The organism is Escherichia sp. WS1118 (assembly GCF_046487695.1).
GTDB lineage: Bacteria > Pseudomonadota > Gammaproteobacteria > Enterobacterales > Enterobacteriaceae > Escherichia > Escherichia coli.
Genome location: NZ_JBJQIZ010000007.1, coordinates 57,672 through 115,342 on the forward strand (window position 1 = coordinate 57,672; position 57,671 = coordinate 115,342).

Annotated in this window: 46 protein-coding genes and 1 pseudogene (2 of these 47 cut by a window edge); 27 read left to right on the forward strand and 20 right to left on the reverse strand. The window is 52.0% G+C overall.

Annotated features, from left to right (window positions below; genetic code table 11):
* Positions 1-116, forward strand: the end of a protein-coding gene (locus ACJHYO_RS13510; RefSeq protein WP_085455453.1) for a vWA domain-containing protein. It extends 1,630 nt beyond the left edge of the window; 116 of the gene's 1,746 nt are visible here — the last part of the coding sequence; the start codon falls outside the window, past its left edge; it ends in the stop codon at positions 114-116.
* 120 nt (positions 117-236) lie between these two features.
* On the opposite strand, the gene rbn is transcribed toward ACJHYO_RS13510, so the two are convergent.
* On the reverse strand, positions 237-1,154 hold the full coding sequence (gene rbn, locus ACJHYO_RS13515; RefSeq protein ID WP_085455452.1) for a ribonuclease BN: 918 nt from the start codon (positions 1,152-1,154) through the stop codon (positions 237-239).
* 64 nt (positions 1,155-1,218) lie between these two features.
* Here rbn and ACJHYO_RS13520 point away from each other — a divergent pair, with 64 nt between their 5' ends.
* The 9 genes from ACJHYO_RS13520 (at position 1,219) to pmrD (ending at position 9,490) form a co-directional block, all read left to right on the forward strand.
* Positions 1,219-1,680 carry a GNAT family N-acetyltransferase gene (locus ACJHYO_RS13520; RefSeq protein WP_000568142.1) on the forward strand — a complete coding sequence of 154 codons (462 nt, stop codon included), beginning with the start codon at positions 1,219-1,221 and terminating at the stop codon, positions 1,678-1,680.
* A gap of 54 nt (positions 1,681-1,734) precedes the next feature.
* Positions 1,735-2,040 (forward strand): stress response protein ElaB, encoded by a 306-nt coding sequence (gene elaB, locus ACJHYO_RS13525; protein ID WP_000070621.1) that lies wholly within the window; start codon positions 1,735-1,737, stop codon positions 2,038-2,040.
* Positions 2,041-2,118: 78 nt separating this feature from the next.
* Positions 2,119-3,414, forward strand: coding sequence for an isochorismate synthase MenF (menF, locus tag ACJHYO_RS13530; RefSeq protein ID WP_085455451.1), 1,296 nt, complete (start codon positions 2,119-2,121; stop codon positions 3,412-3,414).
* Positions 3,415-3,502: 88 nt separating this feature from the next.
* Positions 3,503-5,173, forward strand: coding sequence for a 2-succinyl-5-enolpyruvyl-6-hydroxy-3-cyclohexene-1-carboxylic-acid synthase (gene menD / locus ACJHYO_RS13535; RefSeq protein ID WP_033806934.1), 1,671 nt, complete (start codon positions 3,503-3,505; stop codon positions 5,171-5,173).
* The gene (gene menH, locus ACJHYO_RS13540) at positions 5,170-5,928 is read left to right on the forward strand and encodes a 2-succinyl-6-hydroxy-2,4-cyclohexadiene-1-carboxylate synthase (RefSeq protein WP_033806933.1); all 759 of its coding nucleotides are present in this window, start codon (positions 5,170-5,172) and stop codon (positions 5,926-5,928) included. The genes menD and menH overlap by 4 nt, the downstream gene beginning before the upstream one ends.
* Positions 5,929-5,942: 14 nt before the next feature.
* Entirely contained in the window at positions 5,943-6,800 is an 858-nt protein-coding gene (gene menB / locus ACJHYO_RS13545) for a 1,4-dihydroxy-2-naphthoyl-CoA synthase (protein WP_000639996.1), read from the forward strand.
* Positions 6,800-7,762 (forward strand): o-succinylbenzoate synthase, encoded by a 963-nt coding sequence (gene menC, locus ACJHYO_RS13550; protein WP_085455450.1) that lies wholly within the window; start codon positions 6,800-6,802, stop codon positions 7,760-7,762. The genes menB and menC overlap by 1 nt, the downstream gene beginning before the upstream one ends.
* Entirely contained in the window at positions 7,759-9,114 is a 1,356-nt protein-coding gene (menE, locus tag ACJHYO_RS13555) for an o-succinylbenzoate--CoA ligase (protein ID WP_000577597.1), read from the forward strand. Before menC ends, menE begins: the two co-directional genes overlap by 4 nt.
* A gap of 109 nt (positions 9,115-9,223) precedes the next feature.
* Positions 9,224-9,490: a signal transduction protein PmrD gene (pmrD, locus tag ACJHYO_RS13560; RefSeq protein WP_001297897.1), complete on the forward strand. Its 267-nt coding sequence runs from the start codon at positions 9,224-9,226 to the stop codon at positions 9,488-9,490.
* Here the strand turns inward: pmrD and arnF are convergent.
* Genes arnF through arnB form a run of 7 tightly spaced genes read right to left on the reverse strand, consistent with a single transcriptional unit; the run spans position 9,484 to position 16,834 of the window.
* Positions 9,484-9,870: a 4-amino-4-deoxy-L-arabinose-phosphoundecaprenol flippase subunit ArnF gene (arnF, locus tag ACJHYO_RS13565; protein WP_000523864.1), complete on the reverse strand. Its 387-nt coding sequence runs from the start codon at positions 9,868-9,870 to the stop codon at positions 9,484-9,486. The genes pmrD and arnF overlap by 7 nt on opposite strands.
* Complete coding sequence (arnE, locus tag ACJHYO_RS13570) at positions 9,870-10,205, reverse strand: 4-amino-4-deoxy-L-arabinose-phosphoundecaprenol flippase subunit ArnE (RefSeq protein WP_000638016.1); 336 nt, start codon at positions 10,203-10,205, stop codon at positions 9,870-9,872. Before arnE ends, arnF begins: the two co-directional genes overlap by 1 nt.
* Positions 10,202-11,854 carry a lipid IV(A) 4-amino-4-deoxy-L-arabinosyltransferase gene (gene arnT, locus ACJHYO_RS13575; RefSeq protein ID WP_000844038.1) on the reverse strand — a complete coding sequence of 551 codons (1,653 nt, stop codon included), beginning with the start codon at positions 11,852-11,854 and terminating at the stop codon, positions 10,202-10,204. The genes arnE and arnT overlap by 4 nt, the downstream gene beginning before the upstream one ends.
* Entirely contained in the window at positions 11,854-12,744 is an 891-nt protein-coding gene (gene arnD / locus ACJHYO_RS13580) for a 4-deoxy-4-formamido-L-arabinose-phosphoundecaprenol deformylase (RefSeq protein WP_000169713.1), read from the reverse strand. Before arnD ends, arnT begins: the two co-directional genes overlap by 1 nt.
* Positions 12,741-14,723 carry a bifunctional UDP-4-amino-4-deoxy-L-arabinose formyltransferase/UDP-glucuronic acid oxidase ArnA gene (arnA, locus tag ACJHYO_RS13585; RefSeq protein ID WP_094258965.1) on the reverse strand — a complete coding sequence of 661 codons (1,983 nt, stop codon included), beginning with the start codon at positions 14,721-14,723 and terminating at the stop codon, positions 12,741-12,743. The genes arnD and arnA overlap by 4 nt, the downstream gene beginning before the upstream one ends.
* Entirely contained in the window at positions 14,723-15,691 is a 969-nt protein-coding gene (gene arnC / locus ACJHYO_RS13590) for an undecaprenyl-phosphate 4-deoxy-4-formamido-L-arabinose transferase (protein WP_000461633.1), read from the reverse strand. Before arnC ends, arnA begins: the two co-directional genes overlap by 1 nt.
* A 3-nt stretch (positions 15,692-15,694) precedes the next feature.
* A complete protein-coding gene (arnB, locus tag ACJHYO_RS13595; RefSeq protein WP_011076488.1) occupies positions 15,695-16,834 on the reverse strand; it encodes a UDP-4-amino-4-deoxy-L-arabinose aminotransferase in 1,140 nt (379 codons plus the stop codon).
* Positions 16,835-17,141: 307 nt separating this feature from the next.
* Between arnB and ais the strand changes: the two genes are divergently transcribed.
* Positions 17,142-17,744, forward strand: coding sequence for a lipopolysaccharide core heptose(II)-phosphate phosphatase Ais (ais, locus tag ACJHYO_RS13600; RefSeq protein WP_000879110.1), 603 nt, complete (start codon positions 17,142-17,144; stop codon positions 17,742-17,744).
* Positions 17,745-17,782: 38 nt separating this feature from the next.
* On the opposite strand, the gene nudI is transcribed toward ais, so the two are convergent.
* Positions 17,783-18,208 (reverse strand): nucleoside triphosphatase NudI, encoded by a 426-nt coding sequence (gene nudI, locus ACJHYO_RS13605; protein WP_001249883.1) that lies wholly within the window; start codon positions 18,206-18,208, stop codon positions 17,783-17,785.
* Between the two features lie 278 nt (positions 18,209-18,486).
* Here nudI and ACJHYO_RS13610 point away from each other — a divergent pair, with 278 nt between their 5' ends.
* The 6 genes from ACJHYO_RS13610 (at position 18,487) to yfaU (ending at position 24,720) form a co-directional block, all read left to right on the forward strand.
* Positions 18,487-19,029, forward strand: coding sequence for a YfaZ family outer membrane protein (locus tag ACJHYO_RS13610; RefSeq protein ID WP_001296251.1), 543 nt, complete (start codon positions 18,487-18,489; stop codon positions 19,027-19,029).
* Positions 19,030-19,128: 99 nt separating this feature from the next.
* Positions 19,129-20,331 (forward strand): nicotinamide mononucleotide deamidase-related protein YfaY, encoded by a 1,203-nt coding sequence (locus tag ACJHYO_RS13615; RefSeq protein WP_000921605.1) that lies wholly within the window; start codon positions 19,129-19,131, stop codon positions 20,329-20,331.
* A gap of 219 nt (positions 20,332-20,550) precedes the next feature.
* Entirely contained in the window at positions 20,551-21,333 is a 783-nt protein-coding gene (locus tag ACJHYO_RS13620; protein WP_000894188.1) for an IclR family transcriptional regulator, read from the forward strand.
* Positions 21,334-21,347: 14 nt separating this feature from the next.
* Positions 21,348-22,553, forward strand: coding sequence for an L-rhamnonate dehydratase (rhmD, locus tag ACJHYO_RS13625; protein WP_001580795.1), 1,206 nt, complete (start codon positions 21,348-21,350; stop codon positions 22,551-22,553).
* 56 nt (positions 22,554-22,609) lie between these two features.
* The gene (locus ACJHYO_RS13630) at positions 22,610-23,899 is read left to right on the forward strand and encodes an MFS transporter (protein WP_001337870.1); all 1,290 of its coding nucleotides are present in this window, start codon (positions 22,610-22,612) and stop codon (positions 23,897-23,899) included.
* A 17-nt stretch (positions 23,900-23,916) separates the two neighbouring features.
* Positions 23,917-24,720 carry a 2-keto-3-deoxy-L-rhamnonate aldolase gene (yfaU, locus tag ACJHYO_RS13635; RefSeq protein ID WP_000992956.1) on the forward strand — a complete coding sequence of 268 codons (804 nt, stop codon included), beginning with the start codon at positions 23,917-23,919 and terminating at the stop codon, positions 24,718-24,720.
* A 40-nt stretch (positions 24,721-24,760) separates the two neighbouring features.
* Here yfaU and ACJHYO_RS13640 read toward each other — a convergent pair.
* The 5 genes and pseudogenes from ACJHYO_RS13640 to glpA form a co-directional block, all read right to left on the reverse strand.
* A pseudogene (locus tag ACJHYO_RS13640) lies at positions 24,761-24,958 on the reverse strand (hypothetical protein); the annotation flags it as partial.
* Positions 24,959-25,918 (reverse strand): ISNCY family transposase, encoded by a 960-nt coding sequence (locus ACJHYO_RS13645; protein WP_000140609.1) that lies wholly within the window; start codon positions 25,916-25,918, stop codon positions 24,959-24,961.
* 192 nt (positions 25,919-26,110) lie between these two features.
* Positions 26,111-27,301, reverse strand: coding sequence for an anaerobic glycerol-3-phosphate dehydrogenase subunit GlpC (glpC, locus tag ACJHYO_RS13650; RefSeq protein ID WP_001000377.1), 1,191 nt, complete (start codon positions 27,299-27,301; stop codon positions 26,111-26,113).
* Positions 27,298-28,557: a glycerol-3-phosphate dehydrogenase subunit GlpB gene (glpB, locus tag ACJHYO_RS13655; RefSeq protein ID WP_001209945.1), complete on the reverse strand. Its 1,260-nt coding sequence runs from the start codon at positions 28,555-28,557 to the stop codon at positions 27,298-27,300. Before glpB ends, glpC begins: the two co-directional genes overlap by 4 nt.
* Complete coding sequence (glpA, locus tag ACJHYO_RS13660) at positions 28,547-30,175, reverse strand: anaerobic glycerol-3-phosphate dehydrogenase subunit A (RefSeq protein WP_085455448.1); 1,629 nt, start codon at positions 30,173-30,175, stop codon at positions 28,547-28,549. Before glpA ends, glpB begins: the two co-directional genes overlap by 11 nt.
* A gap of 272 nt (positions 30,176-30,447) precedes the next feature.
* On the opposite strand from glpA, the gene glpT reads away from it, so the two are divergent.
* From glpT to inaA, 3 genes are all read left to right on the forward strand, one after another.
* A complete protein-coding gene (gene glpT / locus ACJHYO_RS13665) occupies positions 30,448-31,806 on the forward strand; it encodes a glycerol-3-phosphate transporter (protein WP_000948732.1) in 1,359 nt (452 codons plus the stop codon).
* A gap of 4 nt (positions 31,807-31,810) precedes the next feature.
* On the forward strand, positions 31,811-32,887 hold the full coding sequence (gene glpQ / locus ACJHYO_RS13670; RefSeq protein ID WP_000779110.1) for a glycerophosphodiester phosphodiesterase: 1,077 nt from the start codon (positions 31,811-31,813) through the stop codon (positions 32,885-32,887).
* Positions 32,888-33,089: 202 nt separating this feature from the next.
* Positions 33,090-33,740: a lipopolysaccharide kinase InaA gene (inaA, locus tag ACJHYO_RS13675; RefSeq protein WP_000301031.1), complete on the forward strand. Its 651-nt coding sequence runs from the start codon at positions 33,090-33,092 to the stop codon at positions 33,738-33,740.
* A gap of 53 nt (positions 33,741-33,793) precedes the next feature.
* On the opposite strand, the gene yfaE is transcribed toward inaA, so the two are convergent.
* The 3 genes from yfaE to nrdA all read right to left on the reverse strand — a co-directional run bounded on the left by yfaE (position 33,794) and on the right by nrdA (position 37,653).
* The gene (yfaE, locus tag ACJHYO_RS13680; protein ID WP_000135040.1) at positions 33,794-34,048 is read right to left on the reverse strand and encodes a ferredoxin-like diferric-tyrosyl radical cofactor maintenance protein YfaE; all 255 of its coding nucleotides are present in this window, start codon (positions 34,046-34,048) and stop codon (positions 33,794-33,796) included.
* Positions 34,048-35,178, reverse strand: a complete 1,131-nt coding sequence (gene nrdB, locus ACJHYO_RS13685) for a class Ia ribonucleoside-diphosphate reductase subunit beta (protein WP_000332036.1) — start codon at positions 35,176-35,178, stop codon at positions 34,048-34,050. The genes yfaE and nrdB overlap by 1 nt, the downstream gene beginning before the upstream one ends.
* 189 nt (positions 35,179-35,367) lie before the next feature.
* Complete coding sequence (gene nrdA / locus ACJHYO_RS13690; protein ID WP_001075170.1) at positions 35,368-37,653, reverse strand: class 1a ribonucleoside-diphosphate reductase subunit alpha; 2,286 nt, start codon at positions 37,651-37,653, stop codon at positions 35,368-35,370.
* A 681-nt stretch (positions 37,654-38,334) separates the two neighbouring features.
* On the opposite strand from nrdA, the gene yfaL reads away from it, so the two are divergent.
* A complete protein-coding gene (yfaL, locus tag ACJHYO_RS13695) occupies positions 38,335-42,093 on the forward strand; it encodes an AIDA-I family autotransporter adhesin YfaL/EhaC (RefSeq protein ID WP_410232496.1) in 3,759 nt (1,252 codons plus the stop codon).
* A gap of 139 nt (positions 42,094-42,232) precedes the next feature.
* Here the strand turns inward: yfaL and ubiG are convergent, their stop codons facing one another.
* On the reverse strand, positions 42,233-42,955 hold the full coding sequence (gene ubiG, locus ACJHYO_RS13700; protein ID WP_000990768.1) for a bifunctional 2-polyprenyl-6-hydroxyphenol methylase/3-demethylubiquinol 3-O-methyltransferase UbiG: 723 nt from the start codon (positions 42,953-42,955) through the stop codon (positions 42,233-42,235).
* A 146-nt stretch (positions 42,956-43,101) separates the two neighbouring features.
* On the opposite strand from ubiG, the gene gyrA reads away from it, so the two are divergent.
* The 6 genes from gyrA (at position 43,102) to ACJHYO_RS13730 (ending at position 55,155) form a co-directional block, all read left to right on the forward strand.
* Entirely contained in the window at positions 43,102-45,729 is a 2,628-nt protein-coding gene (gene gyrA / locus ACJHYO_RS13705; protein WP_001281253.1) for a DNA topoisomerase (ATP-hydrolyzing) subunit A, read from the forward strand.
* Between the two features lie 148 nt (positions 45,730-45,877).
* On the forward strand, positions 45,878-47,566 hold the full coding sequence (locus ACJHYO_RS13710) for a DUF2138 domain-containing protein (RefSeq protein WP_000012319.1): 1,689 nt from the start codon (positions 45,878-45,880) through the stop codon (positions 47,564-47,566).
* Complete coding sequence (locus ACJHYO_RS13715; protein ID WP_001297934.1) at positions 47,563-48,186, forward strand: DUF1175 domain-containing protein; 624 nt, start codon at positions 47,563-47,565, stop codon at positions 48,184-48,186. The genes ACJHYO_RS13710 and ACJHYO_RS13715 overlap by 4 nt, the downstream gene beginning before the upstream one ends.
* A 23-nt stretch (positions 48,187-48,209) precedes the next feature.
* Positions 48,210-52,724: an alpha-2-macroglobulin family protein gene (locus ACJHYO_RS13720; RefSeq protein WP_179216084.1), complete on the forward strand. Its 4,515-nt coding sequence runs from the start codon at positions 48,210-48,212 to the stop codon at positions 52,722-52,724.
* On the forward strand, positions 52,725-54,374 hold the full coding sequence (locus tag ACJHYO_RS13725; RefSeq protein ID WP_001104800.1) for a YfaQ family protein: 1,650 nt from the start codon (positions 52,725-52,727) through the stop codon (positions 54,372-54,374).
* 4 nt (positions 54,375-54,378) lie between these two features.
* Positions 54,379-55,155 carry a YfaP family protein gene (locus ACJHYO_RS13730; RefSeq protein ID WP_001225879.1) on the forward strand — a complete coding sequence of 259 codons (777 nt, stop codon included), beginning with the start codon at positions 54,379-54,381 and terminating at the stop codon, positions 55,153-55,155.
* A 73-nt stretch (positions 55,156-55,228) separates the two neighbouring features.
* Here ACJHYO_RS13730 and atoB read toward each other — a convergent pair whose 3' ends face one another.
* Positions 55,229-56,413 carry an acetyl-CoA acetyltransferase gene (atoB, locus tag ACJHYO_RS13735; protein WP_085455446.1) on the reverse strand — a complete coding sequence of 395 codons (1,185 nt, stop codon included), beginning with the start codon at positions 56,411-56,413 and terminating at the stop codon, positions 55,229-55,231.
* Between the two features lie 30 nt (positions 56,414-56,443).
* Positions 56,444-57,671, reverse strand: partial view of a TIGR00366 family protein gene (locus tag ACJHYO_RS13740; protein ID WP_000580275.1) — the 3' portion only. It continues 95 nt past the right edge of the window; 1,228 of the gene's 1,323 nt are visible here — the last part of the coding sequence; the start codon falls outside the window, past its right edge; the stop codon is at positions 56,444-56,446.

Genomic DNA, 57,671 nt, shown 5'->3' on the forward strand with positions numbered 1-57,671 from the left:
GGCAGCAGATCAAACAGTGGGCTCAGAAGGCAAAAGGGGAAGATCCACAGGGTTACAGAGCGGAATTTATTCGCCTGATTGGACTGGCGAAAGATCTGGACAATTCACAAAACTAAAAATGATAATTCTGTTTGCCTGATATCGACATCAAACGTATCCGGCAAACAGATGAAAAAATGTCAAATAAATGCGTTGGTATCGTTAAATTAATCTGCTAACTAACCACCGCTTTCGACTTAAATGCTAAACACCGCGAAATCATTCGCTAGTTCAGTCACCGGGAAAATTGACCTGCATTCACGTAACAGGTGCTGACAACCTTTGTCATCATAGCGCGAGCTGACGTGGGTAATGATTAGCTTACCGACTCCAGCCTCACGGGCCAGTGTCGCAGCCTGGCGTGTAGAGCTATGACCGCGACTATTGGCTTTGGCCTCCATCGCCATATCCAGAGTCGCTTCGTGAACCATTACGTCGACGCCTTTAGCCAGCTCCAGCGCGGCATCGCAGGGGCCCGTATCGCCGAAAATAGCGAGCGCTTTACCCGGCACTGGAGCGGCTAAGTAATCTGCGCCATTAATCTGCCTTCCATCATCCAGCATGATTGTTTTGCCCGCTTTTAATTCCTGAAACAGCGGGCCAGGCGGCACGCCAGCAGCTTTTAATGCCTGGGCATTTAATGCACCTGGTTTATCATGTTCTTCAATACGATAACCATAACATTCCAGTGGGTGTTCCATCGGATAAGCGGTCACTTTGCGCAGGCCATCATCGAAAATTTCGCCAGCACCAATTTCGACAATTTCCAGCGGATAATCGGTCCATGAGCCGCTAATCCGCAGCGCGGTCTCCACAAATTCACGGATACCGTGCGGACCATAAATCGTTAAGGGTTGGATAATGCCTGACATAGAACGACTGCACAGCAAGCCGGGTAAACCAAAGAGATGATCGCCATGAAGGTGACTGATAAAAATCTTGTCCAGTTTTCCAGGGTTAAAGGCGGTATGCAGTAGCTGATGCTGGGTGCCTTCACCGCAGTCAAATAACCAAAGTCCGCTCTGGGTCGGATGTTGCAGGTTAAGCAATATTGCCGTGACATTACGCGTACGGGTTGGCACACCGGCTGAAGTACCTAAAAAAATTAATTCCATGAGTTCATCACGCTGCTGAAAATATTCCGGCTAGTATAAAGCAAACAGCACAAAGGAGCCTTCCATGATCGACTGGCAAGATCTGCATCATTCTGATTTATCCGTTTCTCAGCTTTATGCCTTATTACAACTGCGTTGTGCGGTATTTGTAGTGGAACAAAACTGTCCTTACCAGGATATCGATGGTGACGATCTGGAGGGAGAAAATCGCCACATTCTCGGTTGGCATAACGGGACACTGGTGGCGTATGCGAGGATTCTGAAAAGTGACGACGAACTGCAACCCGTTGTGATTGGTCGGGTGATTGTCAGCGAAGCCTTACGCGGTGAAAAAATCGGTCAGCAATTGATGAGTAAGGCGCTGGAATCGTGTACTCGCCGCTGGCCGGAGAAGCCGATTTATCTGGGGGCGCAGGCGCATTTACAAAACTTTTATGGGCAATTTGGTTTCATCCCTGTGACCGATATTTATGAAGAAGATGGTATCCCACACATTGGGATGGCACGCGAGGTAATTCAGGCGTAATCAATAACCCTTGTCTATAGTTAGTGACAGGTTTTACACAAATGGAGAACGAGAATGTCTAATCAGTTTGGTGATACACGTATTGATGATGACCTGACGCTGCTTAGTGAAACACTGGAAGAGGTGCTCCGCTCCTCTGGCGATCCCGCCGATCAGAAATATGTTGAGCTGAAAGCGCGTGCAGAAAAAGCGCTGGATGATGTGAAAAAACGGGTTAGCCAGGCTTCAGACAGTTATTACTATCGGGCGAAGCAGGCTGTTTATCGTGCTGATGACTACGTCCACGAAAAACCCTGGCAAGGAATTGGTGTGGGTGCGGCCGTTGGGCTGGTTCTGGGACTGTTGCTGGCACGCCGTTAAAACCTCCCTACACCGGGGTACTGCATTTTTTTTGTCGTACCCCGTATAATGTGAGGCTTTTAACAGGGAGAGGTCCGCGTGCAATCACTTACTACGGCGCTGGAAAATCTACTGCGCCATTTGTCGCAAGAGATTCCGGCGACACCCGGCATTCGGGTTATCGATATTCCTTTCCCTCTCAAAGACGCTTTTGATGCCTTGAGCTGGCTGGCCAGTCAGCAGGTGTATCCGCAATTCTACTGGCAACAACGTAATGGTGATGAAGAAGCTGCCGTCCTGGGTGCGATTACCCGTTTTACGTCGTTGGACCAGGCACAACGTTTTCTTCGCCAGCACCCGGAACACGCCGACTTACGCATCTGGGGGTTGAATGCGTTTGACCCGTCGCAGGGCAATTTACTTTTACCACGCCTGGAATGGCGACGTTGTGGCGGTAAAGTCACGCTGCGGCTGACGCTATTCAGCGAAAGCTCCCTTCAGCACGATGCAATCAAGGCAAAAGAATTTATCGCCGCACTGGTGAGTATCAAGCCCCTGCCTGGATTACATTTAACCACCACGCGAGAACAACACTGGCCGGACAAAACGGGCTGGACGCAATTAATCGAACTGGCAACGAAAACCATCGCCGAAGGCGAGCTCGACAAAGTTGTGCTTGCTCGGGCAACTGACCTGCATTTCGCAAGTCCGGTCAATGCGGCAGCGATGATGGCTGCCAGTCGTCGGCTCAATCTGAATTGCTACCATTTTTACATGGCCTTTGATGGCGAAAATGCTTTTCTTGGTTCTTCACCGGAACGGTTATGGCGGCGGCGTGACAAAGCGCTGCGTACCGAAGCGCTGGCGGGAACGGTAGCAAATCATCCTGATGATAAGCAGGCGCAGCAGTTAGGTGAGTGGCTGATGGCGGATGATAAAAACCAGCGCGAGAACATGTTGGTGGTGGAAGATATCTGCCAACGATTGCAGGCCGATACCCAAACGCTGGATGTTTTACCGCCGCAGGTACTGCGTCTACGTACAGTACAGCATCTTCGCCGCTGTATCTGGACTTCACTCAACAAAGCGGATGATGTGATCTGTTTACATCAGTTGCAGCCAACGGCAGCAGTTGCTGGCTTACCGCGCGATCTGGCGCGACAGTTTATCGCCCGTCACGAACCGTTCACTCGAGAATGGTACGCCGGTTCTGCGGGCTATCTCTCATTACAGCAAAGTGAATTCTGCGTTTCCCTGCGCTCAGCAAAAATCAGCGGCAATATCGTGCGGCTATATGCTGGCGCAGGCATTGTCCGTGGTTCCGACCCCGAGCAAGAGTGGCAGGAAATCGACAACAAAGCGGCAGGGCTGCGTACTTTATTACAAATGGAATAGTAATGAGTCGCATCATTACCGATTCATATCAATAATCTATTTTTGTAGCTCCTTATACTTAGCCGCAATATTGATACCGGACAAACTCATGTCAGTAAGCGCATTTAACCGACGCTGGGCGGCGGTCATTCTGGAAGCATTAACGCGTCACGGCGTCAGACACATCTGTATCGCCCCTGGCTCGCGTTCTACACCGTTAACGTTAGCGGCGGCGGAGAATTCCGCATTCATTCACCACACCCATTTCGATGAGCGTGGACTGGGGCATCTGGCACTGGGGCTGGCGAAAGTCAGCAAGCAGCCGGTGGCGGTGATTGTGACCTCCGGCACGGCGGTAGCAAATCTCTATCCGGCACTGATTGAAGCTGGGTTAACCGGAGAAAAACTGATCCTGTTAACCGCCGATCGCCCGCCGGAGCTGATTGACTGCGGCGCGAATCAGGCGATTCGTCAGCCGGGAATGTTCGCCTCTCACCCCACGCACAGTATTTCACTGCCGCGCCCGACCCAGGATATCCCCGCACGTTGGCTGGTTTCTACCATCGACCACGCTCTCGGTACGCTTCATGCTGGTGGAGTCCATATCAACTGCCCGTTTGCTGAACCGCTGTATGGCGAAATGGACGACACCGGGATTAGCTGGCAACAGCGGCTGGGCGACTGGTGGCAGGACGACAAACCGTGGCTGCGTGAAGCGCCTCGTCGGGAAAGTGAAAAACAGCGTGACTGGTTCTTCTGGCGACAAAAGCGCGGCGTGGTGGTTGCCGGGCGCATGAGTGCGGAAGAGGGCAAAAAAGTTGCACTGTGGGCGCAAACTCTTGGCTGGCCGCTGATTGGCGACGTGCTGTCGCAAACCGGACAGCCGCTGCCGTGTGCCGATCTCTGGTTAGGCAATGCCAAAGCGACCAGCGAACTGCAACAGGCACAAATAGTGGTGCAACTGGGAAGCAGCCTGACGGGGAAACGACTCCTCCAATGGCAGGCAAGCTGTGAACCAGAAGAGTACTGGATTGTTGATGACATTGAAGGGCGACTTGATCCGGCACACCATCGCGGACGTCGCTTAATTGCCAATATTGCCGACTGGCTGGAGCTGCATCCGGCAGAAAAACGCCAGCCCTGGTGCGTTGAAATCCCGCGCCTGGCGGAACAGGCAATGCAGGCGGTTATTGCCCGTCGCGATGCGTTTGGCGAAGCCCAACTGGCGCATCGCATCAGCGACTATCTGCCTGAACAGGGGCAATTGTTTGTCGGTAACAGCCTGGTGGTACGTCTGATTGATGCGCTTTCGCAACTTCCGGCAGGTTACCCGGTGTACAGCAACCGTGGTGCCAGCGGTATCGACGGGCTGCTCTCGACCGCCGCAGGCGTTCAGCGGGCAAGCGGCAAACCGACGCTGGCGATTGTGGGCGATCTCTCCGCACTTTACGATCTCAACGCGCTGGCGTTATTACGTCAGGTTTCCGCGCCGCTGGTATTAATTGTGGTGAACAACAACGGCGGGCAAATTTTCTCGCTGTTGCCAACGCCGAAAAACGAGCGCGAGCGTTTCTATCTGATGCCGCAAAACGTCCATTTTGAGCACGCCGCCGCGATGTTCGAGCTGAAATATCATCGTCCGCAAAACTGGCAGGAACTTGAAACGGCACTTGCCGACGCCTGGCGCACGCCGACCACCACGGTAATTGAAATGGTGGTTAACGACACCGATGGTGCGCAAACCCTCCAGCAACTGCTGGCGCAGGTAAGCCATTTATGATCCTGCACGCGCAGGCAAAACACGGTAAACCAGGTTTACCCTGGCTGGTGTTTTTGCACGGTTTTTCCGGCGATTGCCATGAATGGCAAGAAGTGGGCGAGGTGTTTGCCGACTACTCACGGTTGTATGTTGATCTCCCAGGTCACGGTGGTTCAGCGACGATCAGCGTCGATGGATTTGATGATGTCACCGGCTTATTGTGTAAAACGCTGGTTAGTTACAACATCCTTAACTTCTGGCTGGTGGGGTACTCGCTTGGCGGACGGGTGGCGATGATGGCGGCTTGCCAGGAGCTGGCGGGGCTTTGTGGAGTTGTTGTCGAAGGCGGGCATCCTGGGTTGCAAAATGCTGAACAACGCGCGGAACGTCAGCGTTCCGATCGCCAATGGGCGCAGCGTTTTCGTACAGAACCGTTAACGGCGGTATTTGCCGATTGGTATCAACAGCCTGTTTTTGCCTCGCTCAATGACGATCAACGCCGGGAGCTGGTGGCGCTGCGCAGCAACAATAATGGCGCAACCCTTGCCGCCATGCTGGAGGCGACTTCTCTCGCCGTCCAGCCCGATTTACGTGCTAACCTTAGCGCCCGCACATTTGCGTTTTATTATTTATGTGGTGAACGTGACAGCAAATTCCGCGCTCTGGCGGCGGAACTGGCTGCCGACTGCCATGTCATTCCTCGCGCCGGACATAACGCGCACCGGGAAAATCCCGCTGGCGTAATCGCAAGTCTGGCGCAGATCTTGCGTTTCTGACTAAAGGACACAATATGATTTATCCTGATGAAGCAATGCTTTACGCACCGGTTGAATGGCACGACTGCTCCGAAGGTTTTGAGGACATTCGTTATGAAAAATCCACCGACGGTATCGCAAAAATCACCATTAATCGTCCGCAGGTGCGCAATGCCTTCCGTCCTCTGACGGTAAAAGAGATGATCCAGGCGCTGGCGGATGCGCGTTATGACGACAACATCGGCGTGATCATTCTGACTGGTGCAGGCGATAAAGCGTTCTGCTCCGGTGGTGACCAGAAAGTACGTGGTGATTACGGCGGCTATAAAGATGATTCCGGCGTACATCACCTGAATGTGCTGGACTTCCAGCGTCAGATCCGTACCTGTCCGAAACCGGTTGTCGCGATGGTGGCTGGATACTCCATCGGCGGTGGTCACGTCCTGCACATGATGTGCGACCTGACTATCGCGGCTGATAATGCCATCTTCGGCCAGACTGGCCCGAAAGTCGGTTCCTTCGACGGCGGCTGGGGCGCTTCCTATATGGCGCGCATTGTTGGGCAGAAAAAAGCACGTGAAATCTGGTTCCTGTGCCGTCAGTACGACGCAAAACAGGCGCTGGATATGGGCCTGGTGAACACCGTTGTACCGCTGGCGGATCTGGAAAAAGAAACCGTCCGTTGGTGCCGTGAAATGTTGCAAAACAGCCCGATGGCACTGCGCTGCCTGAAAGCTGCGCTGAATGCCGACTGTGACGGTCAGGCAGGTCTGCAGGAGCTGGCAGGTAACGCAACCATGCTGTTCTATATGACGGAAGAAGGTCAGGAAGGTCGCAACGCTTTCAACCAGAAACGTCAGCCTGATTTCAGCAAATTTAAACGGAATCCGTAATGCGTAGCGCGCAGGTATACCGCTGGCAGATCCCCATGGACGCGGGGGTGGTTCTGCGCGACAGGCGGTTAAAAACCCGCGACGGGCTGTATGTTTGCCTGCGTGAGGGCGAGCGCGAAGGGTGGGGGGAGATCTCCCCACTGCCGGGCTTCAGTCAGGAAACCTGGGAAGATGCGCAAAGTGTGCTGCTTGCCTGGGTAAATAACTGGCTGGCAGGCGATTGCGAGATACCGCAGATGCCTTCCGTTGCCTTTGGCGTAAGTTGTGCATTGGCGGAGCTGGCAGAGACGCTCCCGCAGGCGGCCAATTACCGTGCGGCGCCGCTGTGTAATGGCGATCCTGACGATCTGATCCTCAAACTTGCCGATATGCCTGGCGAGAAAGTGGCGAAGGTCAAAGTGGGATTGTACGAAGCCGTGCGCGACGGCATGGTGGTGAATCTGTTGCTGGAGGCAATTCCGGATCTGCATTTGCGTCTTGACGCGAACCGCGCCTGGACACCGCTGAAAGGCCAGCAGTTTGCCAAATACGTTAACCCGGATTATCGCCACCGCATCGCGTTTCTCGAAGAGCCGTGCAAAACCCGCGATGATTCGCGTGCGTTTGCCCGTGAAACCGGCATTGCCATTGCCTGGGATGAAAGCTTGCGCGAGCCGGATTTTGCCTTTGTAGCTGAAGAGGGCGTGCGCGCGGTAGTTATCAAACCCACGCTCACGGGCAGCCTGGATAAAGTACGCGAGCAAGTGCAGGCGGCGCATGCGCTGGGGCTGACGGCGGTGATCAGTTCTTCCATTGAGTCGAGCTTAGGTCTAACGCAACTGGCGCGGATTGCTGCCTGGTTAACGCCAGACACCATTCCGGGACTGGACACGCTGGATCTGATGCAGGCGCAGCAGGTTCGTCGCTGGCCGGGGAGCCTGCTGCCGTTAGTGGACGTTGATGCACTGGAGCAGCTGTTATGATCTTCTCTGACTGGCCGTGGCGTCACTGGCGGCAAGTGCGGGGAGAAGCCATCGCCTTACGTCTTAATGACGAGCAACTCAACTGGCGCGAGCTTTGTGCTCGCGTCGATGAATTAGCCTCCAGCTTTGCGGTGCAGGGTGTGGTTGAGGGCAGCGGCGTGATGTTGCGGGCGTGGAATACGCCGCAAACGCTGCTGGCCTGGCTGGCGTTACTGCAATGCGGGGCGCGGGTGTTGCCCGTGAACCCTCAGCTGCCGCAACCGCTGCTTGAGGAATTGCTGCCCAATCTTACGCTGCAATTTGCGCTGGTGCCGGAAGGGGAAAACACGTTTCCGGCGTTAGCGTCGCTGCACATTCAGCTGGTTGAAGGCGCACATGCCGCTGCGTGGCAGCCGACGCGTCTGTGCTCAATGACGTTAACCTCTGGCTCCACTGGCTTGCCGAAAGCCGCTGTTCATACTTACCAGGCCCATCTTGCCAGCGCTGAAGGGGTGTTATCGCTAATTCCGTTTAGCGATCACGATGACTGGTTGCTTTCTTTGCCGCTGTTTCACGTCTCCGGTCAGGGAATTATGTGGCGCTGGTTATACGCTGGCGCGCGGATGACGGTACGTGATAAACAGCCATTGGAGCAAATGCTGGCAGGCTGTACTCACGCTTCACTGGTGCCAACACAACTCTGGCGTTTGCTGGTTAACCGCAGTTCCGTTTCCCTGAAAGCGGTGTTACTTGGCGGTGCGGCAATTCCGGTCGAGTTGACGGAACAGGCGCGCGAGCAGGGGATTCGTTGCTTTTGCGGCTATGGTCTGACCGAGTTTGCCTCCACGGTGTGTGCGAAAGAAGCCGACGGTCTGGCAGACGTCGGTTCGCCGCTGCCGGGTCGGGAAGTGAAAATCGTAAACGACGAAGTGTGGCTGCGGGCTGCCAGCATGGCAGAAGGTTACTGGCGTAACGGGCAACGGGTTCCACTGGTTAATGACGAAGGCTGGTACGCCACGCGCGATCGCGGTGAGATGCATAATGGCAAGCTGACCATTGTCGGACGTTTAGACAATCTATTCTTCAGTGGCGGTGAGGGTATTCAGCCGGAAGAAGTCGAGCGCGTTATTGCTGCACATCCTGCGGTTTTGCAGGTGTTTATCGTTCCCGTTGCCGACAAGGAGTTTGGTCATCGGCCAGTAGCGGTGGTGGAGTATGACCAGCAAAGCGTTGATCTTGACGAATGGGTGAAAGATAAGCTGGCTCGTTTTCAACAACCGGTGCGCTGGCTGACTCTGCCGCCGGAGCTGAAAAACGGCGGTATTAAAATTTCACGTCAGGCGCTAAAAGAGTGGGTGCAACGCCAGCAATAATTAACCCTCCGTTTCACTTCTCATTTCTGCCATTCCATTGCCGTTGATAAAGAGTTTATCTGTTAATCTGTAAATTGATGTGAAAACTCTTAGCAAACAGGATAATGCAATGGAATGGCTGGTCAAAAAATCGTGCTGCAATAAACAAGATAACAGACATGTAATTATGCTCTGCGATGCTGGCGGCGCGATAAAAATGATCGCCGAAGTGAAGAGTGACTTCGCCGTGAAAGTGGGGGATTTACTCTCGCCTTTGCAGAATGCGCTTTACTGTATTAATCGTGAAAAGCTGCACACGGTGAAAGTTCTTTCTGCAAGCTGTTATAGCCCCGATGAGTGGGAACGGCAGTGTAAAGCGGCAGGGAAAACTCAGTAACGTTGTTTTGTTGTGGGCAGGAAAATCAGCATCAACCCGCTCATAATACAGGCTACTCCCAGTAGTGCTTTCAGCGAAAAAGTCCCTTCCCAGCCGGGAAGTACCATTGAAGCAATCCATACCAGCACATAACTCATACTGAGCAAGGCATAGGCTTTGCTTAGCGCAAGTTTATGTAGTGTTTTATACCAACAAAAAACGGAAAGCAGATAACCCAGCAGCCCGAGTAACAGTATCCGGGCATCCAGGCCAAAAGCTAACAGCGCCGCGATAAAATCCCATAAGTGCGTCATTGGCGGCAGATGACTCGCCGCAAAACCCAGGCTTAATTGCGCAGCGGAGGCGATAATGACGCTGAATAATCCCCACATCAGGCCCATTACACCGTACTCCCGAGGATCACAATGCCGCCAATAATGAACGCCACCCCACACCAGTGACGCAGCGATACCGGCTCGTGCCACAGTTTTACTGCAGCCAGCGTTACCCAGACAAAATTCAGACTTAACATCGGGTAGGCAATGCCTACCGGTACGTTCTGCAAGACCAGCAGCCAGAGCACCATTGCAAGGCCAAGACAAGCCAGCGCCAGTCCCAGCCACAGCACGATATGTTTGCGCCGTTTGTTTACCGCCGCAAAGCAGGTTGCCTGTTTCTGACACAACTGCCCGGCAACGCTAAGCAAGCTGGCAAAGACTAATGTTAACCAGATCATTTGGGCCGATACTGAATTAGCACCAGACGCTCCTGACGATCGATGACATCTGCGGGCGGAATGGCGAGACTGTTGATATCTTCATCGCGGTCAACCGAAAGCACGAGTGTAATAATCCCCTCCTGACGATGTTGATTAAGCCAGTTTGCGAACTCATCACCGCTGACAAATCTCCCTTTTGCATCCGGATAATTAAGGCCATATTTCAACTCACCTGTCTGGCGATACATGATGATGTCATCGCGTTGCAGGCTCCATGCCAGACCTGCGGCAACACCGACGCTATCAGTAAGAATATAGCGGCTTGGCTGAAGTGATTCTTGTGTCATCTCGACAAAAAATTGCGGATGTTTTCCTTCCATGACTCTGTCAGGAATTGAAAATCCTACCAGCAACGCCAGCCCCAGCGGGCAAAGCGCGGCAAAAGGCCAGGTCTTTTCGACGTTTGTTAAGGTGTACCAGCCGAAAAAAGCCCATAGCGAAAAAATAGACCAGGCACAAAAGACTTTATAGCTCTCGAAGGTTTGCCACACCGGTGTGTTCATTGGTCCCCAGGGGGAGACCACAAATGTGGCAATAATGCCAGTGACGCCAAAAGCGATGTTAATCCAGCCATTAATCCGCAACGCCAGAGGATTATTTTTTGCTGCCAGCAACGCGTAATGCGCCATCAGCATTGCCAGAGGTGCAAAGCAGGAAAGAATATAGGTGGGCAATTTGCCTTTAGCGACGGAGAAAAACAGCAGCGGCATTATCGTCCAGCTCAATAAATAGACGGTTGCGGAATGCTTGCGGTTTTTCCAGCCAGCGTACAGTGCACCGGGGAGTAATCCCAGCCACGGCAGGCTACCGGCAATGACGACCGGCAAGTAGTACCAGAACGGCGCTCTATGTTGGGCATCATCCAGTGCAAAGCGTTGAATATGCTCAACCCAGAAAAAATAATGCCAGAAGTCAGGCTCCCGCTGCGCTATCGCCAGTCCCCAGGGGAGAACCGTCAGTACGCAACTGATAACCGCCAGCCAGCCGTAAATAAAGAGATCTTTCCAGCGTTTTTGCGTTGCTACCCATGGCAGCACGCTTAATACCGGCACGGCAAGGGCGAGAAAACCTTTGGTCATCACCCCCATGCCGCAGGTGATTCCCAGCAGTAAAAATCCTGCGCTTTTGCCTTTCCACGTCTGTGCCTGCATTGCCAGCCAGAAGCTGCACATTCCCGCCACCAGCCAGAAGGCAATAAACGGATCGAGCACGGCATAAGTGCCGATGGCATAGACAATAAACAATGAGAGATAAATTACTGTGGCGAGTAAAGCCAGACGTTTATCGCGCCATAAGCGCAGAGTAAACCAGGTCACCAGGGCGGCAGTTAACAGGGTCGCAAAGATAACGCCTGCCCGCACACCAAAGTTATTCGCGCCAAATAGCCATTGCCCAATGCTGTTAATCCAGTATCCGGCAATGGGTTTTTCGAAATAACGTAGCCCTAACAGATGGGGAACAATCCAGTCGCCGGATGCCAGCATTTCCCGACTGATTTCCGCATAACGCGTTTCATCTGGTTGCCAGAGCAGACGCGTGCTGATCGGTAACAGGTAATAGCAGGCAATAAATGCGAAGAGGCCGATAAGGTAACGTACCGATTTCATCAGTGACTACCCGCCATTTGTTGGCAACCCAGCCAGCCTTCACGTCCGGCAATATTTCCGCGAACAACTTGTCCGAGCGGCAACGTCCCTGATAATAGTTCGCTTAAAGGGCAAAATGTCACGCCTTCCTGAGCTGCGCGTTTCAGGAGATCCACAAAATTATGCTGATAAGCGCAGCCTTCAACTTCGGCATGAATGGTATAAACCGGCGTGCCTTTATCTCGCTGGATGCGGTTGAGTAACCAACCGTTAAAATCTTCTGCTTTCACATCCCGACCAATCACTTCATCCCAGGTGGGTAAGGTCACCGGAATTTGCGCAGTGCCGGGGGTTCCTGATTCGAGCAATGGACGAAACGGCATCGCCCCACGACAATCGCTGTTGTAGCGCAAATGGAACGCTTCTTTTGCTTCGATCACCTGTTGGTCAGCACGCCAGCCAGCAGCGGCAGAACAGGTTACCGGTTGACCGATAATCTCTTCCAGGGTGCGAAGGCCGCGTGCAATATCGTCGATCATTGTTTGCCGATCCCAATTACCGCTATGGGCTTGCCAGGCATGGTGATCCCAGGCGTGCAGGCCGACTTCGTGATGTTTAGCCGCTTCACGAATGATATCAGCATTGGCATGACCAATCTCTTTACCTGGCCAGGCCGTACCTGCCAGTAAAATATCCCAGCCATAAAGCGATGCCGCGTTTGAGCGCAGCATCTTCCACAAAAACTGTGGCTTCACCAGTCGCCAGAGATGGCGGCCCATATTGTCCGGGCCGACGCTGAAAAAAATGCTGGCCTGAATATTATGCTTACTCAAGATTTCCAGCAGACGCGGCACGCCTTCACGGGTGCCACGAAAGGTATCGACATCAATGCGTAAGCCGACTTTGGTCATGATGGTTTATCCGTAAGATCAACGGTGCGCAGGAAGAAATCCAGCGTTTCGTCGATGGTTTCCTGCATATCAATTTTCGGTTCCCAGTCCAGGCAGCGGCGGGCATTGCGGATGCTCGGTTTACGATGCTCTACGTCCTGATATCCTTTGCCATAGTAGCTGCTACTTTCGACAACACGAAAGCCCGCAAACGGTGGGAAGTAATGGCGCAGCGGATGTTTTTCGAAGCTCGCCAGCAGCATCTCACCCAGTTCTTCAATGCTCGCTTCGTTCTCAGGATTGCCAATGTTGATAATTTCGCCATCGCAGCGATTTCCCGCATTTTCGATAATGCGGTATAACGCCTCGATACCATCCCGAATATCAGTAAAGCAGCGTTTTTGTTTTCCGCCATCAATCAGCTTAATCGGTGAACCTTCTACCAGATTGAGAATGAGTTGCGTAATAGCGCGGGAGCTGCCAATTCGCGCTGCATTAAGGTTATCCAGTCGTGGCCCCATCCAGTTAAACGGGCGGAAGAGGGTGAACTGTAAACCTTCTTTTTCGCCATAGGCCCAGATCACTCGATCAAGTAATTGTTTAGACACCGAATAAATCCAGCGTGGTTTATTCACCGGGCCGACGATTAAATTAGAATGGTCCTCATCGAAGTATTTATCGCTACACATCCCATAAACTTCTGAAGTCGACGGGAAGATGATTCGCTTACGGTACTTCACGCAGTAGCGGATAATGCGCAGATTCTCTTCGAAATCGAGTTCAAATACGCGCAGCGGGTTGCGGGTATATTCAATCGGCGTGGCTATCGCCACCAAAGGCAAGACGACATCACATTTTTTGACGTGATACTCAATCCATTCGGAATGAATACTGATATCGCCTTCGACAAAGTGAAAATGCGGATGATTCATAAAACGGCTTATCGCATCGCTGCCAATATCCAGACCGTAAACTTCATAATGATCTTCGCGCAGCAGGCGTTCTGTCAGATGGTTGCCAATAAAGCCATTCACCCCGAGGATGAGTACCCGGGTACGGCGTCGGGCGGTGCAGGCAGGCTGGCTATTCAAGCGTGAACCTTGCACCAGGCCCAGCGTCTGCGCCAATTGCGAGCCCTGCATAGTAATGCCGTCGCCCGCCTGTCCGGTGACGATTTCCAGCGCGCCATCGCCACAGGCAATCAGCAGCGGCGCAACAGAAATCACGCTCCCCGGCTGTGCTTTGCTGGCATGAGGATGAACACGCGACGACCAGACGGTAAATTTCTGATTACCAACATAGCTGAAGGCACCCGGCCACGGATCGGCAACGGCACGCACCATGTTGTGCAGCATAGATGCCGGTTTATGCCATTCGAGGAAACTGTCATCCGGCGTTCTGCGACCAAAACAGGTGGCTTCGTTTTCGCGCTGGGCGATTTCCAGAATATTACCGTGTTTAATGGCGGGTAATGTCTGTTCCAGTAGCTGGCGCGCGGCATGGCACAATTTATGATGCAGCGTAATGGCGATATCGTCTGGCGCAATGGCAATGCGCAGTTGCGCCACAATGGCCCCGGCATCGGCACGTTTCACCATTCGGTGCAATGTAACGCCAGTTTCCGTTTCACCGTTCACCAGCACCCAGTTCAGCGGCGCGCGACCACGATATTTGGGTAACAGCGAACCATGCAGATTAAATGCACCTGCGGGAGCGAGCTGCAAAATTTCGTCGCAAATAAGATGGCGATAATAAAAAGAAAAAATCACCTCTGGTGATAGTTGGGCAATGCGTTCCACCCACAGCGGATGATTAACGTTATCCGGCGCATAAACCGGAATGCCTCTTTCCGCCGCCAGACGAGCTACCGAACCATAAAAGGCTTTTTCACCGGGATTATCAGTATGAGTAAAAATAGCGCTAATTTCGTAACCGGCAGCCAGCAGGGCTTCAATACCGAGGCATCCCATATCGTGGTAGGCAAAAACGACGGTTTTCATTATTCATTTTCCTTGCTGGATGGACGGATAACTTGCTGAACAAAATAGCGGGGGCGGGCGCGGACATCGGTGTAGATCCTGCCGATATATTCACCGAGCAATCCCATGCCGATAAACTGAGCGCCAATAAAAGTAAACAGCACGGCAAATAGCATAAAGACGCCTTCTGCCGCCCATTGTGGTCCGAAGGTCAGGCGTAAAATCACCAGCAGCACCGCAATGCTAAAACCGCCAATCGCAATAATGCTGCCGAGCAAACTCAACATACGTAGCGGCGTTGTGGTAAGGCAGGTCACCAGGTCGTACATCAAATTAATCAGGCGCATAAAGCTGTATTTGGATTCACCAAACTCACGCTCGGCATGGTGCACTGGAATTTCAATGGCACGGCGGGCGAAGATATTCGCCAGAATCGGGATAAAGGTGCTGCGTTCATGGCAGTGCAACATCGCATCGACAATATGACGGCGATAGGCGCGCAGCATACAACCATAGTCACCCATCGCTTTGCCTGTGGTGCGCTGAATAAGCCGGTTAATCATCTTTGAAGCGGTTTTACGAAACCAGCTGTCCTGGCGGTTCTGGCGTACAGTCCCTACCACGTCGTAACCTTCATCGGCTTTTGCCACCAGACGGGGGATTTCCTCTGGCGGATTCTGGAGATCGGCATCGAGGGTAATAATTAAGTCGCCGGTGACGTGACTGAATCCCGCCATAATCGCTGAATGTTGCCCGTAATTGCGGTTAAGCAAGATAGACACAATATGGCTGCCCTCCGCTTGTGAGGCTTCGACCAGCATATGCGCGGAATTATCGCTACTGCCGTCATCAATCAGCAGGATTTCATACTCTTTCCCCAGTGATTCACAGGCTGCGGTGGTGCGCCTGATTAATTCCGGTAAGCTTTCCTGCTCGTTATAAACGGGAATAACCACCGAGACTTTCTTAACAGGGTGGATTTCAAACATGGCTCATTGTCCTGCGAGTTGCTGAAGGGCTGTGATGACGCGGTCGGCATCGGCGGTGGTCATATCCGGGAACAGCGGCAACGAACAGATGCGTTCGCTATTCCATTCGGTATTCGGTAACGACAGCGTGGGAAAACGCTCGCGATAATATTTTTGTGTGTGAGCGGCGCGGAAATGTAACCCGGTACCAATGCCTCTTTCTTTTAACGCTTCCATCAACGCATCGCGACTGATACCACAACGTTGTTCATCGACACGAATAATAAACAGATGCCAGGCATGAACGTGCGGCCAGGCGGGAAGGCTTAATGGCTGAAAGGGGAGAGCTGCCAGTGCTTGCTGATATTGCTGGGCAATTTCGCGCCGACGGGTGTTGAGGTGCTCTAATTTGACTAACTGTGTCAGGGCAATCGCGGCGTTAATATCGGTCAGATTGTACTTATAGCCCGGCGTTAAGACTTCAGCCTGCGGTGCACGGCCCCAGGTATGTCTGTCATAGGCATCGACACCCAGACCGTGAAATTTCAGCATCCGCAGCTGGCGGGCAAGATTTTCATTATCAGTAACAATCAGGCCACCTTCCGCACAGGTAATATTTTTGATGGCGTGAAACGAAAAAATAGCGGTACCTTTTGCGCCAATATGTCGCCCTTTGTAATACGTACCGACGGCATGGGCAGCATCTTCGATAACTGCGATGCCGTAACGTTCGCCAATGGCGCGAATGGCGTCAATATCTGCTGGCGCACCGGCATAATGCACCGGAATGATGGCTTTAGTGCGTGGCGTAATGGCTGCTTCGATCGCTTCAGGCGTGACCATCAGCGTATCGCGGTCGACATCCACCATTACCGGCGTTGCACCCAGCAAGGAAATCATATTGAGGGTTGAAACCCAGGTCAGGGAAGGCGTAATCACTTCATCGCCCTTGCCAATTTCCAACGCCATTAGCGTGATATGCATTCCGGCGGTGGCTGAACTGACCGCGATGGCATGCTGATTTCCCGTCAACTGGCAAAAAGCTTGTTCAAGCGCCTGATTCTTCGGACCGGTTGTGATCCAACCGGATTCGAGAACCTCTTTAACTGCAGCGAGTTCCTCTACGCCCATTGCTGGTCGCGAAAAAGGCAAAAATCCTGACATTTTTTTTCCATCCGTCATTGAATACCTGTCCACTTATATTTGCTATAAAGAGTGTTGTGTATATTTTGCCATTTGGAGCAAAATTTTAAGGATAGAATATTAACTTAACCTTAAGAAACTAATATTAGACGTAAATATTGAAATTTTTATATTTTTTCTTATTTAGACTTTGCATTTGGCAAAATTTTGAGGCATTTTGCCGGCATCATAGGATTTTTAATATTACACCAACTGCTAATTATCGCCAGAAAAGTCGCTCAATTTCACGGTAATTGTCTGGTTGCGCTTGTCTACAGGTGGAGTTTACGTGTTAGCTTTTTGCCGATCTTCGTTGAAGTCAAAAAAATATTTCATCATTTTACTGGCGCTCGCTGCGATTGCCGGACTGGGTACTCATGCCGCCTGGAGTAGCAATGGTTTGCCACGCATCGACAATAAAACACTGGCCAGACTGGCACAGCAGCACCCGGTTGTCGTTTTGTTTCGCCATGCTGAACGTTGCGATCGTTCAACCAATCAATGCTTGTCAGATAAAACAGGTATTACGGTCAAAGGTACCCAGGATGCCCGTGAACTGGGCAACGCTTTTAGTGCTGATATCCCTGATTTTGATCTCTATTCCAGTAATACCGTCCGGACTATTCAGTCGGCGACCTGGTTTTCGGCGGGTAAAAAGCTGACGGTAGATAAACGATTTCTTCAATGCGGTAATGAGATTTATAGTGCAATTAAAGACTTACAACGCAAAGCACCTGATAAAAATATCGTTATTTTTACCCATAATCATTGCCTGACATATATTGCTAAAGATAAGCGTGATGCGACATTTAAACCTGATTATCTGGATGGTTTAGTCATGCATGTGGAAAAAGGCAAAGTTTATCTGGATGGGGAATTCGTTAACCACTAAATTTTCAATCTGACAGCCAGTGATGGCTGTCATCATTGTTAAAGAAGACCTTTCAAACGTAACGTTTTTCGGGTGGCAACATTCAAATCATAATGCACCAGATCTTCAGGTTTTACCCACGCGTAGTCCTGAAACTCTTCGTTTATTTTCACATCTCGGTTGGCAGAAACGCAGTCAAAAATCAGGTAAATCATATAAATCTCTTCCTTGCGACCATCTGCATACGTCTTGGTGCGAATATCATCGCTGAAGGTCCACGGCGTGATTTCTGTCAAAAGCAGCTGTTCTCCCAGTTCTTCGCGAATTTCGCGGCGTAGTGCCTCTTCAATTCGTTCGCCAGGCTCCACGCCGCCACCCGAAAGCGCCCATTGACCGGGGAAAACGCCGCGATCGTCGGCCATTTTACACAGCAAATAAGCACCATCATTTTGAATCAAAGGGCATACAATGGTCCGTTGTCGCACAGGGGTATTCCTTATAAATAAAAAGAAACCATGAGAATACGGTAACTCAGAAATATGTGAAAGTGACAGTAATCTCTTTTGCGATGATAACTACATTTATTATTATTTTTGTGTGTATCGATAAAGTGTGTTTATTTTTTCGGCGTTTAATTATTTAAGAAGTATTTAGTTACAATAAGTGACTAGATCCCTTTTTTCGCTCATTGAATCCTCTGCGCCAGGCAGTACAATCCCGCAGCTTTGGGAATTTTGATTAATTGCTTGTGGGAAAGAGGATAATGAAAAAAATTGCGCTAGCAGGTCTGGCCGGAATGCTGTTGGTTTCTGCATCGGTCAATGCAATGAGCATCAGCGGCCAGGCGGGTAAAGAATACACCAATATTGGTGTCGGTTTTGGGACTGAATCGACGGGCCTGGCGTTAAGCGGTAACTGGACACATAACGACGACGACGGTGATGCCGCGGGCGTGGGGCTGGGGTTGAATCTGCCTCTCGGGCCATTAATGGCGACCGTTGGCGGAAAAGGCGTTTACACCAACCCGAACGATGGTGATGAAGGTTATGCAGCGGCAGTTGGCGGTGGTTTGCAGTGGCAAATTGGTGACAGCTTCCGCTTGTTTGGTGAGTATTACTACTCTCCGGATTCGCTCTCCAGCGGAATTAAAAGTTATGAAGAAGCGAATGCTGGCGCGCGTTACACCATTATGCGTCCAGTCAGCATTGAGGCTGGCTACCGTTACCTGAACCTGGCAGGTAAAAATGGCAATCGTGATAACGCCATTGCTGATGGTCCGTATGTTGGGGTAAATGCCAGCTTCTGACGCCTTCCGGCGCGGCGTTCTGTCGCGCCATTCAGTTTCTTACTACGCCCTGTCTCCCTTTGCGTTATAGTGATTCGATAACAAAAGCAGGAGATAACCATGTTAAAAGTGGAAATGTTATCCACCGGGGATGAAGTGTTACACGGGCAAATCGTTGACACTAACGCTGCCTGGCTGGCCGATTTTTTCTTTCATCAGGGGCTGCCATTATCTCGCCGCAATACGGTGGGGGATAACCTTGATGACTTAGTCACCATTCTTCGCGAACGTAGTCAGCACGCCGATGTGTTGATCGTTAACGGCGGGCTGGGACCGACCAGTGATGATTTAAGCGCACTCGCCGCTGCGACAGCAAAAGGTGAAGGCCTGGTGCTGCATGAAGCCTGGCTCAAAGAGATGGAACGCTATTTCCATGAACGGGGACGAGTAATGGCACCGAGCAACCGTAAACAAGCGGAGCTGCCTGCCAGTGCTGAATTTATCAATAACCCGGTAGGCACTGCCTGTGGTTTTGCCATACAGCTTAATCGTTGCCTGATGTTCTTTACCCCCGGCGTACCGTCAGAATTTAAGGTGATGGTCGAGCACGAAATCCTGCCGCGCCTGCGCGAGCGTTTTTCTTTACCACAGCCGCCGGTTTGCCTGCGTTTGACTACCTTTGGTCGTTCGGAAAGCGATCTGGCACAAAGCCTGGACACTCTACAACTGCCGCCGGGCGTAACAATGGGCTATCGCTCCTCAATGCCGATTATCGAACTGAAACTCACCGGACCGGCAAGCGAGGAACAGGCGATGGAAAAACTGTGGCTGGACGTTAAACGTGTTGCCGGACAGAGCGTGATTTTCGAAGGCACCGAAGGACTGCCCGCGCAGATCAGTCGCGAATTGCAGAGCCGCCAGTTCAGCCTGACGCTGAGCGAGCAATTCACCGGTGGTTTATTGGCTTTGCAACTTTCTCGCGCAGATGCTCCATTGCTGGCGTGTGAAGTGGTTCCTTCACAGGAGGAAACCCTGGCGCAAACTGCGCACTGGATTACAGAACGGCGGGCGAACCATTTTGCTGGGTTGGCACTGGCTGTTTCTGGTCTGGAAGATGAGCATCTCAACTTTGCACTAGCCACGCCAGACGGCACTTTCGCTTTGCGTGTACATTTCAGTGCCACACGCTACAGTCTGGCTATTCGCCAGGAAGTCTGCGCAATGATGGCGCTTAATATGCTACGCCGTTGGTTAAACGGCCAGGACATCGCCAGCGAGCATGGCTGGATTGAGGTTGTTGAGTCCATGACCTTATCTGTCTGATTCCGCCACTCTGTGCCGGTTTACTGCACCGGCACATTCCCCCTCCGGCAAAATTTGTCCAACCTGTTGTACTCAATAAGAAAAAATCCGTGCGCTGATTCACAAATTTGTGCGTAATTTCTCCAGTCCGCTGGACGAGAAACGGGATTTGATGCGCTTCACAATTTTACTCCCCCTGAGCAACGAGACTGATTCCAGTATCTAAGACTGGAGTCCAGTATGTTGGAATCAAGCAAAGTTCCCGCCCTGACACGGGCTATTGATATTCTCAATTTGATTGCCCGGATTGGCCCCTGTAGTGCTGCGACGATCATTGACACATTGGGGATCCCTAAAAGCACAGCCTATTTGCTGCTTAATGAACTCAGGCGTCAGCGTTTTCTTAGCCTTGATCACCAGGAAAATTTTTGTTTGTGGACCAGGCTGGTGGAGCTTTCCGGTCATGCGTTAAGCAAGATGGATCTCCGGGAACTGGCTCGACCGCGTTTGACGCAACTGATGGATACCACCGGGCTGTTATGTCACCTGGGGATTATTGATAACGGCAGCGCTTATTACATTTTGAAAGTGGAGTCATCAGCCACTATCAGCGTGCGTTCCCATGAAGGAAAAAGCCTTTCGCTTTATCGCTCCGGAATAGGTAAATGCCTGCTTGCCTGGCAACCTGCAGCTGTACAGCAAAGCATTATCGAAGGGCTGGTCTGGGAACGGGCGACACCCACAACGATTACTCATCCACAGCAACTTCACGAAGAACTGGCGCGTATTCGCCGCCAGGGCTGGAGCTATGACAACGGCGAAGATTACGCCGATGTCCGTTGTGTCGCTGCGCCGGTGTTTAACGCCAACAACGAGCTTACCGCTGCGATCTCGGTGGTCGGTACCCGCTTACAAATCAATGAAGAATACCGTGATTATCTGGCGGGCAAAGCCATTGCCTGCGCCAGGGATATTTCACGTCTGTTGGGATGGAAAAGTCCCTTTGACTTACAGGCCTCATAACAATGGAGAACATCATGACCCTACCAAAAATCAAACAGGTTCGCGCCTGGTTTACTGGCGGTGCGACAGCAGAAAAAGGCGCTGGCGGCGGTGATTATCACGACCAGGGGGCGAATCACTGGATTGATGATCATATTGCCACCCCGATGAGTAAATACCGCGAATACGAGCAGTCCCGCCAGTCATTTGGCATTAACGTTCTTGGCACGTTGATTGTTGAAGTTGAAGCAGAAAACGGCCAGACCGGATTCGCCGTTTCGACAGCCGGTGAAATGGGCTGTTTTATTGTCGAAAAACATCTTAACCGTTTCATTGAGGGTAAATGCGTCAGTGATATCAAACTGATCCACGATCAAATGCTCAATGCCACCCTGTATTACTCCGGCTCTGGTGGCCTGGTGATGAATACGATTTCCTGTGTCGATCTGGCTCTGTGGGATCTGTTCGGCAAAGTGGTCGGGCTTCCGGTTTATAAACTTTTAGGTGGCGCAGTTCGTGATGAAATTCAGTTCTACGCCACAGGTGCGCGTCCGGATCTGGCAAAAGAGATGGGCTTTATTGGTGGCAAAATGCCGACGCACTGGGGGCCACATGATGGTGATGCGGGGATCCGCAAAGATGCCGCTATGGTCGCGGATATGCGTGAAAAATGCGGTGAGGATTTCTGGTTAATGCTCGACTGCTGGATGAGTCAGGACGTGAACTATGCCATCAAACTGGCCCACGCTTGCGCGCCCTATAACCTGAAATGGATCGAAGAGTGCCTGCCGCCACAGCAGTATGAAGGTTATCGCGAACTGAAACACAACGCACCAGCGGGGATGATGGTCACCAGCGGTGAGCACCACGGCACACTGCAATCTTTCCGTACGCTTTCAGAAACCGGTATCGACATTATGCAGCCGGATGTTGGCTGGTGCGGTGGCTTAACCACGCTGGTGGAAATTGCCGCAATCGCCAAATCCAGGGGGCAACTGGTGGTGCCACACGGTTCGTCTGTTTACTCCCACCATGCGGTGATCACCTTCACCAATACGCCATTCAGCGAATTCCTGATGACCAGCCCGGATTGTTCAACGATGCGTCCGCAATTTGATCCGATTCTGCTTAATGAGCCAGTACCGGTGAATGGTCGTATTCATAAATCAGTGCTTGATAAACCCGGTTTCGGCGTCGAACTCAATCGTGACTGCAATTTGAAACGCCCCTACAGCCACTAATCACTCCGGGCGTTGCTGTGACAACGGTAACGCCCACATATTCTAAGGAGCTTTTTATGAGCACCGCTTTGCTTGACGCCGTGGTGAAGAAAAACCGCGCGCGTTTAATTCCGTTTATGTTGGCGCTGTATGTGCTGGCGTTTCTCGACCGTTCGAATATTGGTTTTGCCAAACAGACCTACCAGATTGATACCGGGCTGAGTAATGAAGCTTATGCGCTGGGAGCAGGCATTTTCTTTGTGGTATACGCGTTTCTGGGGGTTCCGGCGAATCTTTTGATGCGCAAACTGGGGGCCAGAACCTGGATTGGTACGACAACACTGCTGTGGGGATTTCTTTCGGCTGCCATGGCATGGGCCGATACTGAAGCGAAATTTCTGATCGTTCGCACTCTGCTTGGTGCTGCGGAGGCCGGGTTTTTCCCTGGTATGATTTATCTCACTTCGCAATGGTTTCCGCAGCGTAATCGCGCCAGCATTATGGGGCTGTTCTATATGGGCGCACCGCTGGCGTTAACACTGGGATCACCGCTTTCCGGCGCGCTGCTGGAGATGCATGGATTTATGGGGCATCCCGGCTGGTTCTGGATGTTTGTGATTGAAGGATTGCTGGCAGTCGGCGCTGGGGTATTCACATTCTTTTGGCTTGATGACACACCGGAGCAGGCACGTTTTCTGAGTAAACAAGAAAAAACGTTACTTATCAATCAACTGGCAAGTGAAGAACAACAGAAAGTGACTTCGCGACTGAGCGATGCGTTGCGTAATGGGCGAGTCTGGCAACTGGCGATTATCTACCTGACCATTCAGGTGGCGGTTTACGGATTAATTTTCTTCCTGCCGACCCAGGTTGCTGCATTGCTGGGGACAAAAGTGGGCTTTACGGCGTCGGTGGTCACCGCCATTCCGTGGGTTGCGGCCTTGTTTGGGACCTGGCTTATTCCGCGCTACTCCGATAAAACCGGCGAACGGCGTAATGTCGCAGCGCTGACATTACTGGCGGCGGGCATTGGTATTGGTCTGTCCGGGCTGCTTTCTCCAGTACTGGCGATCGTAGCGCTGTGTGTTGCAGCCATCGGGTTTATTGCCGTGCAGCCGGTGTTCTGGACGATGCCGACACAACTGCTTTCCGGTACGGCGCTGGCTGCGGGGATTGGTTTTGTAAACCTGTTTGGTGCAGTGGGCGGGTTTATTGCCCCAATCCTGCGCGTGAAAGCAGAAACGTTATTTTCCAGCGATGCGGCGGGATTACTGACGCTGGCAGCGGTGGCGGTCATCGGTTCGCTGATTATTTTCACTCTGCGTGTAAATCGCACTGTTGCGCAGACCGACGTGGCACATCATTAAATAGGTTAAGGAACACCATGAACGCATTATTAAGCAATCCCTTTAAAGAACGTTTACGCAAGGGCGAAGTGCAAATTGGTCTGTGGTTAAGCTCAACGACTGCCTATATGGCAGAAATTGCCGCCACTTCCGGTTATGACTGGTTGCTGATTGACGGGGAGCATGCGCCAAACACCATTCAGGATCTTTATCACCAGCTACAGGCGGTAGCGTCCTATACCAGCCACCCCGTGATCCGTCCGGTGGAAGGCAGTAAGCCACTGATTAAACAAGTCCTGGATATTGGCGCGCAAACTCTACTGATCCCAATGGTCGATACTGCCGATCAGGCACGTCAGGTGGTGTCTGCCACGCGCTATCCTCCCTACGGTGAGCGTGGTGTTGGGGCCAGTGTGGCACGGGCTGCACGCTGGGGACGCATTGAGAATTACATGGCGCAAGTCAACGATTCGCTTTGTCTGTTGGTGCAGGTGGAAAGTAAAACGGCACTGGATAACCTGGACGAAATCCTCGATGTTGAAGGGATTGACGGCGTGTTTATTGGACCTGCGGATCTTTCTGCCTCGTTGGGCTACCCGGATAACGCCGGGCACCCGGAAGTGCAGCGAATTATTGAAACCAGCATTCGGCGGATCCGTGCTGCGGGTAAAGCTGCTGGTTTTCTGGCTGTGGCTCCTGATATGGCGCAGCAATGCCTGGCGTGGGGAGCGAACTTTGTCGCTGTTGGCGTTGACACGATGCTCTACAGCGATGCCCTGGATCAACGACTGGCGATGTTTAAATCAGGCAAAAATGGGCCACGCGTAAAAGGTAGTTATTGATATCAAAGGCCCATGGGGATCGGCTGTGGGCCTGTGTTAATTAGTGGTTATTCGCTGCCAGATTGGCTTCGCTTAGCTGAGTGGCCGCGAGCACCTGGTCACGATCAATGCCCTGTTCCTGCATGCGCAAGGCAATTTTAATGGCTTGTTCATGCATGCCTTCTAATTTACCCTCCTGCCAGCCAATTTGATGTCCTTCCTGCCGTAACCGTTCAGCAATAGTCATTAATCTCTCCTTTTAATAACAGTTCGGAATATCAGCATCAGTGAGTTGGGTTGTCGCCAGCACAATCTCACGTTCAAAGCCCTGTTCCAGCATGCGCAAGGCAATTTTAATGGCTTGTTCATGCATACCTTCTACTTTGCCTTTCTGCAAACCCTCCAATTTCCCCTCCTGCCAACCTTCAATTTTACCTTCCTGCCAGCCAATTTGATGCCCTTCCTGCCGCAGCCGTTCAGCAATAGTCATTAATCTCTCCTTTTGTAGTGGTGAACGTTCGGCAATCTCCTGAATAAAACGGGTGAAACGGGAGGTATCGCCGCATTGCAGCAGATAATTAAACAGTGTTTGTAGCTGACTGTCATTAGTGAAGCCTCTAACCAAAAGCGTGGTGATCCTGTCGACCATACCGATTAAATCGCGGTCGCGAATATGCTTTTGAATCAGTTCCAGCAGAGCTATACGCCGATGTTGCATGATCTCATCGTCAGGTACGATGGTGATATCCACCAACGGAAAAGCTTCGGTGTACAACTGCCGGGCAAGTTGCGGATCATCAAACTCATCCAGCCAGTTAAGTGAGTATGGGTAGGGCGAGGTTTCGCCATGATAAAACAGCAACGGCACCACCAGCGGGACTCTGTCATAGCTTTTATCCAGGTGACGCTGCATGGCGGCAGTGGCATAGCGCATTAGCCGAAAAGCCATATTCTTTTCTGCAGAGCTTTGATGTTCAATCACGCAGTAGATATAGCCGTCACCCTCGCTGGTTTCCACAGACCACAAAACATCCGAGTAGTAAGCGCGTAAACTTTTTTCAATAAAACTAGTGGGTTCCAGGCGTAAGGTTTGCAGGTTGCAAAGCTTGCGCAGCGGCTCTGGTAGATGTATTTCCAGAAAATCCCGTGCGGTTTCGGGTGTGAACATAAAGGTTTTAAACACCGCATCATGCGGGGAGGAGGTTGTTGATTCGGTCATGGTTGTCCGTCACCTGATATTTATGATGACGCGACATTACGGTTATCCCAGGCCTTTGACATCTGCCAGTTTCAGCCTTTGCGAGACGTTTTCAGAGGAATTTTCACTGCGTTGCAACGCATACATTGGGCACGGAATCGTGTACGCAAAAATGCCCGGTAACAACATGCTTACCGGGCATCAGAAAGGAGTTTAAGCCAGCGCCTGTGCCAGCAGCGTAATCGGATGTTCGCAGCGAAGACTTGTGGACATCTCAATCTGCCATTTACAGGTTTCGCAGTCGGTGACCACCAGATCTGCGCCGCTCTCTTCTATCTGGCGGAACAGTGGTGCGCCGATGGCTTGTGAAGTGGGGTAGTTCTCTTTTTTGAAACCGTAAGTTCCCGCAATACCGCAGCACTGGGAATCCAGCACCGTTAACTCAAGCCCCGGGATTTTACGCAACAGCTCCAGGGTGTAGAGCGTCCAGCCCATTTTTTCCATATGGCACGGAGTGTGATAAACCACTTTTAGCGGCAGCGGTTTCAGCGGTAACGTTTTGCCTTCGTCCAGCTTGCGCCACAGCCAGCGGGTCGCCAGTTCGATGTGATCGCGTAAGCCTTTGTTGTCGACATTCAGCACTTCCGGGTATTCGTCGCGCAGGGCAAATGTACACGTTGAGGAGGTGGCAATCACCGGAATGCCTTTTACTCCCACAGCTTCGCGGATCGACTCTACATTCGTAATTGCCTGTTTGCGTGCTTTATCGGTAAAACCGTTGGCGATCAGCGGTACGCCGCAGCATTTTTCTTTGCTGAGCAGTTGTACGCCGGTACCCATCGCGTTGAGCACTTTAATTAAATCTTTGCCTAGCTGCGGATGGTTGTAGTTAACGAAGCAGCCGTGAAAGAAAGCGACCTGGTCTTTATACTGCGCTTGCTGAGCCGCCACGCTGCGATACCAGCGACGGAACGTACCGAAGGAGTATTTCGGTAGCGTGCGACGGTGGTCGATTTTTAACGCCGCATCAAGCAACTGCCGCACCGGTTTCAGCGAGGTAGCGGTGTTGACGATGGGTGCGAACGGCGTGGAAACGCTACCCATCAGGTCGGTATGACTCAACACAAAATTACGCAGCGACGGGCGTGTGGTGTCATATTTCGCCCGCGCGCGCTGGATAATATCGCCAATCTTCACATCGGACGGGCAGGCGACTTCACAACGTTTGCAGTTGATGCAATATTTCAGCGCCTCGTCATACAGTGCGCCATCTTTTAAACGCAGACGCTCGCCATCCGGCCCGGCTTGTTTTGGCCCCGGATAACCCGGATTCACCCGGCTCACCGGGCAGGCGGTGGTGCAGACGGTGCACTTAATGCAGTTTTCGAAGCTGGTGTCATTCATTGTTGGCCTCCTGCGCGTTGGGCAATCTGTTGAGCGGCATGTAAAGCACTGACGGCACAAACACCGCCGCCGCATCCCTGGGCGATGGGATCAAATCCGCCCAGCACCGAACCGATGGCAAACAGGTTCTCAATGGTTTGCCCCGCCTGCGACGGGCGTAGCGCCTCATCAGTGGTTACACCGAACTGCTGCCACGGCTGCGGCGCAAAAAAATCGCCCTTATACCATTCACCCCGCGTAGCGGTTTGTAGCACATCAAGGCCGAGAATCGGCTCGCGAATGCCGTCACGTTCTGCCACCAGTCCGCCGCTAAAGAAACTGCCGCTCGCAAGCACCGCAAATCGTGGGCGCAGCGGGATATCGGCGTGATTGCGCGTCCAGATTTCATTCACTACGCCATTTTTACAGGTCACTTTTTTCACTTCATCGCCCGGCATCCACACGCCGCCCTGGCGCACAAACTGGCGCTGTAACTGGTTTTGCAGACGAATGCCCAGCACGGAAGGCGGCAGCGTTGGCAAAAGCATCAATGAACAAGGTAGTTTTTCATTCAACCAATGCCACAGTTTGTCATCGGCCAGGCCGAAGCAGGCGGGCATCAGGATCATTTCGCAGGTATTGGCGACCGGAATAAGCGCATCAAGTAACAACGGCCAGTTTTCTTCATTATCAAGGAAGCGGGCAATATTCACCGCCCGGAACTCGGTGGCGTTATTGCGCAGCACATCCAGTTCCGGCAGTTCAATTTCAGCGGTTTCAACTTTAAGGTCCAATTCGCGCAATGAAGCCGCCGCAAGATGCGCCTGAAAATCCATCAGGCCGCTAATTCCCACTACACATATTTTCTTCGCGGGCAGCGGCCAGACAGGGACTTCTGGCGAACTTAGCCAGGTTGAGCGCAGAGTGCCTAGCGGTGTAATCCGCTGGTGAGCCAGCTCTACGCTGCCCTGCAATTGCGCACCGCTTTCAGCGATTAATGCCTGCGCCTGGCAAGCGAGATCGAGCACGCGTTGTGGCCCGAGAAGAGTGTAAGGATGGGCAGGTGCCTGCTGACGCAAAGATTCCAGTCCACTGTGAATTTCTGTCACCGGTTGACCATCCGGCAGATGGCTCAGCAAATCCAGCGATCCAGATGAGAAATGCAGCGCGCTTTGACCACGAGTGACAATGGCACAGCGCAGGCCGTGTTTTTGCAGTTGCAGGCCACAGAGTAATCCGGCGAGGCCGCCGCCCATAATGACAGTATCAAAGCGCATCTTTCTGCTCCTTCTCCAGACCACACAGTCCCTGATAAACCCAGCGGGTAAATTCGCTTTCGCGCAGCGCGTCTCCCCATGCTATGGGTTGCACGCCTTTCCAGCGTTCGTTAAGGAAGGTGGAAAGTTGCTCGATAGATTGCGCGGACGTCGTGACGTTAAAACGTTGCAGCAGTCCGGCAGCCCGGCAGGCGCAGAGTTCGCCCTGGCAGGTACCCATCCCTACACGGGTACGACGGCGTAAATCCAGCAGGCTGTTAACGTTTAAATTTTCTACTGCGTACTGCACTTCACCCGCAGTTACCGCTTCGCACTCACATACCAGGCTACGGTGCAGACGGCCTTCGCTTAGCCAGGCAGGCGTGCGATCGCCATGACGATAAACCGCAGAACCGCGCAGCGGGGCAGGCAGGGAGATGACTTTACGCAAGGTAGCTTCAGCGGGTTCCTGTGAACCAGGAAGTGCCAGATCGGCGGTCGTACAGGGGCGCGAGTTGCCCAGTTTGCGGCATACGGCGTCGGTAGCCCATTCCGCCATCAGCCGATAGGTCATCAGTTTGCCACCGGTGATGGTGATAAACCCGTCCAGACCATCGCGTTCAGCATGGTCGAGCAGCACGATGCCACGGCTGACGTTACGTCCGCTCGGATCGTCATCGCTGGCAACCAGCGGGCGTACGCCAGAGTAGGCCCGCAAAATGCGCGTTTTCGCCATCACGGGGGCCAGTTTTTCCCCTTCGCGCAGCAGAATATCAACTTCTTCTGCCGTCACTCGATTATCGTCAATCTCGTTGTAATCAATACGTAAAGAGGTGGTGCCAATTAGTGAAATGGTATCGCCAGGCACCAGAATATCGGCGTCGGAAGGTTTGCGGCAGCGGTTGATCACATGCTGATTAATGCGGTGATCCATGATCAGCAGCGATCCTTTCGCCGGGAACATGCGAATGCGCAGATCGGCATATTCGGCAATGTGTTGCCCCCAGATCCCGGCGGCATTAACTACGACAGGCGCATGAAGTGCCTGAATTTCGCCGGTGAGATGGTTACGTACACGAACACCGCACACCGCCGCGCCTTCACGAATCAGCCCCGTGACTTCATGAGCGGTAAGGATAACGGCACCGTGTTCTTTGGCATCCAGCATGTTTGCTGCTGTCAGACGAAATGGATCAACGGTGCCATCCGGAACTTTCACCGCGCCAATCAGTGCCGGGTTAACGGCAGGTTCGATAATGCGCGCTTGCTGCGGATCAATGGCTTCTGCGCTGATCCCTGCTTCTTCGCAGGCGCGGATAAAAGTGGCCTGGAAGGAGAGGTCATCTTCCGGCAGGGTGATAAACAGGCCGTTGGTTGGTTCTACGCAGTGACGTGCAATGCGTTTCAGGATCTGGTTTTCACTAATACATTCGCGGGCCGATTCCGCATCGGTTACCGCATAGCGCGCACCGCTGTGCAGCAGGCCGTGGTTACGCCCGGTGGCACCGGTTGCGATGTCGTGGCGCTCAACCAAAATCACGCGCAGCCCGCGCAGGGCACAGTCGCGGGCAATTCCGGCTCCCGTTGCGCCGCCGCCAATGATAATCACGTCACTTGATTGCGAGTCGCGAGTTTTCATTGTTATCCCTCTGAAGTTCGTTTTTTACCATTTAGCCATAGTAAAAACATGAATTGTTTGATTTCGCGCATATTCGCTCACAATTCGAAAGTGAAACGTGATTTCATGCGTCATTCTGAACATTTCAATCATCGTATTTAATAATGTGTGCGGTAATTCACATTTAATTTATGAATGTTTTCTTAACATCGCGGCAACTCAAGAAACGGCAGGTTCTCCCACTGAATCAGGCTGTTAATCATAAATAAGACCACGGGCCACGGAGGCTATCAATGTTGAGTATTTTTAAACCAGCGCCACACAAAGCGCGCTTACCTGCCGCGGAGATCGATCCGACTTATCGTCGATTGCGCTGGCAAATTTTCCTGGGGATATTCTTTGGCTATGCTGCTTACTATTTGGTTCGTAAGAACTTTGCGCTCGCTATGCCTTATCTGGTTGAGCAGGGATTCTCACGCGGTGATTTAGGTTTTGCCCTTTCGGGGATCTCGATTGCTTATGGATTTTCGAAATTCATCATGGGTTCGGTATCGGATCGCTCGAATCCGCGCGTTTTCCTGCCCGCAGGTTTGATTCTGGCGGCGGCAGTGATGTTGTTTATGGGCTTTGTGCCATGGGCGACGTCGAGCATTGCGGTGATGTTTGTACTGTTGTTCCTCTGCGGTTGGTTCCAGGGGATGGGGTGGCCGCCGTGTGGTCGTACTATGGTGCACTGGTGGTCGCAGAAAGAACGTGGCGGTATTGTGTCAGTGTGGAACTGTGCGCACAACGTCGGTGGTGGTATTCCGCCGCTGCTGTTCCTGCTGGGGATGGCCTGGTTCAATGACTGGCACGCGGCGCTCTATATGCCCGCTTTCTGTGCCATTCTGGTGGCACTGTTCGCCTTTGCGATGATGCGCGATACCCCGCAATCCTGTGGCCTGCCGCCGATCGAAGAGTACAAAAATGATTATCCGGACGACTATAACGAAAAAGCGGAACAGGAGCTGACAGCGAAGCAGATCTTCATGCAGTACGTGCTGCCGAACAAACTGCTGTGGTATATCGCCATCGCCAACGTGTTCGTTTATCTGCTGCGTTACGGCATCCTCGACTGGTCACCGACTTATCTGAAAGAGGTTAAGCATTTCGCGCTGGATAAATCCTCCTGGGCCTACTTTCTTTATGAATATGCAGGTATTCCGGGCACCCTGCTGTGCGGCTGGATGTCGGATAAAGTCTTTCGTGGTAACCGTGGGGCAACCGGCGTCTTCTTTATGACACTGGTGACCATCGCGACTATCGTTTACTGGATGAACCCGGCAGGTAATCCAACCGTCGATATGATTTGTATGATTGTTATCGGCTTCCTGATCTATGGCCCTGTGATGCTGATCGGTCTACATGCGCTGGAACTGGCACCGAAAAAAGCGGCAGGTACGGCAGCGGGTTTTACCGGGCTGTTTGGTTACCTCGGCGGTTCGGTGGCGGCGAGCGCGATTGTTGGCTACACCGTGGACTTCTTCGGCTGGGATGGCGGCTTTATGGTAATGATTGGCGGCAGCATTCTGGCGGTTATCTTGTTGATTGTTGTGATGATTGGCGAAAAACGTCGCCATGAACAATTACTGCAAAAACGCAACGGAGGCTAATGGCATGAAATTGACGCTGAAAAACCTTAGCATGGCGATCATGATGAGCACTCTAGTCATGGGAAGCAGTGCAATGGCGGCGGACAGCAACGAAAAAATAGTCATCGCCCATCGCGGTGCCAGTGGATATTTGCCGGAGCATACGCTGCCAGCAAAAGCGATGGCGTATGCGCAGGGAGCGGATTATCTGGAACAGGATTTGGTGATGACCAAAGACGACCATCTGGTTGTTCTGCATGACCATTATCTCGATCGTGTTACTGATGTTGCCGATCGTTTCCCGGATCGGGCGCGCAAAGACGGTCGTTACTACGCGATAGATTTCACGCTGGATGAAATTAAGTCGCTGAAATTTACCGAAGGTTTCGATATTGAAAACGGTAAAAAAGTGCAGACTTATCCGGGGCGTTTCCCAATGGGTAAATCTGACTTCCGGGTGCACACCTTTGAAGAAGAGATTGAATTTGTTCAGGGGTTAAACCACTCTACCGGGAAAAATATCGGTATCTATCCAGAAATTAAAGCGCCGTGGTTCCATCATCAGGAAGGGAAGGATATTGCGGCAAAAACGCTGGAAGTGCTGAAGAAATATGGTTACACCGGTAAGGACGACAAAGTTTATTTGCAATGTTTTGATGCTGATGAGCTGAAGCGTATTAAGAATGTGCTGGAACCCAAAATGGGTATGGATCTCAATCTGGTACAGTTGATTGCCTATACCGACTGGAATGAAACGCAGCAGAAACAGCCGGACGGAAGCTGGGTTAATTACAATTACGACTGGATGTTTAAGCCGGGTGCCATGAAACAGGTGGCGGAATATGCTGATGGTATTGGTCCGGATTACCATATGTTGATTGAGGAGACATCGCAGCCGGGTAATATCAAACTCACTGGCATGGTGCAAGATGCTCAGCAGAATAAACTGGTAGTGCATCCTTATACCGTGCGGTCAGATAAACTGCCTGAATACACTACTGATGTGAATCAGTTATATGATGCTCTGTATAACAAAGCGGGTGTAAATGGGCTATTTACTGATTTCCCTGATAAGGCAGTAAAATTCCTTAATAAAGAGTAAATTAACTACCGGATGGCACTTATGTGCTATCCGATACCACTCTTCATTAAAGTCTGTGGGTTATCCTTAATTGCAATTATTTAGAGCGAGATGACTTGTTCCCGGCATAAGATACTCGTCAATACAACACGTATTATTAAGATTTTCCTCAGCTAAACATCTATAGTCATTGTCGTTAATAAAAAACGACAGGCGATAGGGTATGGCAGTTTCAGCAAAGCACGACGAATTTAATCACTGGTGGGCAACAGAGGGCGACTGGGTTGAAGAGCCTAACTATCGCCGTAATGGTATGAGCGGGGTGCAATGCGTCGAGCGCAACGGCAAAAAGCTGTATGTAAAGCGCATGACGCATCATCTGTTTCATTCCGTACGTTATCCGTTCGGCCGACCAACGATTGTCCGTGAGGTTGCGGTAATTAAAGAACTGGAACGGGCCGGTGTCATCGTGCCGAAGATCGTTTTTGGTGAAGCGGTGAAAATTGAGGGTGAATGGCGCGCGTTGCTGGTGACTGAAGATATGGCGGGGTTCATCAGCATTGCTGACTGGTATGCCCGGCATGCAGTATCGCCTTATTCTGACGAAGTACGGCAAGCCATGTTGAAAGCAGTGGCGCTGGCGTTTAAGAAAATGCATAGCGTTAATCGTCAGCATGGCTGTTGTTATGTTCGCCATATCTATGTGAAAACAGAAGGTAAGGCAGAAGCTGGATTTCTTGACCTGGAGAAAAGTCGTCGCCGCTTGCGTCGTGATAAAGCGATTAATCATGACTTCCGCCAGCTGGAAAAATATCTGGAGCCGATCCCCAAAGCGGACTGGGAGCAGGTGAAAGCATATTACTACGCTATGTAATCGTTGTAGGCCAGATAAGACGTATAAGCGTCGTATCTGGCGTTAAAACCAATTCACATCTCGATTTCAATATCGCCTTTTGCCCGGCAACAACAGGGCAAAATTTCCCCCGGCTGAATAAAAGCTAATGGTTCGGCAATCCAGTCCACCTGGCCTGCGACCAGTCGGGTGCGACAGGAGCCGCAGTAACCTTCGCGGCACTGGTACTCAACCGCCACATTGTGGGATTCCAGCGCCGCCAGAAGGGAAGGGTGTTCATCCTGGCACAGCAGTTGTGTGCCAGTAATGCGCAGGGTAACGCGGGCCATCAGAGCTGGAAGTTACTCAAATCGTCGGTGTCCACTTCCGCGTCAATCTGCCCGACCAGATAAGAACTGACTTCCACTTCCTGCGGAGCAACCTGCACGTTATCAGACACCAGCCAGGTGTTGATCCACGGGATCGGGTTGGAGCGCGTCTGGAACGGCAGATCCAAACCGACTGCCTGCATACGGATATTGGTGATGTATTCAACGTACTGGCAGAGGATGTCTTTATTCAGACCAATCATCGAACCATCACGGAACAGATAATCCGCCCAGTCTTTCTCTTGCTGTGCCGCCTGGACAAACAGGTCATAGCACTCCTGCTTACATTCTTCGGCAATTTCCGCCATCTCCGGATCATCCGCGCCGCTGCGCAGCAGATTCAGCATATGCTGGGTGCCGGTCAGGTGCAGGGCTTCGTCGCGGGCAATCAGGCGAATAATTTTGGCGTTACCTTCCATCAGCTCACGTTCAGCGAATGCGAAAGAGCAGGCAAAGCTGACGTAGAAACGGATCGCTTCCAGCGCGTTAACGCTCATCAGGCAGAGATACAGTTTTTTCTTCAGCTCGCGCAGGCTAACGGTTACGGTTTTACCGTTAACGGTGTGGGTGCCTTCGCCCAGCAGATGCCAGTAGCTGGTCATTTCGATCAGTTCATCGTAATAGCTGGAGATCCCCTCCGCACGTTTCTGGATCTGCTCGTTGGTAACGATATCGTCAAAGACAACAGACGGATCGTTAACGATATTACGGATGATATGGGTATAGGAGCGGGAATGAATCGTTTCTGAGAACGCCCAGGTTTCTACCCAGGTTTCCAGTTCCGGGATCGAGATCAGCGGCAGCAGTGCCACGTTCGGACTGCGACCCTGAATGGAATCCAGCAGCGTCTGATATTTCAGATTGCTGATAAAGATGTGTTTTTCGTGTTCAGGCAGTGCCTGGTAATCGATACGGTCGCGGGAGACGTCAACTTCTTCCGGACGCCAGAAGAAAGAGAGCTGCTTTTCGATCAGCTTTTCGAAGATGTCATATTTTTGCTGATCGTAGCGAGCCACGTTGACCGGCTGACCAAAGAACATTGGTTCTTTGAGCTGATCATTTTTCGTCTGTGAAAAGGTGGTATATGCCATGAATGTGTCCTGTTGGGAGTTTAATGCCGGATGCGCTTCGCTTATCCGGCCTACAAACCGCATCGTAGGCTGGGTAGGGCGTTCATGCCGCATCTGGGCATCCAGTGCCGGATGCGCTTCGCTTATCCGGCCTACAAATTGGACCCGTAGGCCGGGTAGGGCGCTCACGCCGCATCCGGCATCACAATATCAGATCTTACATGCGCCGCTTTCGCAGCCATCGTCCTGGATTGACGGCACCAGATCGTCCTGCGCGTCTTCTGCGCCGTCACGGGTGTTCTGATAATACAGCGTTTTGACCCCGAATTTGTAGGCAGTGAGCAGGTCTTTCAGCAACTGCTGCATCGGCACTTTTCCTGACGGGAAACGTGACGGATCGTAGTTGGTGTTAGCAGAGATCGACTGATCGATAAATTTCTGCATGATACCCACCAGTTGCAGGTAGCCATCGTTACCCGGCATTTCCCACAGCAGCTCATAGGCGTCGTGCAGATGCTCGTAGTCCGGCACCACCTGGCGCAGAATACCGTCTTTCGACGCTTTGATGCTGACGTAACCGCGCGGCGGTTCAATACCGTTAGTGGCGTTAGAGATCTGCGAAGAAGTCTCGGACGGCATCAGGGCAGAAAGCGTGGAGTTACGCAGGCCGTGCGTTTTGATTGACTCACGCAGTGCTTCCCAGTCGTAATGCAGCGGCTCATTAGCGATGGCATCCAGATCTTTCTTATAGGTATCGATCGGCAGGATCCCTTTCGCGTAAGTGGTTTCGTTAAACCACGGGCACGCGCCTTGCTCTTTCGCCAGCTCATTAGACGCTTTCAGCAGGTAATACTGAATGGCTTCGAAGGTTTTATGCGTCAGGTTGTTGGCGCTGCCGTCGGAGTAGCGTTTACCGTGCTTCGCCAGGTAGTAAGCGAAGTTGATCACACCAATACCCAGCGTACGACGACCCATCGCTCCACGTTTGGCGGCCGGGATCGGGTAATCCTGATAATCCAGCAGCGCGTCGAGTGCGCGTACTGCCAGAATTGCCAGCTCTTCCAGTTCATCCAGGCTGTTAATTGCGCCCAGGTTGAAAGCAGACAGCGTACACAGCGCGATTTCACCGTTCTCGTCGTTGACGTCGTTCAGCGGTTTGGTCGGCAGGGCGATTTCCAGGCACAGGTTAGACTGGCGCACTGGCGCGATGGCCGGATCAAACGGGCTATGGGTATTGCAGTGGTCAACGTTCTGAATATAGATACGACCGGTAGACGCACGTTCCTGCATCATCAGCGAGAACAGCTCAACGGCTTTCACACGTTGCTTGCGGATGCTGTCGTCTTTCTCATATTTGGTATACAGGCGTTCAAACTCTTCCTGATCGGCGAAGAACGCGTCATACAGCCCCGGTACGTCGGACGGGCTGAACAGAGTGATATCTTCACCTTTCAGCAGACGGGTATACATCAGTTTGTTGATTTGAACCCCGTAGTCCATATGACGCACGCGGTTGCCTTCCACACCACGGTTGTTTTTCAACACCAGCAGGCTTTCCACTTCCAGATGCCACATCGGGTAGAACAGCGTTGCCGCACCGCCGCGCACACCGCCCTGAGAGCAGGATTTCACCGCTGTCTGGAAATGTTTGTAGAACGGAATACAACCGGTATGGAACGCTTCGCCACCGCGAATCGGGCTACCCAGCGCACGAATACGCCCGGCGTTGATGCCGATCCCGGCACGCTGGGAAACGTATTTAACAATCGCGCTGGAGGTGGCGTTAATGGAATCCAGGCTGTCGCCGCACTCGATCAGCACGCATGAGCTGAACTGACGAGTCGGGGTACGCACGCCGGACATGATTGGCGTCGGCAGCGAAATTTTAAATGTGGAAACCGCGTCGTAAAAACGCTTCACGTATTGCAGGCGCGTTTCACGCGGGTAGTTCGAGAACAGGCACGCGGCAACCAGAATATAAAGGAACTGGGCGCTTTCGTAGATTTCGCCGGTCACGCGGTTCTGTACCAGATATTTGCCTTCCAGCTGCTTAACGGCAGCATAAGAGAAGGTCATATCACGGTCGTGATCGATAAACGTGTCCATCTGCTTGAACTCTTCTTCCGTGTAGTCTTCCAGCAGATGATTATCGTATTTGCCCATCTCGACCATTTTCACCACGTGGTCGTACAGCGCAGGCGGCTCAAACTGGCCGTAGGCTTTTTTACGCAGGTGGAAGATCGCCAGACGTGCGGCGAGATACTGATAATCCGGCGCATCACGGGAGATCAGGTCTGCGGCAGCCTTGATAATAGTTTCGTGGATGTCAGAGGTCTTGATACCGTCATAAAACTGAATGTGGGAGCGCAGCTCGACCTGGGAAATCGAAACGTTATGCAGTCCTTCTGCCGCCCAATCCAGAACGCGATGGATTTTGTCGAGATTGATGCGCTCTGTGCTACCGTCGCGCTTTGTCACCAGCAGATTCTGATTCATGTATGTCGTACCTGTTTTTCAATAGCTTCATGCAGACTACCTGTAGTGAGGGAAGCTGCTAAGAACACTATATATAGGGGGTATGTTTGGGATTCACTGCAAGATAGTGTGAAACTGGCCCTCTTGCAAGTGCATAACTTTGTGGATAACTCAGGAAGGAAAAAGTGGCTTCCGCGCACCTTAGGTCAGACAAGGTGTCCGGGAAAGTCAATGGGAAGAGAAAAATTTGTTAAAAATAACCGTTCGGTGAATTCTTGAACGGTAAAATAGGATAGGTAAATTGATATAGATGGTTTATTAATCTTGTTGCTAATGATTGCCAAAATTGATCTAGGCACAAGTCGTCACATAATCTGATGTATCAGTTGTGGTCAATATATAAGCGAGTGTAAGCGATTGTTGAGTCGGAAATGGTTGTTTTATATTCGGTTATTGTTAAATACTAAGCCAATTTGTTACTTTTGTATTTATTATAAGAATATTATTTATTGCTTTAATTCAGTTTAAATATAACCGATTTACCTTAAAGTTATTAATTTGAATTGTGATGCATCTAAATTAATTATCAGATAATAACAAAATAGTTATTACATCAGGGGCAGAATTTACAAAAGAAAAATACCCTATATCGCATAATGCGATTAAATACGCCATCTTATAGAAAATGATGGTTAGATGAATATGCGGATTATCTCTCTACGCAAGGAGTATTTATCTTTACTCCCGTCAATGATTGCATCTCTTTTCTCTGCTAACGGTGCCGCAGCGGTCATTGATTCATGCCAGGGATATGATATCAAAGCGAGCTGTCAGGCCAGCAGGCAAAGCCTTTCGGGTAATATACAGGACTGGAGCATCGCGGATGGACAATGGTTGATTTTTTCGGGTATGGTCAATAATACCAGTGGTGGCGCAGTATTTTTGCAGCACAGTGCTGAATTTACGATATCACCACAAAATGAAACAGGGATGACCCTGTTTGCTGATAACTCGGTTAGTGGCGAATATAATAATGGTGGGGCTATCTTTGCTAAAGAAAACTCAACGATAAATCTTGCGAATGTTATTTTCGACAGTAATGTTGCAGGAGGCTATGGCGGAGCAATCTATTCTGCCGGTACCAATGATACCGGTGCCGCCGATTTACGTGTCACTAACGCCGTATTTCACAATAACATCGCTAATGACGGCAAAGGCGGTGCAATTTATACCATCAATAATGACGTCTATTTAAGTGATGATGCTTTTAATAATAATCAGGCATATACATCAACCAGCTATAGTGATGGGGACGGCGGTGCCATTGATGTTGCGGATAATAGTACGGATAACACACATCTTTCAGGAAAAACGATAATTAATAATACCTCCTTTACCAATAACTATGCAGAAGGTTATGGCGGAGCAATTTATACCAGCAGCACCACATCCCCGTATCTTATTGATATTTCTGTTGATGATAATTATGACCAAAACAATGGTGTGATGATTGATGAAAATAACAGTGCCTCGGGATATGACCATTCGGCGACGGCAGCGGCGGGGGGCTTTATGTATATCGGTCATAGTGTGGCTGAATTTAACATTGCCGCCGATAAAACGCTGGTAATAGGCAATACCAGCAACGATGGCGCGATTGATTCTCTTGCCGGAACGGGAGTCATCGTTAAAGAGGGAGCGGGAGAGTTAGTCCTCAATGCCGACAATAATGCGTTTACCGGCGAGATGAGTATCCAGAATGGCGAGGTGACGCTGGGGCGCAGCGATGAGTTAATGAATGTCGGCGACACGCACTGTCAGAGCGATCCGCAGGATTGCTTTGGTCTGATGGTCGGCAGCACTGTTCATTCTGAGTATCAGGCAGAACTGAATGTTGGCAATACACAACAAACGTTTGTGCACTCATTAACCGGTTTTGCTAATGGCATTTTGAATATCGACGCAGGCGGCAATGTTACCGTAAACCAGGGCGGTTTTTCCGGCTCGATTCAGGGTGAAGGACAGTTGACGGTAGCGCAAGATGGCAGCTATCTCCTGACAGGGGCGCAGTCGATGGCATTAACCGGCGATATTGTGGTGGAAGATAACGCCGTATTGTCGCTGGCGGGGAATCAGGCCGATTTACGGGCAATGCAGAGCGATCCGCAATCGATCGTGCTAAATGGCGGAGTATTGGATCTCTCTGATTTCACCACCTGGGATGGCGATAGCTCATACAATGACGGTCTGCAAATCAGCGGCAGCGGGGGGACAGTGATTGGCAGTAATGATGTCGTTGATATCAGCAGTGGCGATGATTTACATATTGGCGGCAGCGATGCCAGCCAGAATGGCGTTTATGTCGTCATTAATGCGGGGGATCAGCGCGTAACGCTGGCGAATAACAACGGTTATCTCGGTAATACGCAAATCGCCTCCGGTACGCTTGAAGTCAGCGATAATTCGCAATTGGGGGACACAAGTTACAACCGTTCAGTGATCTTCACAGATCCCCAACAACACAGTGAAATGGATGTGACGACTGATGTTGACACTCGCTCGGCTACAACAGGTCAGGGCAGGAATATTGAAATGCGCGCTGATGGCGAAATACACGTTGAGGATGGCGTAGATACGCAATGGGGCGGGTTGATGGCGGATAGTACCGGGCAACAACTGGATAGCGTAAGCACGTTGACTAAAAGTGGCGGCGGTACGCTGGAGTTGACCGCCAGCGGCACTGCGACGTCTGCGGTACGTGTGGAGGACGGAACGCTAAAAGGTGAAGCGGAGAATATTATTCCTTATGTTTCTTCACTGTGGGTGGGGGAAGACGGTGTTTTTGAAACCGGGCAAAATCAGGATATTCGTTCAATCGATGCCACCTCTGGCGGCGATATCGACATAACCGATGGTACTGTGTTGCGATTGACGCAGCAGGATACGAACCAGGCGCTGGATGCCTCGCTGTTTAGCGGCGACGGTACGCTGGTGAATGCCACCGATGGCGTGACGCTGGCAGGTGAGCTTAATACCAACCTTGAAACTGACAGCCTGACTTATCTTTCCGACGTGACGGTTAATGGCAATCTGACCAATACGTCCGGTGCGATTAGCCTGCAAAATGGCGTCGCTGGCGACACGCTGACGGTAAATGGTGATTATACCGGCGGCGGTACGCTACTGCTCGATAGCGAATTAAACGGCGATGACTCAGCAAGTGACCAACTGGTATTGAACGGTAATACTGCTGGCAACACGGCCGTGGTAATTAACCCCATTACGGGTATTGGTGAGCCGACATCTACAGGTATTAAAGTAGTTGATTTCGCAGCTGATCCCGCGCAGTTTCAAAACAATGCGCAGTTCAGTCTGGCAGGAAGCGGCTACGTCAATATGGGGGCGTATGACTACACGCTGGTGGAAGATAACAACGACTGGTATCTGCGATCACAAGAAGTCAATCCGACGCCGCCGCCTGATCCAGACCCGACTCCAGATCCTGATCCCACGCCGGATCCCGACCCAACCCCCGACCCGGAACCTACGCCTGCCTACCAGCCGGTGTTGAATGCCAAAGTTGGTGGATATTTTAATAACCTGCGGGCGGCAAATCAGGCATTTGTGATGGAGCGACGCGATCACGCTGGTGGCGATGGTCAGACGCTGAATTTACGCGTTATCGGCGGGCGTTATCATTACACGGCGGTAGGGCAGTTGGCTCAGCATGAAGACACTTCTACGGTGCAGCTTAGCGGCAACCTGTTTAGCGGGCACTGGGGTGATGATGGCGAGTGGATGCTTGGGATTGTTGGTGGCTACAGCGATAACCAGGGCGACAGCCGCTCGAATATGACCGGAACTCGCGCCGATAACCAGAACCACGGTTATGCCGTTGGGCTGACCTCAAGCTGGTATCAGCACGGTAATCAGAAGCAGGGGGCCTGGTTGGATAGCTGGCTGCAATATGTGTGGTTTAACAATGATGTTTCCGAACAAGACGATGGCGTGGATCATTACCACTCGTCGGGGATTATCGCCTCGCTGGAAGCCGGTTATCAGTGGTTACCGGGGCATGGTGTGGTGATTGAACCGCAGACGCAGGTGATTTATCAGGGCGTGCAGCAGGATGATTTTACCGCCGCTAACCATGCGCGCGTGTCACAATCGCAGGGTGATGATATTCAGACGCGGCTGGGTTTACACAGCGAATGGCGTACTGCTGTTGGTGTCACGCCAACGTTAGATCTGAATTATTATCACGATCCCCATTCGACGGGAATTGAAGAAGATGGCAGCACTATCAGTGACGATGCGGCGAAGCAACGGGGTGAAATAAAAGTGGGAATAACGGGCAATATCAGTCAGCGAGTTTCGCTGCGTGGTAGCGTGGCGTGGCAGAAAGGGAGTGATGATTTTGCCCAGACGGCAGGGTTTTTGTCGATGACAGTGAAATGGTAATCGCTGTCTGACCGGCACTGTTGCCGGATGCGGCGTAAACGCCTTATCTGGCCTACGGGGAGCATTTGTAGGCCTGATAAGACGCGGCAAGCGCCGCATCAGGCTTGGCGCGGTTGCCGGATGAATCCAAACAACAACCTCACTTATTCTGCGTATGCAGCATATAGTTCACATCCACGCCGGGGCCGAGCTTAAAGGAATTAGTTATAGGGTTGTAATGCAGCCCGGTCATATGCCGTTCTTTAAGACTGGTCTGATCCACCCAGCCCAGCAATTCTGCCGGTTTAATAAACTTCTTCACATCATGTGTACCTTTAGGCACCATGCGCAAAATATATTCAGCACCAACCACCGCCATCAGCCATGACTTGCCGTTGCGGTTAAGCGTCGAGAAAAAGACATCGCCGCCCGGTTTCACCAGTTGCGCACAGGCTCTGACCACTGACTGAGGATCGGGGACGTGCTCCAGCATCTCCATACAGGTCACCACGTCATACTGTCCGGCATGTTTTGCCGCGTGCTCTTCCACGGTTTCCTGCACGTAATCCACCTGAATGCCGCTTTCCAGTGCGTGCAGTTTTGCCACCTGCAATGGCTCAAAGCCCATATCCAGACCGGTCACCGTCGCGCCCTCCCGCGCCATACTCTCGGCCAGAATGCCGCCGCCACAACCGACATCGAGCACCTTTTTGCCAAATAAACCGCCAGCACGCTCGGCAATATAGCCCAGACGCAGCGGGTTAATGCGGTGCAGCGGTTTGAACTCACCTTCAAGATCCCACCAGCGGGAGGCGACGGCTTCAAATTTAGCGATCTCTTCGTGGTCTACGTTGTGGTTTACCGGCGATTTTTCGGCATTCATTGGCACTTCTACTCCGTAATTGGCAAGACAAACGAGTATATCAGGCATTGGATGTGAATAAAGCGTATAGGTTTACCTCAAACTGCGCGGCTGTGTTATAATTTGCGACCTTTGAATCCGGGATACAGTAGAGGGATAGCGGTTAGATGAGCGACCTTGCGAGAGAAATTACACCGGTCAACATTGAGGAAGAGCTGAAGAGCTCCTATCTGGATTATGCGATGTCGGTCATTGTTGGCCGTGCGCTGCCAGATGTCCGAGATGGCCTGAAGCCGGTACACCGTCGCGTACTTTACGCCATGAACGTACTAGGCAATGACTGGAACAAAGCCTATAAAAAATCTGCCCGTGTCGTTGGTGACGTAATCGGTAAATACCATCCCCATGGTGACTCGGCGGTTTATGACACGATCGTCCGTATGGCGCAGCCATTCTCGCTGCGTTACATGCTGGTAGACGGTCAGGGTAACTTCGGTTCCATCGACGGCGACTCTGCGGCGGCAATGCGTTATACGGAAATCCGTCTGGCGAAAATTGCCCATGAACTGATGGCTGATCTCGAAAAAGAGACGGTCGATTTCGTTGATAACTATGACGGTACGGAAAAAATTCCGGACGTCATGCCAACCAAAATTCCTAACCTGCTGGTGAACGGTTCTTCCGGTATCGCCGTAGGTATGGCAACCAACATCCCGCCGCACAACCTGACGGAAGTCATCAACGGTTGTCTGGCGTATATCGATGATGAAGACATCAGCATTGAAGGGCTGATGGAACACATCCCGGGGCCGGACTTCCCGACGGCGGCAATCATTAACGGTCGTCGCGGTATTGAAGAAGCTTACCGTACCGGTCGCGGCAAGGTATATATCCGCGCCCGTGCCGAAGTAGAAGTTGACGCCAAAACCGGACGTGAAACCATTATCGTCCACGAAATTCCGTATCAGGTGAACAAAGCGCGCCTGATCGAAAAAATTGCGGAACTGGTAAAAGAAAAACGCGTGGAAGGCATCAGCGCGCTGCGTGACGAGTCTGACAAAGACGGTATGCGTATCGTGATTGAAGTGAAACGCGATGCGGTCGGTGAAGTTGTGCTCAACAACCTCTACTCCCAGACCCAGCTGCAGGTTTCTTTCGGTATCAACATGGTGGCATTGCACCATGGTCAGCCGAAGATCATGAACCTGAAAGATATCATCGCGGCGTTTGTTCGTCACCGCCGTGAAGTAGTGACCCGTCGTACTATTTTCGAACTGCGTAAAGCTCGCGATCGTGCTCATATCCTTGAAGCATTAGCCGTGGCGCTGGCGAACATCGACCCGATCATCGAACTGATCCGTCATGCGCCGACGCCTGCAGAAGCGAAAACCGCGCTGGTTGCAAATCCGTGGCAGCTGGGCAACGTTGCTGCGATGCTGGAACGTGCGGGCGACGATGCTGCGCGTCCGGAATGGCTGGAGCCAGAGTTCGGCGTGCGTGATGGTCTGTACTACCTGACCGAACAGCAAGCTCAGGCGATTCTGGATCTGCGTCTGCAGAAACTGACCGGCCTTGAGCACGAAAAACTGCTCGACGAATACAAAGAGCTGCTGGATCAGATTGCGGAACTGTTGCGTATTCTTGGTAGCGCCGATCGTCTGATGGAAGTGATCCGTGAAGAGCTGGAGTTGGTTCGTGAACAGTTCGGTGACAAACGTCGTACCGAAATCACCGCTAACAGCGCCGACATCAACCTGGAAGATCTGATCACCCAGGAAGATGTGGTGGTCACGCTTTCTCACCAGGGTTACGTGAAGTATCAGCCGCTTTCTGAATACGAAGCGCAGCGTCGTGGCGGGAAAGGTAAATCTGCCGCACGTATTAAAGAAGAAGACTTTATCGACCGACTGCTGGTGGCGAACACTCACGATCATATTCTGTGCTTCTCCAGCCGTGGCCGCGTCTATTCGATGAAGGTCTACCAGTTACCAGAAGCTACTCGTGGCGCACGTGGTCGTCCGATCGTCAATCTGCTGCCGCTGGAACAGGACGAACGTATCACCGCGATCCTGCCGGTGACCGAGTTTGAAGAAGGCGTGAAAGTCTTCATGGCGACCGCTAACGGTACTGTGAAGAAAACCGTCCTCACCGAGTTCAACCGTCTGCGTACCGCCGGTAAAGTGGCGATCAAACTGGTTGAAGGCGATGAGCTGATCGGCGTTGACCTGACCAGCGGCGAAGACGAAGTAATGCTGTTCTCCGCTGAAGGTAAAGTGGTGCGCTTTAAAGAGTCTTCTGTCCGTGCGATGGGCTGCAACACCACCGGTGTTCGTGGTATTCGTTTAGGCGAAGGCGATAAAGTCGTCTCTCTGATCGTGCCTCGTGGCGATGGCGCAATCCTCACCGCAACGCAGAACGGTTATGGTAAACGTACCGCAGTGGCGGAATACCCAACCAAGTCGCGTGCGACGAAAGGGGTTATCTCCATCAAGGTTACCGAACGTAACGGTTTAGTGGTTGGCGCGGTGCAGGTAGATGACTGCGACCAGATCATGATGATCACCGACGCCGGTACGCTGGTACGTACTCGCGTGTCGGAAATCAGTATCGTAGGCCGTAACACCCAGGGCGTAATCCTTATCCGTACTTCGGAAGATGAAAACGTGGTGGGTCTGCAACGTGTTGCTGAACCGGTTGACGAGGAAGATCTGGATACCATCGACGGCAGTGCCGCGGAAGGGGACGATGAAATCGCTCCGGAAGTGGACGTTGACGACGAGCCAGAAGAAGAATAATTTCATCGCTTCATGCCAAAAGGGAGCCATCTCCCTTTTTTGAATTGAAAAGTCCAGGCTGTAAAGTCTGGGCTTTTGTCGTATTAGGGCGCGGTAAAGTTTGGCTGTGCCCGTAAAAAATGGCTGGCTATACACAAGGAATGTGGCAATGAGTGGTGAAAAAAAGGCGAAAGGCTGGCGGTTTTATGGCCTTGTTGGTTTTGGGGCAATAGCGCTGCTATCCGCTGGCGTATGGGCGTTGCAATATGCTGGCAGTGGGCCAAAAAAAACGTTGTCGCCACTGGTGGTGCACAACAATCTGCAAATCGATCTCAATGAGCCGGACCTCTTTCTCGACAGCGACTCTCTGAGCCAGCTTCCCAAAGATCTCCTTACCATTCCGTTTCTCCACGATGTTCTGAGCGAAGATTTCGTTTTCTATTATCAGAATCATGCCGATCGTCTGGGCATTGAAGGCAGCATTCGCCGCATTGTCTATGAACACGATCTCACGCTGAAAGATAAGCTCTTTTCGTCACTCTTAGACCAGCCCGCGCAGGCGGCACTGTGGCACGATAAACAAGGCCATCTTTCTCATTATATGGTGCTGATCCAGCGAAGTGGTTTAAGCAAGCTGCTGGAGCCATTGCTGTTTGCCGCTACCAGCGACAGCCAGTTAAGTAAAACGGAAATCAGTAGCATCAAGATAAATAGTGAAACTATTCCTGTTTATCAGTTGCGCTATAACGGCAATAACGTCCTGATGTTTGCGACTTATCAGGACAAAATATTGGCTTTTTCCAGTTCGGATATGCTGTTTAAAGATGACCAACAGGATACTGAAGCCACGGCGATCGCAAGTGATTTGTTGAGTGGTAAAAAACGCTGGCAAGCCAGCTTTGGCCTGGAAGCGCGTACTGCCGAAAAAACGCCAGTACGCCAGCGCATCGTGGTCAGCGCCAGGTTGCTGGGGTTTGGCTACCAGCGATTAGTGCCTTCTTTTGCTGGCATGCGCTTCGAAATGGGTAACGACGGCTGGCACAGTTTTCTGGCGTTAAACGATGAATCCGCCAGCGTAGATGCCAGTTTCGATTTTACGCCGGTATGGAACAGTATGCCTGCCGGAGCCAGCTTCTGTGTGGCGGTGCCGTATTCACACGGTATTGCCGAAGAGATGCTTTCGCACATCAGCCAGGAAAACGACAAGCTGAATGGGGCGTTAGACGGTGGCGCCGGGCTGTGCTGGTATGAAGACTCAAAATTACAAACCCCGCTATTTGTTGGTCAGTTTGATGGCACTGCCGAACAGGCGCAATTGCCAGGGAAACTGTTTACGCAAAATATTGGTGCGCACGAAAGCAAAGCGCCAGAAGGTGTTTTGCCGGTAAGCCAGACTCAGCAGGGCGAAGCGCAAATCTGGCGTCGCGAAGTGAGTTCCCGATACGGTCAGTATCCGAAAGCGCAGGCGGCGCAACCCGATCAATTAATGTCGGATTATTTTTTCCGCGTGTCGCTGGCGATGCAAAACAAAACGCTGCTTTTCTCCCTCGATGACACGCTGGTTAATAACGCCCTGCAAGCACTGAATAAAACCCGCCCGGCAATGGTGGATGTAATACCCACTGATGGCATCGTTCCGCTCTATATCAATCCACAAGGAATGGCGAAACTGCTGCGTAACGAAACGCTGACCAGTCTGCCGAAGAATCTCGAACCGGTTTTTTATAACGCCGCACAAACTTTATTAATGCCGAAGCTGGACGCTTTATCTCAACAACCGCGTTATGTCATGAAGCTGGCCCAGATGGAACCCGGTGCCGCCTGGCAGTGGCTACCCATAACCTGGCAACCGCTATGAGACACGGGCTGCTGGTGCTGATTTGCTGGCTGTATTGTGTTGTTGCCCATAGTGAAATGCTAAATGTCGAACAATCCGGGCTGTTTCGCGCGTGGTTTGTGCGCATTGCACAGGAACAGCTCCGCCAGGGGCCAAGCCCACGCTGGTATCAACAGGATTGCGCGGGCCTGGTGCGATTTGCGGCGAACGAGGCGCTGAAAGTTCACGACAGTAAATGGCTAAAAAGTAACGGTTTATCTAACCAGTATTTGCCGCCAGAGATGACGCTAACACCTGAACAGCGTCAACTGGCGCAAAACTGGAATCAGGGGAATGGGAAAACCGGCCCCTATGTGACCGCGATTAATTTGATTCAGTACAACAGCCAGTTTATTGGCCAGGACATAAACCAGGCACTGCCTGGCGATATGATTTTTTTCGATCAGGGCGATGCCCAGCACTTAATGGTCTGGATGGGGCGTTACATCATCTACCACACCGGAAGCGCCACGAAAACTGACAACGGAATGCGCGCAGTCAGTCTGCAACAACTTATGACATGGAAGGACACCCGATGGATACCCAACGATTCCAATCCCAATTTCATTGGCATTTATCGTTTAAATTTTCTGGCGCGATAGCAGCGTGCTTGTCCCTGTCTCTTGTGGGAACAGGGCTTGCTAATGCTGATGATTCGCTTCCTTCCAGTAACTATGTGCCGCCCGCCGGGGGAACATTCTTTTTGCTCGCTGACAGCAGTTTTAGCAGCAGTGAAGAGGCGAAAGTGCGACTGGAAGCGCCGGGGCGTGATTATCGGCGCTATCAGATGGAAGAGTACGGCGGCGTGGACGTTCGCCTGTATCGTATTCCTGACCCGATGGCATTTTTGCGCCAGCAGAAAAACCTGCATCGCATTGTGGTGCAACCGCAATATCTGGGCGACGGACTGAACAATACGCTGACCTGGCTGTGGGATAACTGGTACGGCAAATCTCGCCGCGTGATGCAGCGTACTTTCTCTTCTCAGTCACGGCAGAATGTGACTCAGGCGTTACCCGAATTACAGCTCGGTAATGCCATTATTAAACCTTCCCGTTATGTACAGAACAACCAGTTTTCACCGCTGAAAAAATATCCACTAGTGGAACAGTTCCGTTACCCACTATGGCAGGCTAAACCGGTCGAGCCGCAACAAGGGGTAAAACTGGAAGGCGCATCCAGCAATTTCATTTCGCCGCAGCCGGGCAACATCTATATTCCTCTCGGCAAACAAGAGCCGGGACTGTACCTCGTCGAGGCGATGGTGGGTGGGTATCGGGCGACGACGGTGGTGTTTGTTTCCGATACCGTGGCGCTTAGCAAAGTGTCAGGTAACGAGCTTCTGGTGTGGACCGCGGGGAAAAAACAGGGTGAAGCGAAGCCCGGCTCAGAGATCTTGTGGACTGACGGTCTTGGCGTGATGACCCGCGGTGTGACCGATGGCAGCGGTACCTTGCAGTTACAACATATATCGCCAGAACGTTCATATATTCTGGGTAAGGATGCTGAAGGCGGCGTTTTTGTCTCCGAGAACTTTTTCTACGAAAGCGAAATCTACAACACCCGCTTGTATATCTTTACCGATCGCCCGCTATATCGCGCAGGCGATCGTGTCGATGTTAAAGTGATGGGCCGCGAGTTCCACGATCCGTTGCATTCATCCCCCATCGTCAGCGCACCGGCGAAGCTTTCGGTGCTGGACGCCAACGGCAGTCTGTTGCAAACCGTCAATGTCACGCTGGATGCGCGTAATGGCGGGCAGGGGAGTTTCCGCCTGCCAGAAAATGCCGTCGCCGGAGGTTATGAGTTACGTCTTGCTTACCGCAAACAGGTCTATAGCAGCAGTTTTCGCGTGGCAAACTACATCAAACCCCATTTTGAGATTGGTTTAGCTCTCGATAAAAAAGAGTTCAAAACTGGCGAAGCAGTCAGCGGCAAACTGCAACTGCTCTACCCGGATGGCGAGCCGGTAAAAAATGCCCGCGTGCAGTTAAGTTTGCGCGCTCAGCAATTATCAATGGTTGGTAACGATTTGCGTTATGCCGGACGTTTCCCGGTGTCGCTGGAAGGCAGTGAAACGGTTTCCGACGATAATGGTCATGTGGCGTTGAATCTCCCCGCCGCCGATAAACCGAGCCGTTATTTGTTAACCGTCTCCGCCAGTGACGGCGCGGCGTATCGAGTTACCACCACCAAAGAGATCCTCATTGAACGTGGCCTGGCGCATTACTCTTTAAGTACCGCCGCACAATACAGTAATAGCGGCGAGTCGGTTGTGTTCCGTTATGCCGCGCTGGAATCTTCAAAACAGGTTCCTGTTACTTATGAATGGTTGCGTCTCGAAGACCGCACGAGCCACAGCGGAGAGCTACCGTCAGGCGGCAAATCCTTTACCGTCAATTTCGCTAAACCTGGCAACTACAATCTGACATTACGCGATAAAGACGGCTTAATTCTCGCCGGGTTAAGCCATGCAGTCAGCGGTAAGGGCAGCACGTCGCATACTGGTACGGTAGATATCGTGGCAGATAAAACACTGTATCAGCCTGGCGAAACCGCGAAGATGCTGATTACCTTCCCGGAGCCAATTGACGAAGCATTATTGACGCTGGAACGCGATCGCGTGGAACAGCAGTCGCTGCTATCGCATCCGGCAAACTGGCTAACGCTACAACGTTTAAACGATACCCAGTATGAAGCCCGCGTACCGGTGAGCAATTCCTTTGCGCCTAACATCACTTTTTCGGTGCTGTATACCCGTAACGGTCAGTACAGTTTTCAGAACGCCGGGATTAAAGTTGCCGTTCCCCAGCTGGATATCCGGGTGAAAACGGACAAAACCCATTACCAGCCTGGTGAACTGGTCAATGTCGAATTAACCTCGTCGCTGAAAGGTAAACCTGTTTCTGCGCAGTTAACGGTAGGCGTGGTCGATGAAATGATCTACGCGCTGCAACCGGAAATCGCGCCGAATATCGGCAAATTTTTCTATCCGCTGGGGCGTAACAATGTGCGTACCAGCTCCAGCCTGTCATTTATCAGCTATGATCAGGCGCTCTCCAGCGAGCCGGTTGCGCCTGGCGCGACTAACCGCAGCGAGCGGCGAGTAAAAATGCTGGAACGTCCACGGCGTGAAGAGGTGGATACCGCGGCCTGGATGCCGTCACTCACAACCGATAAACAAGGCAAAGCGTATTTCACGTTCCTGATGCCTGATTCGTTAACCCGCTGGCGCATCACCGCGCGTGGGATGAACGGCGACGGGCTGGTCGGGCAGGGGCGTGCTTATCTGCGTTCGGAAAAAAGTCTCTACATGAAATGGAGTATGCCAACGGTGTATCGCATGGGCGACAAACCGGCGGCAGGACTGTTTATCTTCAGTCAGCAGGACAACGAACCGGTGGCGCTGGTGACTAAATTTGCAGGTGCTGAGATGCGCCAGACGCTGACGCTGCACAAAGGGGCGAATTATATTTCGCTGACGCAGAATATTCAGCAATCTGGCTTGTTAAGTGCAGAACTGCAACAAAATGGGCAAGTACAGGACAGCATTAGCACAAAACTGTCTTTTGTGGATAACAGCTGGCCCGTTGAACAGCAGAAAAATGTCATGCTCGGCGGTGGCGATAATGCGCTGATGTTGCCCGAGCAGGCGAGTAATATCCGGTTGCAAAGTAGCGAAACGCCGCAGGAGATTTTCCGTAACAATCTTGATGCGTTAGTCGATGAACCGTGGGGTGGCGTGATCAACACCGGTAGCCGTCTGATCCCGCTCAGTCTCGCCTGGCGTTCGCTTGCCGATCATCAAAGTGCCGCCGCTAACGACATTCGTCAGATGATTCAGGATAACCGTCTGCGGCTGATGCAACTGGCGGGGCCCGGAGCGCGCTTTACCTGGTGGGGTGAAGATGGCAATGGCGACGCCTTCCTCACGGCATGGGCATGGTACGCCGACTGGCAGGCCAGCCAGGCGCTCGGCGTAACGCAGCAACCGGAATACTGGCAACATATGCTCGACAGTTATGCCGAGCAGGCGGACAACATGCCGTTATTGCATCGGGCGCTGGTGCTGGCGTGGGCACAGGAGATGAATCTGCCGTGCAAAACGTTGTTGAAAGGGTTGGATGAAGCTATCGCCCGGCGCGGAACTAAAACTAAAGATTTCTCTGAGGCAGACACCAGCGATATCAATGACAGCATGATCCTCGATACACCTGAATCTCCACTGGCAGATGCGGTGGCAAACGTCTTAACCATGACGTTGCTGAAAAAAGCGCAGTTGAAGTCCACTGTGATGCCACAGGTTCAGCAATATGCGTGGGATAAAGCGGCAAACAGCAATCAGCCGCTGGCGCACACGGTTGTGCTGCTCAATAGCGGGGGCGACGCTACCCAGGCGGCTGCTATTTTAAGTGGTTTGACCGCTGAGCAATCTACTATTGAGCGCGCGCTGGCCATGAACTGGCTGGCGAAATATATGGCGACAATGCCTCCAGTTGTTTTGCCTGCGCCTGCGGGCGCATGGGCCAAACATAAGTTAACTGGAGGGGGCGAATACTGGCGTTGGGTTGGTCAGGGCGTGCCGGACATTCTCTCTTTTGGTGACGAATTATCGCCGCAAAATGTGCAGGTCCGCTGGCGTGAACCGGCAAAAACGGCTCAACAAAGTAACATTCCGGTGACCGTTGAACGCCAGTTGTATCGGCTTATCCCCGGTGAAGAAGAGATGAGCTTTACTCTGCAGCCGGTGACCAGCAATGAGATTGACAGCGATGCGCTGTATCTCGATGAAATTACGCTTACCAGCGAGCAGGATGCAGTTCTGCGCTATGGTCAGGTGGAAGTACCGCTCCCGCCGGGAGCCGACGTTGAGCGCACAACATGGGGCATTTCGGTCAATAAACCTAACGCTGGAAAACAGCAGGGGCAATTGCTGGAAAAAGCGCGTAATGAAATGGGCGAACTGGCCTATATGGTGCCGGTGAAAGAACTGACGGGAACGGTCACTTTCCGCCATTTGCTGCGCTTCTCGCAAAAAGGGCAATTCGTTCTGCCTCCTGCTCGTTATGTGCGTTCCTATGCACCTGCACAGCAAAGTGTTGCGCCAGGGAGCGAATGGATCGGGATGCAGGTGAAATAAGTGAACTGGTACAGAATCGTCTGGCTATTGGCGTTGGTAACTCTGCCAACGCTTGCGGAGGAGACGCCGTTACAACTGGCGCTGCGGGGCGCGCAGCACGATCAACTGTATCAGCTGTCGTCATCAGGCGTGACCAAAGTCTCGGTATTACCTGACACGCTCACCACGCCATTAGGGAGTTTGTGGAAACTGTATATTTACGCCTGGCTGGAGGATACCCATCAACCGGAGCAGCCATACCAGTGTCGCGGCAACTCCCCGGAAGAGGTTTATTGTTGTCAGGCTGGGGAGAGCATAACGCGCGATTCCGCGCTGGTACGTTCCTGTGGACTCTATTTTGCGCCGCAGCGGTTGCATATTGGCGCAGATATGTGGGGGCAATACTGGCAACAGCGTCAGGCACCTGCGTGGTTAGCGTCTCTTACTACACTGAAGCCAGAAACCTCGGTAACGGTTAAATCGCTGCTTGATTCATTAGCGACATTACCTGCGCAAAACAAAGCTCAGGAAGTCTTACTGGATGTGGTGCTGGACGAGGCGAAAATCGGTGTCGCATCCATGCTCGGTAGTCGGGTACGGGTGAAAACCTGGAGTTGGTTTGCCGATGATAAACAGGAAATCCGTCAGGGTGGTTTTGCTGGCTGGTTAACCGATGGTACACCGCTGTGGGTTACTGGCAGTGGCACCAGCAAAACGGTACTGACCCGTTATGCGACGGCGCTTAATCGGGTTTTGCCAGTGCCGACGCAGGTTGCCAGTGGGCAATGTGTGTTGGTGGATCTGTTTGCTCGTTATCCGCTGAAGAAAGTTACTGAGGAAAAGAGTACGACGGCAGTCAAACCAGGCGTGCTCAATGGGCGCTATCGTGTGACGTTTGCCAATGGTAACCACATGACATTTGTCAGCCACGGTGAGACAACGTTACTGACGGTAAAGGGCAAACTGAAATTACAGTCGCATCTCGATCGTGAAGAGTACGTTGCCAGAGTTCTGGATCGCGAGGCGAAAAGTACGCCTCCTGAGGCAGCGAAAGCCATGACCGTGGCGATTCGCACGTATTTACAGCAAAACGCCGATCGCGATGGTGATTGCCTGAGCATCCCGGACAGTAGCGCTACCCAGCGCGTTTCAGCTTCGCCAGCCACTGTAGGCGCGCGGACGATGACCGCCTGGACGCAGGATCTCATCTATGCGGGCGATCCGGTTCATTATCATGGCAGCCGGGTTACCGAAGGGACGCTTTCCTGGCGGCACGCTACTGCCCAGGCGGGGCAGGGAGAGCGTTATGATCAGATACTTGCGTTTGCTTATCCCGACAACAACCTTAGCCGCTGGGGAGCGCCACGCTCAACCTGCCAGTTATTACCCAAAGCGAAAGCCTGGCTGGCGAAAAAAATGCCGCAGTGGCGGCGCGTGTTACAAGATGAAATGGGGTATAACGAACCTGACGTGTTTGCGGTCTGCCGCTTAGTCTCAGGTTTCCCCTATACCGATCGGCAGCAGAAACGGCTGTTTATTCGTAACTTCTTTACGCTTCAGGATCGGCTGGATTTAACCCATGAGTATCTGCACCTGGCCTTTGATGGTTATCCCACCGGGCTTGATGAGAACTATATCGAAACGCTGACCCGACAATTATTAATGGACTAATGCTATGCGAAAGATTTTTCTTCCGTTGTTACTGGTGGCGCTTTCGCCTGTCGCTCACAGTGAAGGTGTGCAGGAAGTCGAGATTGATGCACCGCTCTCTGGCTGGCATCCGGCAGAGGGTGAAGATGCCAGTTTTTCACAAACGATCAATTACCCGGCGTCGTCCGTCAACATGGCAGATGATCAAAATATCTCAGCGCAGATCCGCGGCAAAATAAAGAATTATGCTGCGGCGGGTAAAGTTCAGCAGGGCCGGCTGGTGGTCAACGGTGCCAGTATGCCGCAGAGAATTGAATCAGATGGTTCTTTTGCACGCCCTTATATTTTCACTGAAGGCAGCAACAGCGTGCAGGTCATCAGCCCAGATGGGCAAAGCCGACAAAAAATGCAGTTTTACTCAACGCCGGGTGCTGGAGCAATTCGCGCGCGTTTACGGCTGGTTCTCTCGTGGGATACGGACAATACCGACCTCGATCTTCATGTCGTTACGCCTGACGGTGAACATGCCTGGTACGGTAACACCGTGCTGAAAAACAGTGGCGCACTGGATATGGATGTCACGACAGGGTACGGACCCGAGATTTTCGCCATGCCAGCGCCAGTTCACGGGCGCTATCAGGTGTATATCAACTACTATGGCGGACGCAGCGAAACGGAATTAACCACCGCCCAACTGACGCTGATCACCGATGAAGGATCGGTCAATGAGAAACAGGAAACATTTATTGTACCGATGCGTAATGCTGGCGAGCTGACGCTGGTGAAAAGTTTTGACTGGTGATTAATGGGGTTACCTTCGCCGTCGATGTTCAAGAAAACGCCCGATAACTTTCGCTATCGGGCGTTTTTATTGGTTAATTCAACCGCTCAATCACCATCGCAATTCCCTGGCCGCCACCAATGCACAGTGTTGCCAGCCCCAGCGTTTTATCGCGTGCCTGCATTGCATGTAATAGTGTGACCAGAATACGAGCACCACTGGCACCGATAGGATGCCCCAGCGCGATGGCCCCGCCGTTGACATTCACTTTCTCAGGATCAAAGCCCAGGGTTTTCCCAACGGCAAGGAACTGTGCAGCAAATGCTTCATTAGCCTCAATGAGATCAATATCCGCCAGTTGCAGCCCCGCCAGTTGTAACGCTTTTTGCGTGGCAGGTACTGGCCCCATACCCATCAATGCGGGGGGCACGCCACCGCTGGCATAACTTTTAATGCGTGCCAGGGGATTCAGGCCTGCTGCCAGCGCCGCAGATTCTTCCATAATCACCAGAGCGGCAGCACCGTCGTTAATACCTGACGCGTTCCCAGCGGTGACTGTTCCTGCTTTATCGAAGGCCGGGCGCAATGCGCCTAACGCTTCAGCCGTAGAATCCGCTTTCGGGAATTCGTCTTGACTGAAGACGAAGGTTTTCTTCCGAGTGACAACATTTACCGGGACGATTTCGGCTGTAAAAGCACCGGACTCAATTGCGGCTGCCGCTTTACGCTGTGAATGTAGCGCCAGTTCATCCTGCATTTCTCGGGTAATTCCGTACTCTTTGGCCACGTTCTCGGCGGTAATCCCCATATGATAACCATGGGTGGCGCACATCAGACCATCGCGCAGGATTACGTCATAAACCTGTCCGTCTCCAAGACGATAACCAGAGCGTGCTTTTGCATCGAGTAAGTAGGGCGCTAAACTCATATTTTCCATACCCCCCGCCACAATGCTTTGCGCCTGACCTGCCTGAATTGCCTGGGTGGCAAGCGCCACACTTTTAAGACCCGAACCACACACTTTATTGACCGTGAATCCGCACACCGTTTCTGCCAGCCCGCTTTTTAACAGTGCCTGACGTGCCGGATTTTGCCCCAACCCGGCTTGCAACACGTTACCCATAATCACTTCATCAATGTGTAGTGAATCGATTTTTGCACGTTCAATGGCGGCTTTAATTACTGTCGCCCCCAGGTCGATGGCGCTGGTGGAAGCGAGTGAACCGTTAAAACTACCGATAGCAGTACGTACCGCACTGACGATGACACAATTTTTCATTTTTTATTCCTTCTGTCTGTAGGGTTGCCGTCAGAACAGCGTTAAACCAATGACGAAAATGACGCCGGAGAAGAGCAGGGCAGTGATGCAATAGCCCATGATGTCGCGGACACCGAGTCCGGCGATTGCCAGTGCTGGCAGCGCCCAGAATGGTTGTGCCATGTTCATCCATTGCTCGCCGTAGGCGATCGCCATTACCGATTTACCGAGATCAGCGCCCAGCGCCTGGGCTGCGGGTATCACGAAAGGTCCCTGAATAACCCAGTGACCGCCGCCAGACGGAACGGCGAAGTTAATCAGTGCAGAACTAAAAAAGGTCATTACCGGGAAGGTGTCTTTGTTCGCAACATTGATGAAGAATTCGGTAATGAGTCCGCCCAGACCGGAATGCTCCATCATCAGTTGGATCCCAGCGTAGAAGGGGAATTGCACCAGAATACCGGCAGTACTGCGTGCTGCCGCGCTGATAGCACGCATATAAGCCATTGGCGTTTTATGTAGCAGCAGACCCGCAATCATAAACATCAGGTTGACGGTATTGATGGTGATGTTGAAGCCATGTTCGCTGAAGTACATCGCCAGGTAAGCGATACCGAGTGCGCCGATGATCAACGTCAGAATACGGCTTTCTTCCAGTCGCTCGGACGGTGGAGCATCTTTCGGTAGTTGCTTTTGAAAATCAGCCTCTTCCATGAGTAGTTTCGGATCGATACTCACCACGTCAGACGGTTTTGGCATCATCATGCGGGTGATAAATGGCATCACCACAATCAACGCCACAGTGATGAAAATATTAAAACCACTGAACAGAGTATCGCCCACCGGGATCAGCCCGGCGATATGCTCAACCGGGTTGCCCGGTGTTGCAGCCAACAGAGGCATTGAGCCAGAGAAACCGCCACCCCAGGTGAGAAAACCAATGTAGGCGCAGGCAATGAGCAACGGATAATCAGAACCGGGTACTCGCCGGGCGACTTCACGGGCGAACATTGCACCGACAACCAAACCAAATCCCCAGTTGATGACACAAGCAACTGAACCGAAGAAAGTAACCAGCATGACGCCCTGTACGGGCGTCTTTGCGGCGGAGGCGGCAGTACGCAGCAAACTTTTCACCGGCGCGGAGCTGGCAAGGGCATGACCGGTAACGATGATAAGCGCCATCTGCATACCAAACGCCAGCAAGTTCCAGAAACCGTCACCCCACATTTTCACCATGCTGATCGGCGTTTGTGGTGTTAACCAAAGCGCGATCACG

Coding starts and splice junctions, on each gene's coding strand:
- rbn (WP_085455452.1), bottom strand. CDS start 1,154: ATGGAATTAATTTTTTTAGGTACTTCAGCCGGTGTGCCAACCCGTACG.
- ACJHYO_RS13520 (WP_000568142.1), top strand. CDS start 1,219: ATGATCGACTGGCAAGATCTGCATCATTCTGATTTATCCGTTTCTCAG.
- elaB (WP_000070621.1), top strand. CDS start 1,735: ATGTCTAATCAGTTTGGTGATACACGTATTGATGATGACCTGACGCTG.
- menD (WP_033806934.1), top strand. CDS start 3,503: ATGTCAGTAAGCGCATTTAACCGACGCTGGGCGGCGGTCATTCTGGAA.
- menH (WP_033806933.1), top strand. CDS start 5,170: ATGATCCTGCACGCGCAGGCAAAACACGGTAAACCAGGTTTACCCTGG.
- menB (WP_000639996.1), top strand. CDS start 5,943: ATGATTTATCCTGATGAAGCAATGCTTTACGCACCGGTTGAATGGCAC.
- menC (WP_085455450.1), top strand. CDS start 6,800: ATGCGTAGCGCGCAGGTATACCGCTGGCAGATCCCCATGGACGCGGGG.
- menE (WP_000577597.1), top strand. CDS start 7,759: ATGATCTTCTCTGACTGGCCGTGGCGTCACTGGCGGCAAGTGCGGGGA.
- pmrD (WP_001297897.1), top strand. CDS start 9,224: ATGGAATGGCTGGTCAAAAAATCGTGCTGCAATAAACAAGATAACAGA.
- arnF (WP_000523864.1), bottom strand. CDS start 9,870: ATGGGCCTGATGTGGGGATTATTCAGCGTCATTATCGCCTCCGCTGCG.
- arnE (WP_000638016.1), bottom strand. CDS start 10,205: ATGATCTGGTTAACATTAGTCTTTGCCAGCTTGCTTAGCGTTGCCGGG.
- arnT (WP_000844038.1), bottom strand. CDS start 11,854: ATGAAATCGGTACGTTACCTTATCGGCCTCTTCGCATTTATTGCCTGC.
- arnD (WP_000169713.1), bottom strand. CDS start 12,744: ATGACCAAAGTCGGCTTACGCATTGATGTCGATACCTTTCGTGGCACC.
- arnA (WP_094258965.1), bottom strand. CDS start 14,723: ATGAAAACCGTCGTTTTTGCCTACCACGATATGGGATGCCTCGGTATT.
- arnC (WP_000461633.1), bottom strand. CDS start 15,691: ATGTTTGAAATCCACCCTGTTAAGAAAGTCTCGGTGGTTATTCCCGTT.
- arnB (WP_011076488.1), bottom strand. CDS start 16,834: ATGTCAGGATTTTTGCCTTTTTCGCGACCAGCAATGGGCGTAGAGGAA.
- ACJHYO_RS13610 (WP_001296251.1), top strand. CDS start 18,487: ATGAAAAAAATTGCGCTAGCAGGTCTGGCCGGAATGCTGTTGGTTTCT.
- ACJHYO_RS13615 (WP_000921605.1), top strand. CDS start 19,129: ATGTTAAAAGTGGAAATGTTATCCACCGGGGATGAAGTGTTACACGGG.
- ACJHYO_RS13620 (WP_000894188.1), top strand. CDS start 20,551: ATGTTGGAATCAAGCAAAGTTCCCGCCCTGACACGGGCTATTGATATT.
- rhmD (WP_001580795.1), top strand. CDS start 21,348: ATGACCCTACCAAAAATCAAACAGGTTCGCGCCTGGTTTACTGGCGGT.
- ACJHYO_RS13630 (WP_001337870.1), top strand. CDS start 22,610: ATGAGCACCGCTTTGCTTGACGCCGTGGTGAAGAAAAACCGCGCGCGT.
- yfaU (WP_000992956.1), top strand. CDS start 23,917: ATGAACGCATTATTAAGCAATCCCTTTAAAGAACGTTTACGCAAGGGC.
- ACJHYO_RS13645 (WP_000140609.1), bottom strand. CDS start 25,918: ATGACCGAATCAACAACCTCCTCCCCGCATGATGCGGTGTTTAAAACC.
- glpC (WP_001000377.1), bottom strand. CDS start 27,301: ATGAATGACACCAGCTTCGAAAACTGCATTAAGTGCACCGTCTGCACC.
- glpB (WP_001209945.1), bottom strand. CDS start 28,557: ATGCGCTTTGATACTGTCATTATGGGCGGCGGCCTCGCCGGATTACTC.
- glpA (WP_085455448.1), bottom strand. CDS start 30,175: ATGAAAACTCGCGACTCGCAATCAAGTGACGTGATTATCATTGGCGGC.
- glpT (WP_000948732.1), top strand. CDS start 30,448: ATGTTGAGTATTTTTAAACCAGCGCCACACAAAGCGCGCTTACCTGCC.
- glpQ (WP_000779110.1), top strand. CDS start 31,811: ATGAAATTGACGCTGAAAAACCTTAGCATGGCGATCATGATGAGCACT.
- inaA (WP_000301031.1), top strand. CDS start 33,090: ATGGCAGTTTCAGCAAAGCACGACGAATTTAATCACTGGTGGGCAACA.
- yfaE (WP_000135040.1), bottom strand. CDS start 34,048: ATGGCCCGCGTTACCCTGCGCATTACTGGCACACAACTGCTGTGCCAG.
- nrdB (WP_000332036.1), bottom strand. CDS start 35,178: ATGGCATATACCACCTTTTCACAGACGAAAAATGATCAGCTCAAAGAA.
- nrdA (WP_001075170.1), bottom strand. CDS start 37,653: ATGAATCAGAATCTGCTGGTGACAAAGCGCGACGGTAGCACAGAGCGC.
- yfaL (WP_410232496.1), top strand. CDS start 38,335: ATGCGGATTATCTCTCTACGCAAGGAGTATTTATCTTTACTCCCGTCA.
- ubiG (WP_000990768.1), bottom strand. CDS start 42,955: ATGAATGCCGAAAAATCGCCGGTAAACCACAACGTAGACCACGAAGAG.
- gyrA (WP_001281253.1), top strand. CDS start 43,102: ATGAGCGACCTTGCGAGAGAAATTACACCGGTCAACATTGAGGAAGAG.
- ACJHYO_RS13710 (WP_000012319.1), top strand. CDS start 45,878: ATGAGTGGTGAAAAAAAGGCGAAAGGCTGGCGGTTTTATGGCCTTGTT.
- ACJHYO_RS13715 (WP_001297934.1), top strand. CDS start 47,563: ATGAGACACGGGCTGCTGGTGCTGATTTGCTGGCTGTATTGTGTTGTT.
- ACJHYO_RS13730 (WP_001225879.1), top strand. CDS start 54,379: ATGCGAAAGATTTTTCTTCCGTTGTTACTGGTGGCGCTTTCGCCTGTC.
- atoB (WP_085455446.1), bottom strand. CDS start 56,413: ATGAAAAATTGTGTCATCGTCAGTGCGGTACGTACTGCTATCGGTAGT.